The organism is Amycolatopsis speibonae (assembly GCF_042647925.1).
Classification (GTDB): Bacteria; Actinomycetota; Actinomycetes; order Mycobacteriales; family Pseudonocardiaceae; genus Amycolatopsis; species Amycolatopsis speibonae.
On the sequence record NZ_JBHRWK010000047.1, the window covers coordinates 115344 to 160111 of the forward strand.

A 44768-nucleotide genomic window follows, 5' to 3' on the forward strand; every position below is an offset into this window, starting at 1 on the left:
CGGACGACAGGCTGCTCGTGATCGCCGGGCCCTGTTCCATCCACGATCCCGCCGCGGCCCTCGAATACGCCGACCGCCTCGCCTCACTCGCCGGCCGGTTCGTCAACGACCTCCTGATCGTCATGCGGGTGTACTTCGAAAAGCCCCGCACCGTCGGCGGCTGGAAAGGGCTCATCAACGACCCGCACCTCGACGGCACCGGCGACGTCAACCGCGGCCTGCGCATCGCCCGCGACCTTCTTCTCGAACTCGCCGAAGGCGGCCTGCCCGCCGCGTGCGAATGGCTGGACACCACCATCCCGGCGTACCTCGCCGACACCGTTTCCTGGGGCGCGATCGGCGCCCGCACCGTGGAAAGCCAGAACCACCGCATGCTGGCCAGCGGCCTGTCCATGCCCGTCGGCTTCAAGAACCGCCGCGACGGTGACGTCACCGTCGCGGTCGACGCGATCCGCGCCGCCGAGGCCCGGCACGTCGTCCCCGGCGTCGACCCCAGCGGCCTGCCCGCGATCCTGCACACCGTCGGCAATCCCGACTGCCACCTCGTCCTGCGCGGCGGCAACTCCGCGCCGAACCACGACCCCGCGTCCGTCCGCGCGGCGCTCACCACCCTGCAGAACGCCGGCCTGCCCCGCCGGGTCGTGATCGACGCGAGTCACGACAACAGCCGCAAGGACCATCTCCGGCAGGCCGTCGTCGCCGACCAGATCGCCGGGCAGATCAAGAACGGCCAGCGCGGCATCGTCGGCGTGATGCTCGAATCCAATCTCCACGCGGGCCGCCAGGACCTCCACCCGGACAGGCCGCTCACCTACGGTCAGTCCATCACGGACGCCTGCATCGACATCGCCGCCACCAACGAAGTCCTCCAAGCGCTCGCCACGGCGACCGCCGCCCGCCGAGCCGGCGGCAAATGACTAGCCGATCGCGTCGGCGCAGCCCATCGCCGGATTCGGCGCGGCCTCGCCGAGGGTGCGCCGAAGATGCTCCTCACCCCAGACCCGGACTCCTTCGACCACCGGCAGAACCGTGGTCCCGTAAGGGGTGAGCCGGTAGATGACGCGCGCCGGGACCGGCCCGGTCACCACGCGTTCGACGAGTCCGTCGGCCTCGAGTTCGCGCAGCTGCTCGGCCAGCACCTTGGGGGTGATCGGCGCGCCCCGGCGGCGAAGGCCGGCGAAATGGGACTCGCCGTGGGCCAGCCAGTACAGCAGGGTCAGTTTCCATTTCCCGCCGATCGCGGCGAACGCCGCGGCCATCGGGCAGCCGGGCAGCGGGTTGGGGCGCGAAAGGTTACCCACAGGTGCCTTCTTGTCCATGGCCGTTCTCCGCTCCGATAGTCGGACCATGACCGTGCCATACAGACGAATCCTGACCATGGGCCTCGCGGCCCTCATGCTGATCGTGACGGCGGCGTCGGGCGACGCCTCGCCCGCGCCCGCGGACACCGACGGCGCGCGAGCCTTCGAGTGGGAGATCGGCACGTGGCGCTCCACGGTGCGGGTCCTCGCCGAGCCGCTCTCGGAGTCCGCGGACCAGTGGCTCCAGTTCGCGGGCACCAGCACCGTGCGCCCGCTCATGGACCGGCGGGCGAACGCCCTCGAGTTCGAGGTCTCGGGGCCGAGCGGGCGGATCGAAGCGCTCAACCTGCGGCTGTACGAGCCGCAGGCGGGGCGGTGGAGCCTGACCTTCGTCAACATCCGCGACGGCCTGCTCACCCCGGCGGTGTACGGCGGGTTCCGCGACGGCGTCGGCGAGTTCCGGGGCGACGACAGGCTCGGCGACCGGCCGATCAAGGTGCGGTTCCTGATCTTCCGGCCCGGTCCGGACGAAGCGAGGTTCGAGCAGGCGTTCTCGGCCGACGGCGGGACGACCTGGGAGACGAACTGGATCGCCGTGGACCGCCGGATCCGCCGGTGACCTGATCAGTGGCCGAACGGGTCCGGGACCTCGCCGGGCAGCCAGGTGTGTCCCGGCCCGGTCCAGCCGTTCCGTCTGAGCATCCGCTTGGCGCCGCGCGCGTGCCTGCCGACCAGGCGGTCGAGGTAGAGCTTCCCGGCCAGGTGATCGGTTTCGTGCTGGAGACAGCGCGCGAAGTACCCGGTTCCCTCGACCGTGCTCGGTTCGCCGTGTTCGTCGACGCCGTCGACGGCGGCCCAGCGCGCGCGGCCGGTCGGGAAGAGCTCGCCGGGCACGGAAAGGCACCCTTCGAGGTCGTCGTCCGGATGCGGCATGGTCTCGGGGATCTCGGAGGTCCGCAAGACCGGATTGACGATGTGTCCCCGGTGCCGGGTCCCGGTGTCGTCCGGGCAGTCGTAGATGAAGACGCTCCGGGGATCCCCGATCTGGTTCGCCGCCAGGCCCGCCCCGTTGGCCGCGGTGTTGGTCTCGTACAGATCCTCGATCAGCCGGGCGAGGTCGTCGTCGAACTCGGTCACGGGGACCGCCGCCGTGGCCAGCGCGGGCTCCCCGCGGATGAGGATGGGTCGGATGGTCATGCGAAGAAGAGTACTCAAAAGCGAGTACTCGTGTTGTACTGGTGAGGTGAACCCGACCCGACTGTTCATCCTCGGCGCGCTCGCCAAACGCGGCCCCATGCACGGCCATCAGCTCCGTCGCGAGGCGCGGATGGACCGCACCGATCTGTGGTCGCAGGTCAAACCGGGTTCGCTCTACGGGGCGCTGCACCGGCTCGAAGGCGAGAAGCTGATCGAGCCGGTGCGGACCGAGCAGCTCGGCGCGCTCCCGGCGCGAACCGTCTACTCGATCACGGCCGAGGGGCACCGCGAACTTCGCGCTCTGCGGGACGAAGCCTTCGCCGAAGTGGTCCTCAAACCCGATCCGGTCGACCTCGCGCTGGTCGTCAGCGGGGATCTCGATCGCGAGATGCTGCGGGGCTATCTCGAAGACCGGCTCGCCGCGTTGACCGCCCAGGCGACCCAGTTCGGTCACCTGGGCGAACGGCGGTGGCCCGACCAGTCCGTCGCCGACGATCTCGTGGTGGAGCACGCGCGGCTGCGGATCGAAGCGGAGCTGAAATGGCACGAGCTGGTGCTCGCGCGGTTGGACAAGCTGTCCGAAGTGGACGGGGGCTGAAAGCCCGCTATCCGCGCGCGACGGTGTCGAGCAGGGCCAGCTCGTCTTCGCTCAGCCGGAGACCGCCCGCCGCGACGTTCTCCTCCAGGTGCGCGGGGCTGCCGGTCCCGGGGATGGCGAGGACGTGCTCGCCACGGTGCAGCGTCCAGGCGAGCCGGATCTGGGCAGGGGTCGCGGCGTGCGCCGCGGCGACCTTCGCGACCTCGGCCAGGCCCGGAACGGCGCCGTCGTCCGGCTGGAGGCCGGGGACCGAGGTCGTGACCGCGAAGAAGGGCACGAACGCGATGCCGTACTCGGCGCACAGGTCGACCAGGGCGTCGTCCTGCCGGTCGGTCAGGCCGTAGCGGTTCTGCACGCAGACCACCGGCGCGATCGCCCTCGCTTCGAGCAGCTGGTCCGCCGCGATGTTGGAGATGCCGAGATGGCGGATCAGGCCCGCCTCGCGCAGGTCCGCGAGCGCGCCGAAATGCTCGGCCACCGAGCCGGGTTCCTTGCCCATCCCGGCGCCCCAGCGCAGGTTGACCACGTCGAGGTGGTCGAGGCCCAGCTGCCGGATGTTCTCCTCGACCTGGCCGCGGAGCTGGTCGGGGCGCGCGAAGGAGAACTCGCCGTCGCGGGACCGGCCCGCGCCGACCTTCGTGGTGAGCACGAGGTCTTCGGGGTAGGGCTGGAGCGCGGTGCTGATCAACTCGTTCGCCGAGCGCCAGGGGGTGAAGTAGAACGAAGCGGTGTCGATGTGGTTGACGCCGAGTTCGATCGCGCGGCGCAGGACGGTGATCGCGTCCTCGCGGCTCCGGGGTTTCTCGTCCCACGGCATCCCGGTCAGCCGCATCGCGCCGAGGCCGACGCGGTTGACGGTGCGGTCGCCGAGCCGCCAGGCGCCCGCGGTGGGGGCGTGGTCGTGAAGGTTCGTCATGGCCACCAGCGTCGTGACGGGCCTGCCCGAAGTCAGGAAATGGCAACAACCTGCCACGTGGTCGCGGGCGGTGACGTTCAGGCAGTATCGAGGTCATGCGGACGAGTGACGGCCTCACCAGGGCGGGCGATTCGGTCACCGTCGTGCACGGCGAAGAGGAGCTGTACCAGCGGGTCGGGCACCTGTTCTCGACCGTGACCGACCTGGCGTGCGCCGCCAACGACCTCGCGACCTGGGTGGCCGACCGCCGGTCGGACGAACTCGACGCGGCCGCCGCGCGCCGCTCGGGCGAGGTCCGGATCCGCAAGATCTACCGGGCCGGTCTGCTGCTCGACCCGGGGTCCGCGCGGGAACTGGCGAGGATCGGCGAGCGGTTCGGCGCCCGGATCCGCATCTGCGCGGAGGACGTCAACGAAACGATCATCATGGACGGCAGGCTCGTGATCCTGGCCGGCGACCTCACCGCGGGACAACGCGGCTACAGCGTCATCACCCAGCCCGAAACCGTGCAGGGCGTGCTGTCGCTGTTCGAGACGGCCTGGCGGGCGGCGACCGACCTCGCCGTCTACGACGCGCAGGTCGCCGAGATCCGCCGCCTCGCGCCCGCGGTGCTGGACCTGCTCGGCAGCGGGGTCAAGGACGAAGCCGCCGCCCGGACCCTCGGCCTCGGCGTGCGGACCTACCGGCGCCGGGTCGCCGAGCTGATGTCCGCGCTCGGCGCCGAGTCCCGTTTCCAGGCGGGCGTCCGGGCGCGCGAGCTCGGCTTGGTCTAGGCAGTATTCGCGCCGAAGACCATGCCGCGAAGGGCGTAGAACCGCGCGAAGTCCTCGTCGTCCACCTGGGCGCCTTCCTGGCTGTACGAGCTCAGGCCCGACGGGTTGTTGATGACCAGCCCCGTTTCGGTCACCGCGGTGACCAGGACCAGATGTCCGCCTTGACCGGGCGAAACGCTCTTCGGCTCCCTGATCGCCTGATGCACCGACGCGACCACCGGGTGCCCCTGCGCGACGAGGTCCCGCAGCTCGGGCACGCCGAGATCGACCCGCACGTCGCCGTCGAGCCCGAACCGGTCCGCGACCCAGCTCAGGAAAGGCGCGTAGATCAGGCCGCGCACGCCGTGCTCATGCCGCACGTAACCGCCGAACCGCTCGCATTCCTTGGCCAGCTCGACACTCGGCGGAACCTCTTGCCCGCGTTGAGCCAGCAGCATGCGCAGGCACGCCATCCCGCAGACCCGCCACGACCAGAACTCGTACTCCCGCGCGGAATCGGCGCCGGATTCCGCCCAGCGCGGATCGTCGGCCGCGGACATCGCGCCGGTGACGATCGCCGTGACGAGTTCGGGGGATTCCCATTGCGAGAAATACGGAACGGGCGGGGAAGACATGGGCGCGAGTCTTCCACACGCGCGGCGCCGGTTACCGAAAGTAGCCGGTGTCGAAGAGGTAAGATCTTCCGGCCGATGTCGGGGAACCGACACGCGGCCGGGCGCGTCGATGTACACGAACGGCGTCATCGCGTTTCGGGAAACGGCGCGCACGGGTGGGCGTGAGCTCATAAGGTGCGCGGGTACGGCAATGCGGGGCGGACGACCACAGGCGCGGGCGCCGGGACTGGAGGGATCATCCATGACTCGCCGATTCGATCCAGAGCAGATCGCGGCGTTGGCCAAAAAGGTCGGCGGGCTCAAGGAAGGTTTCGCCACGACGGGCAAGGACCTGGGTGACGGCGACCCCGGCGGCGCGTTCGGCGACCTGAGCAACGCGGCCAGCACGGGCAAGACGATGAAGGGGTTCCACCAAGGTGTGAACGCCCATCTGACGGCCGCCACGAAGCTCGTCGACGCCGCGTCCCACGCGCTGGCCAACGCCGCCGAGCGAATGCGGAACGACGAAGCCGCGGGTGTGCACACCCTCCGCGGCGACCGCGAGCGGGATTGACCGGACTGAAGACGGGACTCAGGGGGATTTACCGATGACCACCGCGGAGCGGAATCCGAGCACGCTCGACGACCCGCTGCACGACCGTCCGAAGTCGCTGGACGCCATCGACAAACACGCCCAGCAGGCGCAGAAGCTCAACTCGAGCGCGGTCAACGACCAGGCCGCGAAGGTCGGCGGAGCCGCCACCAAGGCCAACGATCTCGGGGACGATCTCAAACTCTTCCGCGACGACGTGCTGCGCGAATGGGAAGGCAAGGACGCCGACGCCGTCGCCGACCATCTCGAAAAGCTCGGCAAGGCCAGCTACAAGGTCAGCGACAAGGCCGAGGCCGCCAAGAACATCCTTCAGCGGGTGTCCGAGATCCTGGACGACGTCAAGAAGAAGGTCGCGCAACTCGCCCAGGAAGCCAACGACAAGGACGCGGACAACCGCGCTTTGATCGACTCGGCCCGGCGACGCAAGAACACTTCCGAAGACGAGAACGAGATCGCGACCGCCGCGTCGGACATCGAGCGGCTCCGCAAGCTCAACGAGAAGGATTCGAACGGCAAGAAGGACGAGATCGAGAAGGCGCTCGACGACGCCGAGAAGCAGATCGACGATCTCCTCAAACCGCTCGGCCTGGAAATCGAGGGCGGTTTCCTGGAGCTCGTGCCCGCCGACGACGGCCAGACCACCGCGTCGAGCGTCCACGCCACCCCGGTCAACCACGTGCCCAGCCACGGCGGCGGCGGTGGTGGCGGTGGAGGCGGCGACGGAGGCGGTGGTGGCGGCGGTGTCGCCGGGGTCCAGGGCGACGGACGGCCCGCCAAGCCCATCGACGCCCAGGGCGACAACCCGGCCAAGATCGCCGAACAGTTCCTCGGCCGCAACGCCGGCGACCTCAAGCGCAGCGGTGAACTCCCCGCCATGCAGTCGTGGGTGCCCAACAACGTCAACTGCGCGAACTTCGTCTCCGGCTGCCTGGAGGCGTCCGGCCTGATCGACAAGGGCCAGGCCAGTGCCTCTGTCGCGGGCCTGACAGCCAACCTCGAAGCGGACGGCTGGCGGTCGGTGCCGCTCTCCGAGGCGAAACCCGGCGACGTGGTGATCTCGAACAACGGCGGGCACGTCGTGCTCTACGCGGGCGACGGTCAGTTCATCGGCTCGAACAACGTCAACCCGGACGGTTCGCAGAAGATCAGCATGGGCGGCGGTGGCGGCCTCGTGAAGATCCTCACCCCGCCGACCTGATCCGACAGACCGCCGTAGCATCACCGGGCAAGCTGACGCGGCCGTGTCGCTGTCCCGCCAGTGGGAGGTAGCTTGATGTACACCCGATCGTTCCCGGTGTCGCTGAACCCGGGCGACCCGGTCCGGGAAGCGGTGCTCCAGGCCGCCACCGCCCGGCTCGACGAGGAGTTCGGCGATCAGGTCCAGGTGGCCGTGGAACAGCTCGACCGGATCGGCCCCTGGGTGTTCCTGCAGGGGACGATGCGTGCCACCCAAGCCGGTCGCCCGTACTACGCCGGCACCATCTACGAGAACAAGCGAGCCGACGGCGTCATGTCCGACGTCTACGTCGCCCTGCTCAAGAAGACCAGCGAAACGAGCGTCGACGACGACCCGCGGTCCTGGCGCCTGGCGCGCTACGCCATCGGCCCGACCGATGTCGCGTGGCTGACCTGGCCGGACGAGCACGAGGTGCCACAGTCGCTGTTCGGGTTCTGAGCGGTCGTTTTTCGGGTTGAGCGGCGCCTTCGGGCGCCGCTCTTTTCGTTTCCGGGGCTTTGGTGAGCTGTCCGGTCGCGGTGGTTGGTCGCGCCCCGCTGCTTGGGGTCCTTCATGTACTTGGGGAGGGTGTGAAGGTCGAGTTTCCTCGGCTGAGCCGCGGGAAGGGGGCCTTCACGCGCAGCCTTCGTGACTGCTGGTGCGCCTGGGACGAACGTGGCGATCACGAGTCCGTGAAGGCCTCCTTCCCTACTCTCAAGGTAGGCAAGGGGCCCTTCACGGACTCGGCGACCAAATGAACACGTCGCGAAAGTGGCTTTCGCGACACCCCCAACCCATTCGGCCGTAGCGAAAGTCGATTCCGCAACATCAGTGACAAACTTTGAACCATCTCGAAGAATCGACACATTCCGGTCGAGGATAAATCGTGGTGTCACAGTCCATCTTGGACAAAAGATCACCACGTCTCGCGTTCCCCATGGCGAAATCGCACCGCGATACCCGGTCACGAAGTTGGACAAGAACACGCCCGTTACGCGGTTTCTGTCGACAAAAGTCCCGTAGGCCGTAAGGCGTAACGAACGTCGTCCTGTCGCCGACAGTTGCGTGTGTCCGACAAGGACACTTCACACTTACATCGATCGCGCGGGGTGCTTTCGTGTTCATCATCCACCGCGTCCGGACGAGGGCGCACGGGCAAAGCGTTTCCCGTTCGGCGCGGGTACTCGCGCTGTGGGCGATATTCGCGGCCTTCGTCGCGGGCACTCCCGCCGAGGCGCGACTCCCGGCGGCGACGGGCCGGTTCCAGCAGGAACCGCCGCAGGTCCAGCCCGCGCAGCTGGTGATTCTCGTCGACGAATCGGGCAGTATCAGTCCCGGCGATCTGGAGCGTGAACGAGAAGCCGCCGCGACGATCGCGCTCGGCGAATTCGCCCCCGGTTCCTCTGTCGCTGTCGTCGGCTTCGCCAGCGACAACGGCAGTCAGTCCCCAGTGGATGTCGTCTGCCCGCCGGTCACCGTGAAGACCGCGCAGGACCAGCAAAGTCTCGCCGACTGTCTCACCAAGCTCCGCAAACGGGGCAAGGCCGAGGGCGACGGCACCGATCATTACGCGGCCATGCAACAGGCCATGGACTACCTCGACGACGGCCCGCCCGGTTCGGCGACGAAACCGAAGATGATCTTCCTGCTGACGGACGGCAAACTCGATGTTTCCGACAGTCCGCGCTACGGCCCCGACAACGCGGGGGACCAGCGGAATCAAGCGGCGTCGCGGGGGCTCGACGACACGTTGCGCACCGCGGTCAAGGCGGGCGTCCAGGTCTGGCCGCTGGGTTTCGGCAAGGTCGACCGCGCCCAGCTCGACCGTTTCGCCGCCGGGGGCTTCCAGGGCACCTGCGGTCCGGCGGTCCCGCGCCCGGCCGCGTCGGTCGCCGCCGACGCCGCCGCCGTGTCGGGGTTCCTCCTCAAGGCTTTCGGCACCGCTCGCTGCGCCGGCAGCGGAGACATCCAGCGTCGCAAGCTCGGGGCCGGCGAAGCGGAGTCGGTCACCGTGACCGTGCCCGAGATCGCCACGGACGGCTCGATCGTCGTGGTCAAGCAGGACGCCCGGGTCTCGGTGAGTTTTCTCGACCCGCACGGCCGCGAAGTCCCGAAATCGGGACAGCTGGGGGCCTCATCTTTCCAGGACAGCGGCGCGAACGGGCCGGTCGAGTCGCTCCGCATCACCGATCCGGAGCCCGGGAACTGGACCGTCAAGCTGACGTCGCTGCCCGGGCTCCCCGACATCGAAGTGAGCGCGGTCGTGCTTTGGCAGGGCGCCGTCCGGGCGTCCCTCACGGTCGACCCGCCTGCTCCGCAACGAGGTCAGCGCGCCAAGGTCCTGCTGACCCTGCAGACCCGGAACAGGCCGATCCGTGATCCCGCGCAGCTGACGGGCCTGACCTTCAGCGTGAGCATGACGAACGGGGTGGCCACGTCGCAGGTGCCGATGTCCGACAGCGGTCAGAACGGCGACGACCGCGCCGGTGACGGCGTCTACACGGGCTCCGTCGTCGTCCCGGACACCACGGACAAGACGGCCAAGTTCGTCGGCAGCGTGCAGGGTATCGGCGTCAGCGGCGACACGAGGACCGTGATCACGACGCTGTCCGACGGCCGTCCCGGTCTGGCGGCCCAGATCACCTTCGGCCAGGCGACCAGGGTGGAGCCCGGCCGGTCCGTGTCCGGCACGGTCACCGTCGACAGCCTGCTGGGGGTCCGCGCCAAGGTCCGGCTGCAGATCACCGATCCGGCGCCGGGCACCAAAGCCAGCATCCCGGGCGACCGGACGGTGTTCGAGGTGCCCGCCACCGGCCGGGCGGACTTCCCGTTCGACGTCGTGTTCGCGGCGGACAGCGCGAACGGGACCAACGGCCTCACCGTCACCCTGGTCGACGACGCGAACCCGGCGAAGACGCTGGCGAACTATCCCCTGTCGATCCAGGTCGGCTATCCGCCGCCGCCGACGCCGTGGTGGCTGTATCTCGGGCTGCCCGGCGCTCTGCTCGTGTTCGTCGCCTTCGCGGCGTGGGCGCGTGCCCGGCACCGGCGGCGCCGGGTCAGCGGCCTCGCGGTGTTCCTGTTCCAGCGCGGCCGCCAGATCAGCGACATCGCGGCACCGGCGGGCGGGGAGACGCGGTTCCCGTTCGTGCTGCGCTCCGCGAACGGCGCCGCACCCCAGCTCACGCCGCCCGCCCCGGACGACGAGGAGGTGTACCGGCTCGTCCGCGACGGCCGCCGGTTCACCCTGCTGACCCCGTTCGGCGAGCGGTATCTCCTGCACGACGGCGAGCGCTGCGAAGCGGGCGACGGGCTCGAACTCGAGGTCCGTGACGAAGGCGCGACGGTGCTCGCCACCGAGCGCGAAGGCGGGCAGGGCGAGTCCGAGTTCGGCGCCGCGCCCCGCTACCCGGACCTGCTCTGAGAACGCCGAGAAAGGACCACTCTGATGCAGATCTACCAGCCGATGATGTTCGTCGGCCTCGGCGGGACCGGGTGCCGGGTCGGCGCGGAACTGGAGCGGCGGCTGCGCGAGGAACTGTGCGGCCCCGACGGTGCCGCGCTGCAGGAAGTCATGCAGGGCAAGAACTTCCTGCCGTATCAGCTGCCGTCCTGTCTGCAGTTCGTCTACGCGGACCTGAGCGAGGACGAGTTCGGTGGCCTGGAACGGCGTGTGGTGCCGGATCCCGAGCACCTGTCCGCCGCCGAACGCACCATGCACCTGGTCCGTGACCTGATCCCGGAGCACGACACCTATCCCGAGGTCGCGCGGAGCCTGCGCCTGTCCGCCGACAGCTATGTCTCGAAGTGGCTGCCCCAGCCCGCCGGGGAACCGCGGATCGGGCCGCTTTCGCGCGGCGCGGGGCAGCTTCCGACGATCGGGCGAGCGGCGCTGTTCGAGACCTTCCGGGCGGGCATGGCCCCGGCGCAGGCCCCGCTGAACCGGGCGATCGGCAACATCAACAACTCCCTCGGCGAGTTGTCCGTCCTCGGCGGCGGGCATCGCGGGATGTCCTGCGACGTGTTCGTGGCGTTCTCGGTCGCGGGCGGCACCGGCAGCGGCCTGTTCTACGACTACCTGCATCTGATCGGCGACGCGTTCAGCCGCAACGACTACCGGGCGCGGATCTATCCGCTGGTGCTCATGCCGTCGGCGTTCGAAGAAGGGCTCGGCGGCGGCCGCGCCGCCCGGCTCAACGCGGGACGCGCGCTGCTCGACCTGTTCCGCTTGGTCGACGACCAGAACGCCCAGCAGGCCGGCACCGAACTGGACCACGCCGGGGTGAGCGGGACACTCTCCGTCCGCTACCCGGGGCAGTCGGAGATCCGGCTGCGCGCGGCCACCGTGCAGACCGCGTTCCTGTTCAGCATGGGCGCCGGCGTGCGGCGGGACGACCTGCACCGCTCGATCGTCTCCCTGGTGCTTTCCCTGGTGGGTACCGACATCGGCGGCGACACCGACCCGCTGCGCTACGGCGACAGGCGCGACTACATGTCGTTCGCGGACAGCTTCATCAACAGCGCGGTCGAACGGGAGACCCCCGCGTCCACGGGCATCGGGAACCGCGGTGTGTCGACGAGTTCGGTCGCGTCGATGACGATCCCCGCCGACGACATCGCCGACATCGTCGCCTCGCGGCTCGTCGCCGCCGCGGTCAGCGAGCTCGCCGTCGCGCCACCCGGGCAGGCGGAGAGCAACGGGAGCCTGGTCGAGCGGTTCTTCACGGAGGCCAATTTGGACGCTCTCCGATTGCGGGCGCCGTTGCCCATCAAGGAACCTTCGGCGGCCAGCGGTACGGAGAACATCCAGAACGCGCTCGCGACCCGGGCCAGGACGATGGAGTCCGCGCTGCGCACCCTGGAGCAGCAGCTGACCAGTCAGGTGCCCGAACTGGTGCAGAACTTCGACCCGCACCGGGCGGTCCGCGCGCTGCTGGAAGAGGCCGACGTGTTCCGGCTGAGCCGGATCGTGTTCGGCGACGGGCACGGTGAAGGCCTCGGCGCGGTCGGGTTCAGCAAGCTGGTGGGCCTGCGCCGGGCCGAGCCGCCCGCCCCGGCGGGCATCACGCTGAACCCGCCGGCCCCGGTGGGGATCACGAAGAAGTTGTTGCGCCAGCTCAAATGGGCCGATCCCGCGGTCCGCGCCTCGATCGTCCGCCAGGACGAGTGGTACGCGTGGCGGGCCAAACGCGCGTGGAACGCGGCGTGGAACGACCAGTCGAGCCGGTGGGACGGCAAGGTGCAGAGTCTCGTCCGGGACGTCACCTCCCTGGTCTCGGCGTTCCGCGGGCACGCCGACGCCGACTCCCGGCGTTTCCACGTGCGGGCGAAGGAGCTTTACCAGCAGCGCGTCGGCGTCACCTACCTGCTTCCCCGGCACGGCGAGCTGGATTCCTTCTACCAAGCCGTTCTCCGCCGGTTCGTCGAGTACCACACGGCGCACGGCCGCCTGCGTCCCACGGCGACCCCTGGTGATCTGCTGAACGAGATCCTCGGCGAGCAGGGCTGGCGCCAGGCCTGGGAGATCATGGTGGCGAACCGGGATCCCGCGGCCGCCGTCGCCTTCGTCCGCGATCGCGCGAAGCAGGCCGTCAAACGGCTCTTCGACCATCGGGACGGCCAATACCGCCCGCTCCTGCCCGCCCTGCAGGACCTCCTCGCGGCGGCGGCGGGCCGGACCGGGGTGTCGGTCGCCGAGGACGATCTCCTGCAGTTCCGGGAGAAGCTCGCCGGTCTCGTGCCCGGCGGGTTCGCCCCGGGCGGCACCGGCCGCCTGCGCATCCTGTTCTCCTACCCCGCGGCGACCAAGGACGCCGAGCTGGAGAAGTACCTGCGGCAGGAGGTGGCGCTGCCCCGGGCGGCCGACACGGTCGTGGAGTTCCGGCCGATCGCGGCCGAGACGATCGCCGTGGTGCTGTTCCGGACCTCGATGGGGCTCACCGAGGTGCCGGAAGTCCGCGAGGTGCTCAAGCACTGGTCGGACGCGCTGCGCAACGAGCAGCGCCAGGACTTCCTGAAGTGGCGGCAGCGCCTCGGATACGACTTCGGCCACCTCGCGACCACCCCGGAGCACCGCGAGCGGATCCTCCACCACCTGTTGTGCGCGATCTGGAACGACCAGGTCCGCATCGGCCCGGACGAGGACGAGGAGTCGCCGCGGCTGATCACCGTCGGCGTCGGCTCCGCCGAGGTGAGCATGCGGCTGGAACTGCGGCCCTACGGCCGGTTGTCCAGCTGGGCCAGCGTGCTGACCTCCTACGAGGAATGGGTGCTCGCCGACGACGAGCAGATCCGCCGCGATCTGTGCGACCAGCTGACGTCCTGCGTGCCGACAGGCGTCGACCGCACCCCGCGGCTGCCTTCGGCCCTGTTCGAGAGGCTGATGAAGCTGCCCGCCGCGCAGATCGCCGAGATCGACGCCACGCTCGCCGACCGGGCGGGCGCCAGTGGCCGCACCCGGCTGACCGCGTTGCGGGAGTTCTGGACCGGCACCTTCCCGAAGGCGCTCGCGCTGGCGTTCCGCGGTGTCAACAACCCGATCCAGGACAACCTCGCGGATCTTCACCGGTGGGTCCACGACGAACTGCACGGAGGCTACGGCCGATGACCCGTGACCCGGTACTCGTGCTCGACGTGCGCGAGCCAGGCCATGACCGAACCCAGCTCGACGCCGCCGACGAAGACGTCGCCGAGCTGTATCCCGGGTACGTGGTCGTGGTCGCGTCCGTCCAGGACCTGCCCGCCCACGACGCCGCGTTCCGGAAGCTCGCGGGCCTGTCCCAGCTCGAAGGAGTCGTACTCGTCGCGACCGGTCCGCTGAACGCCGAGGGCGGCGGCTCGATGCTGCGCACCCCGGCCGCCCTGCGCAGCATCGGGGTCACGCTGTGGGTCGGCGACGAATCCGGCGTGCTGTGGAACGGCGCCTCGCACCGGGGTATCGAGCGGGCGGAGGAGGTCACGCTCGCCGATCTCGTCACCGTCCTGCGCCAGCCGCTGATCTTCGCCCGCGTGCACAAGGCCGTCAGCCAGATCCCGCACCAGGCGGTGAGCCCGGGGCTCGACATCGAGTACGCGACCGTGCCGGACTCCACCCTGCGGTTGCTGCGCATCCGCGCCCTGCGGCATCTCGCCACGGCGGAAGGGGACTCCGGCGCTGCCCCCGCGGGCTCGATCGAGTCGGCCGTCGACAGATTCCTCGAAGGGCACCAGGGCGACCCCGCCGCGCTGATCCGGCCGGGGTCGGCGCTCGACCGTGCCCGCGGGGCGTCCGGCTCCGCGCTGGCGGCCGCGCGCGCCGTCGTCGACCTGCTGTCCCGCCCGCTGACCCTGATGCGACGGCGGCCGGATCCGGCGGCGGTGTTCCGCGAGGCGGGGGACGCGCTCGCGGCCTACCTGCGGCTCGCGGGGGAGATCGCGAGCGCGATCACCGGTATGGCGGCGGGCGGGCCGCCCCAGACCGCGAAGCTCGTGGACGCCGGGCTCCCCGCCCCGGTCGCGCCGCGGAGCCGGGATCTCGCCGCCGTGCTGGAGGAGACGGTGGAAGCCGGTCTCGTCGGCGGGCGGCCGCTGCCCGGCCTCGCCGGCGAGGCGAAGCAGAAGGGCAACGCGCTCATCCGCCCGGACGATCCGGCCCTGCGCGGAGGCTTCGAGTCGGCGGCCCGGGCCGCCGACCGCGTCCGGCGGGTGCCGCGGTTCACGGTCTGGCCCCATCCCATGGTCGCGGTGCTCGCCGCCGTCCTGCTGACGTGTACCGCCGGGGCCGCGCTGGGGCCGTCCGGCGTCGTCGTCGGACCGGCGCTGGTGGTGCTCTGGATCGGGCTGCTGCACCGGATGCTCTACGGCGGTCCCGAACGGGCGGCCGACGCCACCCGGCTGTTGCTGTCCGCGGTCGCCGTGGCCGCGGTCGGCACGGCGGCCGGGCACAAGATGCGGGGCCTGCTCCCGCGCGAGGTCACCGTGTTCCCGGTGGCCCTCGTGCTCGGTCTCCTCTTGGCCGCGGTGGCCTCGGCCGTCGCGATGCTGGCCTGGCGGGACGCGGTGTCCCGGTGGACGGCGCGCCTGCCGCTGGGTGCCGCGATCGCGGCACACCGGGACCTGGCGGGGACGATGGACCGCCTGGTCACCGAGCGCTGGCTGCCGATCGCCGGCCTGACCAGGCTGGCGGACTCCCTGTTCACCGTGGCCGCCGCGCTCGACGGCGTGGCGAAGGCGTTCGCGGAGACCGCCGACCAGCTCGGCCCCGGGACCGGATCGGTCCCGGACAGCTCCGGCAGCCTCACGCTCGTGCTCCGGCGGGATCTCGCGCGGATCGCCACCGACGTGCTGCGGCCCGTGTTCGGGGAAGTCGCCGTCGACGCGCCGCTGACCGGCGACGATCAGCGATGCCGTGCCGAGGCCAGGGACCATCTCGCGCGCTACAACCACCACGTCGACCACCACGGGATCACCGTGGCGCCTTCGGGCCGCACCGACGACGAGCACCGCCAGGCCCTGGCCGGTCAGCTCTGGCACGAATCGGCGAAGAGCAGGCGCATCCTGCTCGCCGGGCCACGCAGCCCCCTCCCGCAGCTGTGCCGGTCCCGCGACCTCCGGCTCCTGTCGTTCGACAACGTGACGATGGTGCACTTCGCCCCGCCCGACCTGCCCGATCCGGAGCTCAACCCGGACTACGAACTGCTCCGCCCCGGCGGCAACGCGGTCGGCGTGCTCCGGCTGGTCCCGCTTTTCACCAAGTACGTCCGCCAGGCGGAAGACATCCAGCCGGAGGAGACATGAACATGGACGACGACGAGTACGGGGAACTGACCGGGATGACCCCGCTGGGCGATCCGGGCAGCTGGCGCGTGCGGCCGGTGGCGGACGTGGCCAACACGACCTCCCTGCTCCGGATCGACGTGGTCGAGACGACCGGCGAGGATCGCCTGCTGCGCAAGCGTCTGCCCGCCGAAATGCGGGGCGCGGAAGACCTCGTGATCGCCGAACGCCAGCTGGACAACGAGATCCGGGCGCTCGTGCGGCTGTGGGCCCGGTACGCGCACGACTATCCCGCGGAACTGCCGCATCTGGTCGGCTACAACTTCGACGCCGTCGAGCCCTTCGTGCTGATGGCGAGCATCCAGGCCGCGGAGACCGACGGCGGCGAGCAGCGCCGCATCCTGATGGTCAGCGAACGGCGGAAGTTCCGGGAGGGGCTGTTCCGCGCGCTGGCCGCGGTGCACGCGGTGGACCTGGTCCACGGCGCGGTGCGGCTCGGCACGCTCTGCTGGCGTGCCGACAGCTTCCAGCTGCTGGGTTTCGAGCACTCCGCCGGACGGCGTGAGCAGCCACGGTCCCGTCCGATCACGCTGGCGAACCGGGCGCTGCCCGCCGGTCCCGCCGATCCCGCCGACGACATCCGGGCCGCCGGGGTCGCCTACTTCGAACGGCTCGAAGGCCGCCCGCCCACGGAAGCGGAACTGGCCGCCCCCACCGAACTGGAGAAGCGGCTGGACACCGAACTGCGGGGCACCTTCGCGATCGAGGCCGCGGGCCGCCCGTCCGCCGAACAGGTCGTCCGCGCCATGCGGGCCCACGCCGAACTGCCGGATCCCATCGACGTCGACCACGCGCTGCGCCGGGGCTGGCACGCCTTCGACACGCGATACCCCGTCGCGACCGACGAATTCCCCGTGATCACCGCGCCGCCGGTCCCGCCCGAGCCGCCACCGGACCCGCCCGAGCGGAGGATCCCCGCTTTCGTCGCGGTCGCGGTCGGCGCGGCGATGCTCATCGGGCTCGCGATCTGGCTGGTGATGAGCGCATGACCGAACCGGATCTCCCCGAACCCCAACCCCCTGTCCCGCACCTCCGCCTTCCGGAACTTCCCGCCCCGAAACCCTCCGCCCCGAAACCCCCCGAACCGAGGCCCGTTGCCCGGCGGATCGTGCTGTGCCCGATCTGCGTCGACCGGATTCCCTGGCCGGAACAGCTCTTCCGGCCGACGGTCCGGGAGCAGCAGCTCGTCTGGGAAGCCCTCGACCTGTCCCGGCAGACCAATCCGGACAAGTACCAGTACGCGAGGACACGCGCCTACGTCCGCTGCCCGAATCCGTCTCAGGACGGCACTCCGACGCACTACCTGCCCGCCGTGCACGACGACTACGGCGCGCCGATCGTCATCGGGGTCGTCGGCCGGAGCACGTCGGGCAAGACCCATCTGCTCATCACGATGCTGTCGGAAATGCTCCGGGGCGGCCTCCACGAGCACGACCTGACCTTCGAGGTCGCCGACAAGATCCAGCACGAGAAGTCGGCGCAGGAGATGGAAAGGCTCCGCCGGGGCGACGTGCTGGGCGCGACCGACGCCGACCACTGGTCGTTCACCAGCTATCTGCTGGTCCGCCGTCCGGGCAAACCCACCCGGCCGCTGATCTTCTTCGACGTCCAGGGCGAGGATTTCGTCGAACGGGGGATGACCAGCGAGCGGCGGGCGCAGTTCGTGCTGGGGGCGGACGCGCTGCTGTTCGTCGACGACCCGGCGCGGGGATTGCCGCTGTGGCGGCCGAACGCGAAGAGCACGCGTGACCTCAAGGCCTCCCAACAGGACAACCGCGCGTTCGCCGGCGCGATCGCCCGCCTGCACGGGAAAGCGGACGGCAGCCGGGTGCCGGCGGCGATCGCGCTGACCAAGGCCGACGAACTGCGGTACGACTATCCGGTCGACCACTGGTTACGGCGTGAGGACGTGTCGGGCGAGCTCCGGGCCGGGGAATTCCGGGCGGAGAGCCGGGACGTCTACGCCGTGCTGGAGCGCTATCAGGCGAAACCCATGCTCGAAGTGGCCGAACGGTTCTCGCGGTGCACCCTGCATTTCGTCTCCGCGACCGGAGGTTCGGCGACGACGGAAGAGGACAGCGGCCGGGAGCTGTACCCCCGCGGCGTCCGGCCGATGCGCGTGCTGCAGCCCATCCTGGCCTTGCTGGCGATGACCGACGTGCTCGACGGGGCCGAAGCCGAGCGGGTCGGCCGATGACCGGCGAAATCGTGGCGGGCCAGGTCGTCCACCACGTGCTGGTGCGCGAGGACCGCGCCGTCGGCATGAGCATCGTCAACAGCTCGATGGACGCCAGCTCCAACGCCGGACCGCTCAAGGCGTGGTGGGGTGACCAGCTCGCGCCGCACTACCGGCTGAAGGACGGTACGGGAACCCCGCCGGAAGAAGCCTTCACCTACACCCATCTCGAGGACGGGCAGGCGGCGGTGCTCCGCCGCCTCGCCGGTGGGTCGGGGATCGGCCGGAACTTCTGCCACGCGGTCGTCGGCCCGGTCTCCGCGCTGGACGAGATCGCGCTCCCCGCCACCTGCTGGCGCGGCTGGCTGCAGCCCGAGGACTCCAACGACGTCCTGCGGCCGAGTGATCCCGCGTCCTTCACCGAATGGGCGACGCGCAACCGGATAAAGCTGCTCCGCCGCTCCGCGGACATCCCACGGGAGCAGCTGATCGGGCTGCTGGCGCTGGTCTGCCGGTACCCGCGCCAAGCACTCGACGTCGCGGGGATCGACACCGAACTGGTGCCCGCCGCGCTGCAGGCGGTCAAGGAACTCGCCACGGCGGTGGGACGACGGCCCCGGCCGTGGACCTTTTCCAGTTTCGAGGACGGTTTCGTCCCCCATCGGTCGCTCCAGTTCGTCTTCCTGCGGCGGCTGCCGGACAAGATGGCGAGCGGATCCGGCGACCGCGTCGTCGCCGACCTCGGCGAAGCGCTGCCGACGGGCGCGGTGCACCAGCAGGTCGCTGCCTGGCTGTACGGCAGCCTGCGTGAGATCTGGCATTCCGGGAACGCCGATCAGCATCGGAGAGTGCGCGACTGGGTCGAGTTGTGCGACGAGATCGGCAAGCACACCGGGCGCGCCGAGGATTTCTCCGACCGGTTCGCCCAGTTCGCCTCGCGCAGGCTGAATCTGGCCCTGGAAGCACCGGCGGCCACCGTGGCGCCCACCGAGCCGCCCACGGAAGACGACGAGGCCCGGGGCGGTGTCCACGGCACGCTGCCCGACCCGGCCGAGCAACCCGTCCCGGAAATCGACGAACCGGAGTCCGTCACCGTGGAACACGACACTGTGGAATACGACACCGTGGAATACGGCCGGCGGCCCACCGTAGCCATCACCACGGTGCTGCACGAGCCTCTCAGCCGGCCTCGGCAGGGGCTGCCCGGTTCGTCTTCGACCTACGAGGCCGCCTCCGAATCGGCGCCACCGCCCGTCGTCGCGCCACCGCCCGATCCGACGTGGCATCGGATCATGAACGCACGGAACGCGAAGGAGCTCGCCGCGGCGATCCCGGGCAACGGCCGGGTTTCGCTGTCGGTCGACGAGCGATGGCGGATCTGGCACAAATGGCAGGGTCCCCGTCTCGACGAGATCCTCCGTGACCTGCCCCAGCCCGAAAAGGACCTCTGCTTCCAGGCCATTTTGGACCTGCTCGTCGGGACCGCCGACGACAAGGCGATCCAGGACGAGATCGCGCGCGGTCTGACGGAGTGGCTCGACAAGGGCAACCAGGCCATCTACGTCGACAAGGCCGTGAGCAAGCGCCGCACCGCGCGACAGCTTTCACCGACGACGCGAATCGGGCGGCTTCACGCCGTCCTGAGCGGGATCGGCCCCATCCTCAAGATCACGTGGTCGGTGCTCGTACTGGCGATCGTCCTCGTCACGCTGGGCCTGCTCATCGGATTGGGCACGATCGTGGTGGTCCTGTGGACGTGAACGCACCGCTCGATCCCGTGGGGATCGTCTGGAAAAAGCAGAAACTCTGGTCCCTGACCGCCGACAAGGGGAAGGCCCAGGTCGAACGCAGCCGGCGGGCCGTCCTCGTCGCGCTGCTGGTCGGGGCGGTGGCGGGCACCGCGGCGGCGCAGCTCTCGGCGGTCTCGCGGCCGGCCGCCACCACGCTGGCGGTGCTCGCCGCGCTGGCCGTCGGGGCGGGCTCCTTCGCCCGCGGCCGGATGGTCACCACCTCGCCGAGTGACTGGGCCACCGCCCGGTCGGTCTCGGAAGGCCTCAAAGCCCAGGTCTTCCTGTACCTCGCCGGTGTCGCGCCCTACCACGGGACCGCCGGCCGTCGGCTGCTCGACGACGCGAACGCCTTGTGCGACAAGGCGGGCAACCACTTGACGAACGGGACCGTCGTCAAGGCCCTGGAGCCCTTGCCCAAGGTCGGCAGTGTCGATTCGTATGTCCTTTCGCGACTCGCCGGTGGCAAGGGACAGATCTCGTACTTCCGCGGCAAAGCCGACCAGTACGTGAAGACGCTGGGCGGCTATCGCGCCCTTGAGATAACCCTCGGCGCCGTGGCGACGGCCTTGCTCGCCTTCGCGAGTGTGGTCCACGTCGACTCGCTGACCGCCTGGATCGGCGTGGTCACCACCGTGGCCGCCGCCCTCGCCGCCCATTCCGCCCAGGCCGAATACGAGTTCCTGGTGGCGGAATACCGCGCCACGGCCGACCTGCTCGAAGAACTGGTGGCCGACCGGAAGTCGTTGACCGACCAAGAATTCGTCGTCGCGTGCGAGCGAGTGCTCTCCCGGCAGAACGAGAGCTGGTTGCGCAGGCTCGGGTCGGAAACCCCGGAGAAAGACCAGTGAACCATGAACCACGAATCACTCTGGCGGATCTTCGTCAGTCACAGCGCGGGCAAGACCAAGGGCGTGGCCGCACGCCTTCTCCGCGATCTCGAAGGAGCGTTCGGCCCGAACTACACCGTCTGGACCGACAAGTCGATCGGTGCCGGCACCGAATGGCGGCCCGAGATCGAATACTGGCTGAGGGCGGCCGACTTCGGGGTACTGCTCCTCGACGCGAAGGCCGTCGTCAAGGAATGGCCCGCTCGTGAATACAACTGGCTCAGGGCCTCCGCGCAGCACAAGGAGATCTTCGCCGTGTTGATCGGGATCACCAAGCGAGAGCTGGACGAAAATCCCGACTACCGCCATTTCAGCGACCTCCTGGACTTCCAGGTCCTGGAAGTCCAGGAAAGCGAAGAAGACGGGAAAATCAGCGAGAGCGTCAGCGCCGCCCTGACGTGGATCGCGGGTCAGCTGCCCTCGCTCGACACCGGGAGCCGGGAGGAATACCGGACCATCAAAGAACTCGCCGGCTTGTTCACCATGAACGACCGCGAAGCCGACGAGCTGATCGGGCTCCATTTCCCGGAACTCGCCGAGGTGCACACCACCGGCGCAGTCCGGTTACAGACCCGGGAACGGCTGGCGGAACTCCTGATCCGCGCGCAGCTCAGCAAGCAGGTGGCGGCCGCGGTCTCCAAGCTGAGCCTGGCCGAAGTGCCGGACCGCAGGCTCGTCGCGATCATCGCGCCGACCTGGCTCACCTTCGACGAGGCCGTCGAACTCCGGGTGACGGGGGATTCGCCGCGGATCCCGGCGATCACGAGCCACAAGAACTCCACGCGCAAACAGCTGGCCAAGGACTACCTCGCCCGCGCGTTCCACTGCCGCAGCGGGTACCACTTCGTCGAGTTCGACCCGATCGCCAACGGCGGGCGGAACGCGATCGCGGCCCAGGTCGCCCGGCTGTTCCTGGATTTCGACGACGAAGAAGGGGACAGCCCGGCGATGAAACTGGCCTGTGTGCACGGGGCCGGGACCGAATGCGAGCAGGACGAGCCCCAGTACGTCCTGACGGTGGCGGATTCCCTGCACCCCACCATCGACGCCGTCCGGGAGATCCACAACCGGTGCCGGAAGGTCATCGTCGTCCTGGCGTTGAGCACGAAGTTGCCGCTCGACGCCGGTCTTTCGGCCCGGCTGGGCGCCCGGTACCTCCCGATCCCGCTGGTTCCGGTGCAGCGGCAGAAGGAAGCCGAGTCCACGATGATCCGTATCGAGAGCGACCTGAAGAAGCGGGGAGTCCGATGACCGGCCACCTGACCGAAAACTCCCTGAGCGAGGCGGGCCTGCGTTATCTGCCGTCGCCCCGGCTGCGGCTCGCCGTCAGGGTCGCTCAAGCCACCGAACGGCCATTGCTGCTGTACGGCGATCCCGGTTCCGGGAAGTCGAGCCTGGCCCGGTACATCGCCGCGACGGAGGGGTACCGCTACTACGAACACGTGACGACCGCCCGCACCCAGGCGCGGGATCTCCTGTGGTCGTTCGACAGCGTCCGCAGACTGGGCGACGCCCAGGCCCGTGGCGGCCAGGCCGCTCTCCCGCCCGACAGCGACTACGTCGTGCCGGGCGTGTTCTGGTGGGCGTTCGACCGGAAGTCCGCGCTGGGGATCAAACGCGCCGAGGAACCGGTGCGGGACTGGAACGAGACCCACCGGGACCGGCCCGCCGTGCTGCTGATCGACGAGATCGACAAGGCCGATCCCGACCTGCCCAACGGTCTGCTGTCGCCACTCGCCGACCGCAGGTTCACGGTGTCCGACGTGACGGGCGGCCTCGAAGTGACCGAACGCGGCGAGGCCCGGAGCATCATCGTCGTCACGTCGAACCGGGAACGCGATCTGCCGCCGGCCTTCGAACGCCGTTGTGTGGTGCATCGCCTGCCAGGACACGACGAGGCCGACCTCCGCCGGATCGTCGAGCGGCACCTCGTGCGTGACGGTCTGGTGCGGGCGCCGGAGGAGCTGATCGGCCTGCTGCTCGACCGGCTGGCCGCGGCGAAGGCCGCGGCCAAGGTCAAGCACCGGCGGGCCCCGAGCACGGCCGAATTCCTCGACGCCGTCCGCGCCTGCGTCCGGCTGCCGGACGATGTCCGCGACGATTTCACCGGACTGATCGGCATGATCTTCGACAAGGATCCGGACAAGCCCGCCGGCGAACCCCGATGAGCGAGGTCTGGTGGGGCGACTTCGTCCGCGCGGTGCGTCTTCTCGCCCCGGAAGCCGCCGACGTGGCCGGGATCAAGGAACTCCTGGGCCTGCCCACCTCCGGCCCCGCGTCCGATCCGTCGCGGGGAGACCGGGAGGACGCCGCCGCGGACGCGGCGACCTGTCCGGTCCCCGGCGGTTCCCCCTCCGGTGCCCGGTCCGAAGGCTCCGAACCCACGCAGGTTCCCGCGCGGGACGCGAACCACACCGTCGCCGCACCGGAAGCCACCGGCTCGCAGGGATATATGGCCAGGCTGCGCACGACCTACCGGGATCTCGGCGATCAGCCGCCGCCCTGGCACGACGCGATCTGGCTCCAGCAGCCCGGATACGAGCCGCCTCCCACCTCACTGCCGCACGAACCCCTGCTCGCCCAGCGCACCGCGCGCGACATCCTCCAGGCCGCGCTGAGCAGGCCCGAACGCTGCGGGGACATCGATCTCCCCGCGCTGATCGACCGGATCTGCGCCAACCGGCCGGTCGGCGCGCTCCCGCGCCGTCCCGTGCCCACCACGCGATTCGGTGTCCGGCTGCTGCTCGACAGGGGAGAAGCGATGGCACCGTTCCAGCGGGATCAGACCGAGCTGATCGCCGCCGTCCGGGCGCTCACCGGCCGGACCACGGCGGTGACGTGGTTCTTCGCCAGCCTCCCCGATCCGGCCCTCGAACTCCGCTGCCCGCCGGGAACGCGGGTCTTGGTCGTCTCGGGGTTCGACACCCTCTCGCATGCCTTCTGCGATCGCCGGGCCTGGCGCCGGCTCGTCGACCGGTGGCGCGAGCGGGACGTTTCCCCCGTGGCACTGCTGCCTTTCCCGGAGAACCGGATCCCGGGCTGGCTGACCCGGCTCATGCCCACCCTGTCCTGGGACCGCACGACGACCGCGGCCGCCGTGCGCGGTGTCGTCGGCGCGGGCACGCGATGACCGAGCTCACGGAGCTTCTCGACGAGGCGCTCGAGGAAGAACCTTGGCCCGGCGACGTGGAACTCGCGGTCGCCCTGAGCATCGCGGCCACGATCGAACCGGAACTCGTCCGCGCCGTCCGGCTGGGCGTGCTGACGTCGCTCGACGTGGGGGCGGAGGCCGACTTCTGGTTCAGCGCCTGGATCGGCAGGCGGCAGCCGGACACGGTGCTGCTGGCCGAGGAACTGTTGCCCGGCCTGCGCGAGGCGCTGGCGGGCCGCCTGAGCCGGGCGGCCGCGGGTGACCCGATCCGCCGTCTCCGCGGGGTCGTCGCGGCGGTGCACCGCTCGCTGCCCTCCGCGCTGCGGCTGGAGGAAAGCGTCACCTGGCTGGCTTTCTCGGACTCGGCCACCGGGCTGAACCGGGCGGCGAAGATGCTCTACCGGCCCCTGCGGTCCCTGGCGGACGGGGAGAACGACCCGCTCGCGGACTGGGTGATCGAAGCCCGCCGCAGGCTGCCCGCGCCGCTCCTCGAACGCGAAGAGGCGTGGCATCTCACGCTGATGGCGAAAGCCAAACGCCCGTACGACGTGATTCCCGCACCCTGTGTCGAAGACCTGCTGTCGGCCGACCTGCTTGCGGACGACAGCGGCGCGGAACTGGCGGGCCGCCGGGTGCGGACCCTGCTCGGACCGGTGGCCCGCGAGTTCCCGGACCGGCGGATCGCCCTGCGCTGGGACGGTGACGACCTGCTGGTCGGGGGGACCGTGGAGGGCGCCACCCTCTGCATCGAAGCGCACGACGTCACCCCCTTGATGCTGAAGATCAGTTCGCCGGGCCTTCCCGGCCGGTGGTACGACGTGAGCGGCGGTCCGCCCCGGCGGCATCGGTCGGCGGGCCGCGAGGTCGTCGTCCACACCGTCGACGGCGACTGCTTCGAGGTCCCCCGGCCGGTCGGCACGACCGTGCAGGCCTCCCCGGTGCTGGTGACCATCGCGGTGGCCGAAGGGCGTGGCGGCTCTTACTGGCTCCAGCCCGTCAGCTACCGCGACAGCCCCGCCCCGCGCCGCGGGCAGCCCTCGGTCCTGCTGAACCGGGCGCTGCGGGCGGCGACGTCCCGGCCGTACGTCCACCAGGAACTGCGGACGTGGCAGCAGGGGACCATGGCCGCCGCGGTCATGTTGCTGAGCGGGGGAGACCACGCGACCCGCATCCAGCTCGCCGACCGGTTCGCCGCCGAATGCGAAGCCGCGGACTGGACGGTCTTCCGCGCGCGGCAGGACCCCGAAACCGCGCCGTCGCTGATCGAACAGCTGCCCGGCGGCCCGCACGGCATCCTCGTCGTGGTGGACCGCGCCGACACGTGGCATCCGCAGCACCTGGTCGGCCTGGTCGACGTGCTCCAGCGGGCCGCCTCGGGACCGCTCCGCGTGCTCACCATGGCCCCCACCGCGGGCGCGTGGTGGCAGGAATGCCACACCCGGTGGGCCCAGCGGCGGGTCTACGCGACGCGCAAGGTCATCGCCACGAGGGACGTCCTCGACCCGACCCCGGAGATGGTGTTCGCGCGCTGTCTCGACGTCATGCGGGAGGAGCTTCCCGACGCGCCTCGGCCTGCTCCGGCGAGACCGGCCGTCAGCAAGCTCTCCGTCGCGGAAGTCCCGTTGATCGCGGTCGCCGCCGTGCTCGCCCCGTCGGCCGGGACACTGCCCGACGCCCGGCGGGCGGTCGTCGCGGTACTCGACCACGAGGCGCGGTACCGGCGGGGGGAGACCCCGGGCGAGACCGATGCCGTCCTCTCCCGGCTGTGCTTCGTCACGGCACTGGTCGGACCCTGCACGCACCAGGTGGCGCAGAAGCTCGCGCTCGACCACGGACTCATCCGGGAACCGGCCGAGTGGACCGCGCTCTCCGACCGGTATCGCTCGTTCTATCCCGGTGAGAACGGGTTCCTTCCCCGCCCCGGCCCGCCGCAGCTGGCCGACGCGCTCGTCCAGCACTCGCTGAGCGGGAGCCACGCGGAGCTCGGCGAGCCGGACGCGGCCTGGGCGGCGGGCCTGCTGAGCAGGCTGCCCGCCACGGGCGAGCGGAACGACGGCATGAGCACCGCGATGGCCAACGCCCTGGTGATGCTCGCCCGGCTCTCGACGGACTCGTACCCGTTCTATCTCGGCTGGGTGAAACCGTTGCTGCAGGAAGACCCGGGCTTCGCCTGCCGTCACGGCGGGGAGGGCCTGGGCGCGGTCGTCGGGCTCGCCGAGGACGAAGTCATGGATCTCGCCCTGCTCGACCGGATCCGCTCGGCGCTGCCCGCGCCCTCGGCCTGCGACGTCAGCCTCGATCAGGCCATCCTCCGGCTCGAAACCCTCCTGGTGAACAACGCGCTCCGGCGGACGGCGCGCACCGACCCGGCGCTCCAGCTGCGGCTCGGCGTCGCCCAGCATCGCGCCGGGTACCTGCGGGCCGCGCAAGCCGCCGTGACGCAAGCCGTGGAGGGCTACCGATGGCAGTACGCCGCCAAGGCGGTGAAACACGCCGACGCCCTGTGCGAAGCGCTCATCACCTGCAGCCGGATCCACGGAGAACTCGGCGAAACCCGGAAAGCCTACGAACTCGCCGCGGAGGCCGAGCGGCGCGTGCGGGAGCTCAAGGAGTCGACGGTCGGGGTCAATTCGGGGACCGCACTCGCCAACCTGGCCGCCCGGAAGATCGAGATCCGCGGCGACCACGGCGCACCGGCGCTCGCCGACGCGCGCAGAGCCGTCGACATCCTGACCCGCCTGGTGGACAACGACCTGAACTACCGGCCCGATCTCGCCGCGGCGCTGCCGGTGCTCAGTGACGCCCTGGCCGCCTCCGGCGCCCACACCGAGGCACTGGCCCAGGCCGAGAAGGCGGTGAAGCACTGCCGTCAGCTGACGGAGGTGAACCCGTGGGCGCATCAGCACCTGCTGGCGAGTGCCCACGAGTGTCACTCCGCGAGGCTGGCCGAGACGGACCGCGTCCGGGAAGCCCTCGACGAATCGCATCGGGCGGTGGAACTCTTCGACCGGGTGGCCAGGGCGTCACCGGGCCGGTTCCGGCCCGCGGTGGCCGAGGCGCGGCTGCGGCACGCCGAACTCCTGTTCCGGTCCGACAGCGACGAAACGGATCGCCGCGCCGCGGCCGAAGCGGCGGTGTCGGTGCTGCGGACTCTCTCGGAGGGCACCTCCATCGCGACCGATCTCCAGCGGCGGCGGGTGGCCGCGCTCGGCATCGAATGGTGACCGGGCCGGTAGGATGCGAGAGCGTGGACCACGTTTCCGTGGACAGCCTCGCCGGCTTGCCCGAAGTGCTGGGGCAAGCCGGTTTCCCCGGTGGCGCCGGGGTCTTGGTGGTCGTGGGCGGCGCCTCCGGGATGTCCGAGGCGCACCGCGAAACGAGTGACGCGGTGCTTCGGGAAGTCGTGATCCCGTTCGTGGCCGCGGCGGGGATCGCGGTCGTCGACGGCGGTACCGATGCCGGGGTGATGCGCGCGCTGGGCCTGGCCCGAGCCGCCCTGCGCGCGGAATTCCCGCTTGTCGGAGTGGCCGCCCAAGGGACTTTGGGCTCGGCGGTCCTGGAACCGCATCACACGCATCTGGTGTCGGTGCCGGGCGAGAAATGGGGCGACGAATCGCCTTGGCTGTTCGACGTGGCCGGCGTGATCGCGAACGAAGCGCCCGTGGCCACGCTCGTCGTCAACGGGGGAGAGGTGACGCTCGGCGACGTCGCGCACAGCCTTCTCCGCGGCATCCCGATCGTCGTCCTGGGCGGGACGGGCCGCGCCGCCGACAGGATCACCGACGCGCGGACCGGCCCGGGAGACCCGTGGGTCACCTTCGTCGCACGTTCCCCGTTGACACATCTCGTGAACGTCGGGCACCGGGACGAACTCCGCCGGGTTCTGCGGGGCGTACTCGGGCTCGGCTGACGACGTGGCGGTCGGTCAGCCCAGCCCTTCGGGGGTGACCAAGCAGAACGGATGCCCGACCGGATCGGCGTACACGCGGTAGCCGATGGGCTTGTCGGAACCGTCGAGGAGGAGTCCTCCGAGGGCGAGTACTTCCCGCTCCGCTTCGTCCAAGTCGGCCACGAGCAGATCCAGGTGTACCTGTTGTGCGGGCTCGCCGGACTTCCAGTCCGGACGGACGTGGCGATCGGTGCGATGGAGGGCGAGTTCCGGCTGGTCGCCGCCCAGCGCGAGGCGCACGTGGTCCGCGCCGTCCCTGGTCCGGCTCACGCCCAGGAGCGCCTCGTAGAAGGGGGCGAGGGCCCGCGGGTCCGGGCAGTCCACCACCACGACGGCGATTTTCGGGCGTGGCCGGAACAAACGGTCCAGGTGATAGTCGAGGGCGGCCGACGCCTGTGGAGAACCGGTCATGCTCCACAGCAGATGCGCCTCGTGGACCGGATCGCGGTCGGCGGCCACGTCCCCGTTCTCCTGTGCTGTCCGCAAAAGCCCGGTGAAGAACTCGATCGACGTCGAGGTGTCCTCGGTGATCGTGCGGCGTGTCGCGGACTCGATCAGGCAGGCGCGCACGATGTCCCGGGGAGACGGATTTCCCTGGTCTGTCCCTTGCGGCAAGTCGGCCCCCTCGCTGTCCATGGTGCACCTTCTCTTGGGAGATAGAGCAAACGTGTCGGGTGCGCGACATCAGCGTGGCAGCGAGGCGTCGGTCCGGATGGTCGTGAATGGCGTTTCGGGCTCTAACGGACCTTCCTTTAGCTACCCACTGGTGTGGCAGGCGGTCGAGTGTGGAGGATTCGGGACGTTGGATGTCCTGAATCCTCCACACTTGGTCTTGTTGTTGAAGGACGTTCCTGACCTTTCGTCGGCAGCACCCTGCTTTGTCTCGGTGTGAGGTGGAGCTTGTGCCGGGCACCCGATCGCCACCTTCGTGCAGGTCAGCAGTAGGTAGACAAATACCGGTCCGTTCTAACCCGAAACGCCACTCACGGCCAACCCGACCCGCCCGCGAACGACAAGTCCGCCCGCCTCCCTGCGCAAGAATATGACACAGATCACATCCCTTTTGTCCGATTACCGAGGTCTGCGGCACCGGCATGCTGCGCACGAGACAGGAACGGCCGAGACGAGGAGATTCGATGACCGACGACAAAACGGCGACGCTGTCGTTTCCGATGGCCCGCGCGGCGGATCGCCCGCTCGATCCGGCGCCGGAACTGACCCGGCTGGCCGAAGGCGATCCGGTGTCGCGCGTGCGGCTGTGGGACGGCAGTACGCCGTGGCTGATCACGCGTCACGAGGACGTGCGCGCGGTGCTGGCCGACCCGCGCGTCAGCGTCGATGCCACCCAGCCCGGGTTCCCGCACACCAACGCGGTGAGCAAGACCCGCGATACGCGGATGAAAACGCTGATGCAGATGGACGCGCCGGATCACACCGTCCAGCGACGGTTGCTGACGCCGGAATTCACCGTCAAGAAGATGGCGGCTCTGCGGCCCCGGATCCAGCTGATCGTCGACGACCTCCTCGGCGAACTGCTCGCCGGCCCCCGGCCCGTGGATCTGATCGAGGCCTTCGCGCTGCCGGTCCCCTCGCGGGTGATCTGCGAACTGCTCGGCGTGCCTTACGCCGACCGCGCCTTCTTCCAGGAAGTCGCGCGCACGCTCGTCATGGACGAAAGCGACCCCGGACAGGCCCTCGCGGCGGGCGAGCAGCTGAACGCCTATCTGGAAGACCTGGTGGCACGGAAGGACGCCCGGCCCGGTGACGACCTGTTCAGCATGCTGGCCGTCGAGCGGTTCCGGACCGGCGCGATGACCTCCCGCGAGATCGCCACGCTCGGGCAGCTTCTCCTGGTGGCCGGGCACGACACCATCGCGGGCATGATCACGCTGGGCACGATCGCGCTCCTGACCCACCCCGATCAGCTCCGCGTGCTCCGGGACGGCGACGATCCGGCGGTGGTGGCCGGTGCGGTGGAAGAACTCCTGCGCTACTTGTCCATCACCCACACCGAAGCCCGCCGTGTCGCGCGGGAAGACCTGGAGATCGGCGGAAGGCGCATCCGGGCAGGCGACGGCATCATCGCGGTGAAGAGCACCGCCAACCGGGACCACTCCGCCTTTCCGGAGCCCGACGCGCTCGACGTCCGACGCGACGCCCGCCACCATCTCGCTTTCGGCTACGGCAGGCACCTGTGCTTGGGTGCCCCGCTTGCCAGAGTGGAGCTCCAGGTCGTCTTCAGCACGCTTTTCCGGCGCGTACCGACCCTGAAACCGGCGACCCCGCCGAATGAGCTCGTGTACGACGAGAACGCGATTTTCTATACGGCGCGGGAATTTCCCGTCACCTGGTGACGGCGACAGCGCGGGCGGCGGGCGGCTGGCGGCTGATGGCGGTTTCCGGAGCGGAACGCGACGATTCCGGCGGCCAGTGATCCGGATCCCGCGAGGCGGGGGGTCACTCGCGCGGGCAACGCGCCGTCGCGGTCGAGCGCGGTGTCCCCGGCGACGAGGTCGCGGCCGATCAGCAGCAGCACGACCCGCTGGGTGACGGCGAGTTGTTGCCACCGTTGAGGAAGGTCGACGCCGGTGTGACTGGTTTCAGGGTAGGCCTGGGCTGTCGTCGTTCGGGAGCTCCGGGGAAAGGATCACCTCAAGTGACCAAGTGAGCGAACCGAGAGTGAGCAGGCAGTCGGGAGGAATTCCGGCTGCCTGCTCGTGGTTTCCCCGGCTCAGGGGTGGTAGATCTCCTTGACCGTGGCGATCCGGTCGTCGCCGTTCACGCTGATCTGCGCGAGCACGGGGTTGCCGTCCTTCAGCTGCTGGATCAGCTGTTCCTGGCCGCACGGCCGGTTTCCGTAGCCCTGGTCGTCGATGGTGACCGATTCGGCGGGGCACAGGGTGGCCGCGCTGAACACCTTGCCGCCCTTCTGCAGCGGGAGCCGGTAGGTCCTGCCGTCGACCGGCGCGGTCTCGGTGCCCTGGCGGGTGATCAGCTGGAAGCGGACCATCCGCACCCCGGCGTCGTAGCCGGTGAACTGCACCGACTGGGTGCTGTTCGGGAACTTGCGGACCTGCTGGTCGGGTGCCTTCCCGGTGCCGCCCGCGGGCCGGGTCTCCAGCTGCAGGGAGTCGTTGGGCACGCCGCAGACCACGGCGCCCTGGCTGCCCGCGGCATCCGCCTGGCGGGCGCAGGTCCAGCGGCCCTGGACGTCGAGCACCCGCTCGCCGGGGCCTTCGGCCTGCGGCAGCTTCTGGAAGTACTCGGTGATCACGTTGTACGCCTCGGTGCAGCCCGGCGTGGTGCCGTCGGTGGCGGCCACCGCGATCAGGTCCATCCGCTGCCGTCCCGGCGCGCCGACCTGGCCGCCGTGCAGACTGCAGTTGACGTCGCCGTTCGACGCGGCACCGGCCCCGGAACCGCCGGTGGCCGCCCCCTGGCCACCGCCTTCCGGCACCTGCTCGGCGAACGCCGTCTCCGCCGCGTTCTTCACGGGAGAACCGATTCCCGCCACATTGTTTCCGCTGCACGCGGAAAGGAGTGCGGTGGCGGCGACAGCCCCGCCCACGATGGCCATTTTGATTGTCTTCTTCGCGGTGAATTTCATTTCGGCGCCCCTCTCGCGACCTTTGTCGAAGCTGTGTCCGGAAGACGCCGGGACCGGAATCGGGTTGCTTCGAGAGGGCTGTGCGGCGAAGAGTTGCCCGAAGGTCCGGACCGTCCTGTCCCCACGGGCAGGACCTCGGAGGGCCACGCAACCTCGCTGATTGAGCAGCTGGCTGAGTGCGCCGGCAGAGCGTGCCCTGCCGGCGCACCGGCGCCGGGTTACGGGATGACGCGGTTGCGCAGGTTGTTCGGGTACGGGCCTTCGCCGTGGATGTTCAGCTCGTTGCCCACTTCGAAGCTGTAGAAGGGGTGCGAGCTGAAGTAGCTGTCCAGATTGGTGCCGCCGAAGCAGATCAAGTCCGCGCCACCGCCCGAATTGGGGCCGTTGCACAGGCTCAGCGTCGGGTAGCGGAACGAGTCCAGCGGCCGGAAACCGACGCCGCCGGGCCCGGGGACGGGCAGGTGCCCGATCAGTCCGCCGGGGTCACCCGGCCAGTTCGACTCGCCGGGCTGCCGCCTGCCGTCGGCGAACAGCACCCCCTGGACGTTCCGTCCGGGCGGCTCGGTCTCCAGCACGGTGCCCGCGACGAGGGCGCCGAGGCTGAACCCGACGATGTACACCTTGGTGTCGAGATCGCAGCCGTAGGTGACATAGAGGTTGTAGAGCGCGGTTCTGAGGTTGGCGACGCCGGCGTCGACGTCGGTGTAGAGGTTGATGTCCGCTTCGCTGTTCGGATACGGGATGCGCACCGGGTCGGCGCCACCCGGCGCGAGCGCCGGGTCCAGGAGTTTCTGGGCCCCGCCGTCCCGGTATCCCGGCACGACGAACATGACCGGCCCGCACGCGCCATCCGCCCGGGCGGGTGCCGCCTGCGCGGCCCCCGCGCCGGCGATCGCGCTGGTCAGGGTGACGATGGACAGGACGGCGGTCGCGAGTAAACGTGCTCCGGCTTTTCTCATCGGTTTCTCCCCACTGTCGTATTCCCCGCCGAACGCTAATGAGCGCCGATGAAATACCGATGAAACGCCAGGGTCGGAACCGTCTTCTCTCGCATTTCGTCCGCTGAATGCGTTACTTCCGGCGGCCGGCGGCCAGGATGACGAGGAACTGGCCGCCGCCGGGTTCGACGGCTGCGGTCACCGGCAGGCCAGGTACCAGCCGGGAGAACCGGTCCACCAGCCAGTCCGCCGCCTCCTGGGCGTCCGGCCTGGTCGGGCAGCGGGCCACCATTTCGCGGCCGCCCTTGCGTTCCAGCCGTCCGGCGACGGTGATCAGCGGCGCGGGTTCGACCACGTGCAAGCGGTCCGGCCAGGCGATGACGACCTTGACCGCGCCCTTGCGGGTGTTGCACCCGCGGTGCGCGAGCCGCTCGGCGATCTTGGCCTTCCGGTCGGCTGTCCGGCTGTCGACGCTGGGCCCGCGCGGGTCGTTCACCGACATGTCGGGGTCGACAGGTTCGTCGCACACCCAGCATCGCCATCCGTCACGTTCGGCCACGTCATCGAGGAGACTCACACGGGCAAACTAGCCTGCCGCCCGCCGCGCCGTGCGGCACACCCCGCACGTCCGCGCCCCGGGCTGTGTCTCCAGATTCGTCCTTGCTAATTCTGCTATGTGGAAGCTAGCCTCCGCAGACTGAAATTGCCCGGCATCGCTCGCTTCTACCGGGAGGCGGATCCATGGTGAAGAGGACGCAGGACGCAGCGGCCGCGAGGGGCGGGCCCGAGGACGAACGGCTCGGGGTCGGCAAGAGTTTCACCTACGGCATCCAGCACGTCCTGACGATGTACGGCGGGATCATCGCGCCGCCGTTGATCATCGGCGGCGCCGCGGGCGTCTCACCCGCCGAGATCGGGGTGCTGGTCGCGTCGTGCCTGTTCATCGGCGGGCTCGCGACGATCCTGCAGTCGTACGGCGTGCCCTTCTTCGGCTCCCGGCTGCCGCTGGTCCAGGGCACTTCCTTCGCCGGGGTGGCGACGATGACCGCGATCGTGGCCGACGGCGGGCTGCCCGCGGTGTTCGGCGCGGTGATCGCCTCCTCGCTGCTGGGCCTGCTCGTCACGCCGGTGTTCTCCCGGCTGGTGAAGTACTTCCCGCCGGTCGTCACCGGGACGGTGATCACGGTGATCGGGCTCAGCCTGATGCCGGTCGCGGCCAAATGGGCGATGGGCAACAACGACAAGTCGCCGGACTTCGGCTCGGTCTCCACCATCGGGCTGGCCGCGATGACCCTGATGATCGTGCTGGTGCTCAGCAAGGTCGCCGTCCCGGCGATCTCCCGGCTCTCGATCCTCCTGTCGATCGTGGTGGGCACCGGACTGGCGGCCGTGCTCGGCAAGGCCGACTTCTCCAAGGTCTGGGACGGCCCGATCTTCGCGCTGCCGACTCCGTTCAGCTTCGGTGCGCCGACCTTCGACATCGCCGCGATCGTGTCGATGTCCATCGTCGTGCTGGTGACCCTCACCGAGACCACGGCCGACCTCCTCGCGGTGGGGGAGATCGTCGGCACGCGGGTCGGCAGGCGCCGGATCGGCGACGGCCTGCGCGCCGACATGGCGTCCTCGGCGATCGCGCCGGTCTTCAACGGGTTCACCCAGAGCGCGTTCGCCCAGAACGTCGGCCTGGTCGCGATCACCGGGGTCAGGAGCAGGTTCGTGGTGACCGCCGGTGGTGTGGTCCTGCTCGTCCTCGGCATGCTCCCGGTCCTCGGCCGGGTGGTCGCCGCGATCCCGTACCCGGTCCTGGGCGGCGCCGGTCTCGTGCTGTTCGGCACGGTCGCGGCGTCCGGCGTCAAGACACTGTCCAAAGTGGACTACGACGGGAACCTGAACCTGGTCATCGTCGCGACTTCGGTCGGGCTGGGCATGGTCCCGATCGCGGTGCCGGACTTCTACCACCATTTCCCCTCGTGGGTCGGCACGATCTTCCATTCGGGGATCAGCGCCGCCGCGCTCACGGCCGTCGTGCTGAACCTGGTGTTCAACCATCTGAAGCCGGGCAAGGCGGGCAGTGATCCGTCGGTGTTCGCGACGGCGAGCCGGGTGATCGACTACTCCGACCTCAAGGCCTTCTCCCAGCTGGAGAACGGCGACAAGATCGTCGATGGCAAGATCGTGGACGCCGAAGGCAAACAGGTCCCGGTGCGGGACGCGGACGGCCGCTCCGTGCAGTACCGCATCGGCTCCGAGCCGGAAGGGCACTGACGGCCGGGGCCCGGAGACCGATCTATCAGGGGAGCGGATGAGCGAGACGCTGGACGACACCGTCGCGGGCATCATGGCGGGAGTGAGCACGAGGATCGCCGACGGCGACAGCATGTTCGCCGGCAACAACCTCGGGCACTACATGAGTGTGTCCAGGGACGCGTTGCGTGCGGTGCTCGCCGCGCTGCAGGTCACCGGACGGCCGGAGCCCAAGCGGCTTCTGGATTTCGGGTGTGGTTACGGCCGGGTGATGCGCTCGCTGCGGGCCGCCTTCCCGTCGGCCGAGTTGATCGCGTGCGACATGGACCCGGCGGCGCTGGCCAGTTGTGCCGAGGCGTTCGGGGCGCGGGCGGTGGCCGGTGCGGCGGACGTCGATCGCATCGAGCAGGTCACCGGGGTGGATCTGCTGTGGTGTGGTTCGGTGCTGACGCATCTCGATGCCCCGAATTGGGGTCCCCTGCTGCGGTACTTCTCGCGTGCGCTGGCTCCCGGTGGTGTCGCGGTGGTCACCACGCACGGCCGCCGGATGGCGATGCGGGCCGAGGCGGGCAAGGACTACGGGCTGGACGCGCGTGCCACCGATCGCGTGCTGGCCGCGTACAAGGCCTGCGGTTTCGGCTACAACGACTACGCGGGCAATGACGGGTACGGCATTTCGCTCAGCTCGCCCGGGTGGGCGGTGCAACGCGCGCTGGAGGCGCCCGACCTGCGCCTCGCCGGGTACGACGAGGCCGCGTGGGATCTCCATCAGGACGTGATGGTGCTGGTCAAGGACGCCAACGCGACGCTGAAAGCGGACCTTTAGCCTTACCTGGTCGGGTGCCCGGCACGTCGACCGAGTCCATCGGCATCGTGACCCGGATGTGGCAGCTGGCCAAGTTGTTCGGTGAGGATCGCCGTCGCGTCCTCCACGACTCCGACGTCGATTCGGCCACCCTGGACCTGCTCAGCATGCTCCGGCGCAGCTCGCCGCCGTACTCGCTGACGACCAGGGAGCCGGCGAGGCTGACCTCGGCCGGGCACGCCTTGGTGGAGCAGACCGTCGATCGGGTGCTCGAACGGGAACTCGAACTGGTTTCCGGGCTGAGCGAAGAGCAACGGGCCCAGCTCGCCTCACTGCTGAAGGTGCTCCTCGGCGAGGTCCAGAACCGATGCGGCGATCACGGCGTCTCGCATGTCGGTGACGTCGGTACGGCGCTCTGAACCGCGGGCCGAGGTTGAGTCCACCCTGGTAGCGTCACGCGGCGTTACGCGGCCACGGGGGAGAAACAGCATGACCACACCATCCGCGCCCGACAGCGAACTGGCGTTCGCGCGTGCCCGGCGCAAGTACCTGATCGCGATGTCGCTGGGCCCGATCATGTTGGTGGCGCTGTGTGCCGTTTCGTTCGTGGGGCCACGCAGCAGGGGCTCGATCCTGCCGGTGCTGGGGTTGCTCGCGTTCGCGCTGATCCTGCTCCTGTTCGGGTACGTCCGGCGGAACTCGCCCGTGCGCTGGAACCGGGTCGCGGCGATCAGCGGGGTCGTGGCCGGGGTCTATGGCGCGGTCGCGGTGCTGACCTGGCGTGACGCGGAGAACCGGCTGCTCATCGCCATCGCGGTGGTGGTCGTGCTCTCGCTCGTGCCCTGGCTCGCCGTGCGGAGCGCGTCGGCCTCGGTGCTGGCCGCGCCCAAGGATGCCCTCGTCGGAGCGACGGCCGAGCTGTCCTTCGCGCTCCGGGACGAGGCCGACGGCTGGTTCCTGATCCGCCAGGACGAGGTCGCCGTGCGGATCCGGCGCGAGGTCCGCCGCGCTCTCGACGACGACCACGACGCCTCGGTCCCGTTCCCGGGCATCGCCGAGATCGAGGTCATCGACCTGCCCGGCGGCGAGGAGGTCGAAATCGGCCTGGCGTACACCGTCACGCCCGGCGCCGGGCCCGCCCTGCGCATCCGGGTGGACGACCGGGAGATCGATCTCCAGGAGGAGTGGATCGTGCCGATCGACGAGGCGTGGCAAGCCGCCGAGGCCTTGCGGGCCCGGATGGCCCGGTCGCCCTCGAAGTAGCGGGGGGCTGCCTGGTCTCAGTCGATGAGGACGTTCTTGTAGAACAGGTTCGCGTAGCGGTTGACATCGCCCATGCTGCTGCGCGATCCGAAACCCATGTACAGCCGGGTCTCCCCGGCCAGGCTCCGGTAGATCCCGAGGCCCTCCGGCTCGCGGTACACGAGCGACTTCCCCGCCTTGGTCAGCGCGCGGCTCTTCACCTTGCCGGTGTTCATGTCGATGCAGGTGACGTAGGAGTTGATGTCGGCGGGGTTCTCGTGGCCCGTACCGTCCAATGTGTACAGATACTGGCCGTAGATGGTGTACCCCTGGAAGGTCACCGTGTTCTCGGCCAGCGCGGGCTGCGGGAAGTGCGCCAGCGGCGCGCTGAAGTTCCCGGCGGCGGCGGAAGCGAGCGGGTAGACGCTGATGAACATCTTGCCGCCTTCCTTGCGGCGAACCGCCATCCGTTTGTTGACCGGATCGGTGGCACAGGTGATCGTGTCGCTGCCGGTGAGGAACTTCTTCACCGATGGCGTGCCACCGTTGACGAACTTGAACCTGGCCAGCGCCGTCCCGCGACCGTCACCGGTGGGCCCGTTCGAGTCGCATTCCATCCAGATGTAGGAGTCGGTGCCCACCGGTTCGACACCGATCGACACACCGTGCCCGGCGTTGTTGAGATGCATCGAGCCCTGGATCTCACCGGAGAAGTTGACCTGGGTGATGCACAGATCGTCCCCGGTCCCGCCGTTGCGGGCGTTCACGATGAAGATGCGCACGTTCTGGTTGTCGAAGGCGAAACCCTGCATCACGTGGTGCGACTCGTGCAGGATCTTGCTGCGGAACTCGTCGTAGGACGGCTCGGTGAGGTTGAACCGCTGGGACGACGGCACCGCGGTGAGTACGGCCGAAGCCGGTCCGGCGAACATCGCGCCGGTGCCGAGCAGCGCCGTCGTCGCGGCGAGACCGCCACCGGTGCGCAGCAGTGAACGTCGGGAGAACGTGGATCGGAGGAGATCCGGGTGCACCTGCTCGGACATGAGCGCTCGCCTTCGTCGGAGTTGCGCGGTCCGATCGAAAATTCTTCAAGCGCGTACACGATTCGTACAAATCGCACCCGGCTGGCGTTCGCCAACCCTGGTTAGCCCGAGTGGAGTAGCTCCACCGATGGTCCACTCGGGAAATTCAGAGTTCTTTCAGAGATGCGAATTCGACGAGCCGTCGAAATGGTGCCCGGAAAACGGTTGACGCCGGGCGGTTCATCGAATACGCACAGTGCTCGAATCGTGGTTCACCCTGGGCGGTCGCCTCGATAGCGTGGTGAATCCCAGCCACGAGTGCGGTTCTGCCCCTCGCCGCTGTGTTGTCAATCCACAAGGGATCGGAGATCTCCGTGCTCTTCAGAAAGCTCGCTACGGCGGCCTTAGGCACCGCCATGGTCGTCATGCCTTTGACCGCCACGTCCGCGGTCGCTGTCGCCGCGCCCGCGGTGCCGGTCGCGGATTCCCCGGCCGCGGCGGTGCGGACAGTCACCGTCAGCGGCGGGGCGGAATACGCCTCCTACGTCCCTCAAGCCACCGAGATCTGGAACTCCCCTGTGCCCAACATCCGGATGGTGCAGGTGAGCGGACGCGGGAACGTCACGATCACGGTCGGCACCGGAGGTGGCTCGCGCGCCACCATCGGCCACGAGCTGTCGCAACGTGAATCCGAGCGCCGCCGAGGCGGACACCGGCAACCGCAGCTTCGCCAACGGCGAGGCGGTGTTCCCGCCCGCGCGGGAAGTCGCGACCGAATGGTCGTCCGGACACTGACGGACTGAGGTCGAAGTCCGCCGAACACCCCTGAGTCGCCCCTGTTCCTCCGTTCTGGTGGGCCAATGTGGCGTTGGGGACATTCCGGGGGCGGGGAGGGCTCGATGTCAGGTCGTGAAGGCCTCTTGAAGACGTTCACCCGCTGAGATCTCCCGGCCGCGCCGAAACAGCTTGCCGCCACCACCACGAAACCAGGAGCCCCGATGAGCATCGAAAACGACGACCGAGCAGACGCCGGCGCGACGGACGGCGAGATCACCCGCAAGAAGATGCTGAAGATGACGGCCATGGCGGCCCCGGTCCCGCTCCTGCTGGCCGCGGGAATCGGGGTGAGCGCGGCACAAGAAGGTTCTGCCGATGACGGTCTGCTGCCTGCCACCCCGGAATGCCACGACGGCGACCAGCCGACCGTGGCACAGACGGAAGGCCCGTACTTCACTCCCGGCTCGCCCGAACGCTCGGAACTGGTGGAGCCCGGAATGGCGGGCACCCGGCTGCGGGTCATCGGCTTCGTCTACAACCGGAACTGCACTCCGGTGGCGAACGCGCTGATGGACTGGTGGCAAGCCGACAACGGCGGCAACTACGACAACCGGGGATACCGGCTGCGCGGGCACTTCTACACGGACAACGCGGGCAAGTTCACGCTGAGCACCATCGTGCCGGGTCTCTACCCTGGCCGTACGCGGCACCTGCACGTCAAAGTGCAGGCGCCCAACCGGCCCATCCTCACCACCCAGCTCTACTTTCCCGGCGAACCGGGCAACGGCAGGGACACCATCTACGACCCCCGGCTCCTGATGCGGATGAGCAACGCCGGTGGCGGCCGGGTGGGCACCTACGACTTCGTCCTCAACTTCACCGGTGCCCCGCCGACGACCACGCCGCCCTCCGGAGGCCGGTTCGAGAACACCGGCAACGTGCCCATTCCCGACAACGGCACCGCCGTCACCAGCCCGGTCACCGTCACCGGGCAGCCGGGCAACGCGCCCGCCGCGCTGCGGGTGAACGTGGACGTCAGGCACACCTACCGCGGTGACGTCGTGCTCGACCTGGTCGCGCCCTCCGGCGTGGCTCACCGGCTGAAGAACACCGACGCGACGGATTCCGCGGCCGACGTGATCACCACCTACACGGTCAACGCTTCGGCCGAACGGGCCAACGGGATCTGGCGATTGCGGGCGAGCGACGTCTCGCGGCGCGACACGGGTCACATCGAGGCCTGGAGTCTGCAATTCTGATCGACATGAACCATCGCCGGAGTACGTGGCAGACGGGGGTGTCGAGGTGATCGGCAACTTGGTGACGATGACGCTTCCCACCCTTCCCGTGCTGGTTTACGAAGTGCTGTGGGAGCGGCTCGGCCTCGGACCCATGCCGTCCCCGCTCGTGGTGAGCCGCCATGGCCGCGACGACGAGGAGCGGCGAGAGTGCCTTGATCGCGCACACCGATGGCTGACCTCCAACAGCCTCGGAGACGCGGGCAACCTCGACGGCGATCTGGTGCAGGCCTTGCGGGCGATGGACGACCGCGACCTCGTGCTGTCGCTGCGCTACGACGACGCCTACGGACGGATGGCGATCGGCTGCTTTCCCCAGCCCTCCGGACGGGCGTTGCGCGTGATCGTGCGCAACGAGACCGTGGAACTGGGCTGGCTGAACGCGACGAGGATGGCGGAAGGCATGCTGGAGGCGCTGCCCGAGGTCCAGCCGGGCAGCGGGCGCCCGCTCCGCGTGACCGAACTCGCCCTCAACCGGTCGGGCCGGATGTGGCAGCGGTCAGGACTGCTCAGCGACGGGACGCGATCCTTGATCGGGTACGGGGTGGCCCCTGACAGCGCCGAGCGGCTCCTGCGTGTTCTGTCGCGGGCGAGGGCGACCGGCCAGGCGACCGCGGCGCGATCGGGCGTCGCCGGGAACACGCTGACCGCCATCCGGCCACTGTCCTTTGTGGATAGCGCCGATGGCCGGTACGTCGTCGTGCGGAGCTACGGATCGGTCACGCTCATGCCCGCCGACAATGCCGCGCTGGCGGCCCGGATCAGAGGGCTCGCGAACGACGACTTCATCGAGAGCCGGCCACCCCGCGACAAAGGCGTGTTCAGCCACCTGCGCTGATCCGCGCAGTACTCGATGAACCCGGCCCGGTTTCCGCGGTATCCCCGCGGGACCGGGCCGGGCTATTCCCATTCCCGGCGGATGCCCGCGACGCCACGCTTGGGGTTTTGGGTCGCTGTGAGGACGAAGCGCGCGTTCGACAGGTGGACTTCCTGCTCCGTGCGAGGCTGGCCCGCGTGGGTGGTCTGGAACTGATAGCAGCGGACGGGAAGTTCCGAAGGGGTGAACTGGACGCGCAATACATAGAGCCCGACCGACCTGCCGAAGGCGCGAAAGTATTCGTCTTCGTCGATCGGTTGGTCAATGACCGCCGTGTACTCGACCAGGAATGTCTCGCCCGTGTTGAAGACTTGGTCGAGAAGTAGTTCGGTGGCGACGAGCCAGCGGGAATAGTCCCCGCGGACCCGGCCGGGGCGGCAATTCTGAATGGCTTTCACCTGAACCGTGTCGAGGTCGTGTGCGCGGTCGGCGAGATTCACCGCGAAACACCGGTCCACGCCATCCATGCCCGCCTGTGCGAGAAACCGGGTCCGGATCTCACGCAAAACCCGTCCGGGCGCGAGGACCACCTCTTCTTCGGTATGCAGTACCTTGACGTCGTTCGGTATTTCGGGGCAGATCTCACTGATGATCTTCGCGAGTGCCGGACCGCCCGGTACGGCGTCGAACCGCAGGTGCTCCAGGCCGCCGGCGGGTAGCCTGCCGCGAGGGCGGCGTGGGCCGAGCAAGGTGGTCAGGGCGCCGGGGGCCAGCGTGAACAGCTCTTCGAGCGCGGCTACCGCCCGCAGGGACTCAGGTCGTTCCGGGCGGTTGTGGCCGGTCTGCCGGTTGCTCAAGGTGCCGATCGCGACCTGGATGCCACGGCGGGCGAGGCGGCTTTGAAGGGCGTGCAGGGTCAAACCGCTGTCGACGACCGCGGCTCGAAGCGCGGTCTCGAAGGTGATGTGTGCCCGTGATCGCATGGACGACCTCCAGTCCGTGATGGTCGCACATGTCGGGTTCGCCGGGTTCTGAAATTCCCGAGTTTTTCAACCGAAGTCCGAATGTGGCACTTTTCGGCCACCGGCTCTCTTTCGGGGTGTCGGCGGCCTGCGGGTTTCCGCTCTGGCGCAAAAGTCTCGTCGGGCGGCGGGGACGGGCGGCAGGCTGTTCCCGTGCCCGCAGAGGGCCAAGGGGAGGGGAAACGATGTTCAGGAAGGCGATGTTCGTCGGTGGCGTGATGATCTCGGTGCTGGCAATGGGGGTCTCGACCGCGGAGGCGGATACCAGTTACGTCATCTGGCAGGAACTCGACTACGCGCAGTACGACTCCAAAGACGATTTCGCCGGGGTCTGCGACGAGGAGCAGGACGGCAACGGTGTCTACGCCGAATACAAGCAGAAGGGCGGGACGAAGCTGACCATCCACGACAGCAATGGTTCGAAGGTCGGCTGCGGCAACGCCAAGATCCCGGATGTGACGTCCTTCCGGGTTTGTGAGGACGACGCGGGAGACGACAGCTGCACGTTGTGGCGGATCGTGCGCTGAAGGCTCAGCCCAGCAGCGCTGCGCCCACCGGCGTGAGGTTGTGCAGCACGACGGCTCCGTGGCGGCGGCTGGTGATGAGCCCGGCGTCGCGGAGCACCGTGGTGTGCCGCGAAACCGCGGCCGCCGAAATGCCGAGCCGGTCGGCGAGTTCGCCGCTGCCGGGACAACCCGCCACCGCGTGCAGGACGGCGGCGCGAGTCCGGCCGAGCAAGGCGGCCAGGTGCTTCGGCAGAGGCGCGGGTTCGTGCTCGTGGGACACCGGGAAGACGAGGACCGGTGGAAGGTCGTCGTCGGCGAGGGCGACCGGAGTGTCCCAGCAGAAGTAGGAAGGGACGAGCCGGAGGCCGCGACCGCGAAGGTGGAGGTCGCGATCGATGGGGTAGCGCGCGGTCAGGATCGGTGCCTCCCAGCGGAAGGCGGGCCGGAGCGAGTCGAGCAGGCCGAGGGTTCCGCTTTCGCCGGCGAGGCGTGAACGCAAGGCCCGGTCGGTGTCGACCTGGGACCGCACGTTTGTCCATTGTGGAGTGATCAGGGTGTGGTGGGCGATCTCGAGTGCCTCGGCGACCTGATCGAGCGCCGCGCCCGCCGCCAGCCCGTGGGTCCAGCTGGGCAGACGGCGGTGGTGTGCCATCAGCCCGACCTCACGCCCGAGCCGATCCGGCGATGTCCCACGGAGTGCCGCCAGCCCCGCCTTCAGGCCGTCCGCGGATTCGGCGGGGGTGAGGAAGTCCGGGAAGTACCGGGCCGGAGGTGCGATCGCCTGCAGGAAACGCACCGCGGCCCTGACGTCGGGCATCCGCAGTTCTTCTCGCACCCGGCGCCGCCAGCGGGCGAAAGCGGGAATGCCGTCGAGCGCGAGTTTCTGCATGGCCAGAACGGTTTCCCACAGCGGATCCGGTGCGGCCGCGATACAGACGCGGGCCAGATCATGGTCGGTGAAGTGAATACGAAGCATGACGTCTCCCCCCCCGGAGTCGTCCTTTGTCTATCACATCGGAGGGGAATATGAAGGGTTTTCTGAGCAGGAACGTGCGGCGAGCGGCCATGGCCACCGTGGTGGCGTCGGCGGCGACGCTGGCGTTCACGGGCACCGCCTCGGCGGCGACGGGCGCGGCCACCGGATCGGGGAGCGAGGTCTACGGATCGGCCAACTGGACCTGGACGTTCAGTGGGATGAAGAACATCAACATGGCCGTGCGGGACACGAAATGCGACGGCAACCCGGTCTACGTGTTCTTCGAGGCCGACCTGGGCATGGGGACCATCGACCCGACTCCGTACCGCTGGAACGAGAGCGGATGCGGCACCACTCACGACTGGAACAACCTGAAGTACAACTCGGGCACGAAGCTCAGCCGGGTCCGCGTCGTGGTCTGCGTGGACGACGCGGGTTGGGACACCTGCTACCGGAGCGGCTGGCAGTACAACCCCGAAGCCTAGGCGCGATCGCCGGGACGCCGATCCACAGGGATCGGTGTCCCGGCGACGGGGTGCGGACACAGTGCTGCGGTGCGTCATCAGGGCAGGCTCTCGACCTCGGGCGGGCGCGGTAGCGGTCCACTGCCGGGCCGAGCGAGTTCGTGCCGGGTGCGGGGACCCGGTTGCCGCCGCGTCGCGCGAGCCTGCGATCTCGATCCATCGTTGCCGTGACGGTTCGGTGGCCATAGCGACGCCGTCGACCTCATGCCGCCGCGACCATCGCGTCAGAGACGAGCCTGGCCGGATCTACGCCATCGCCCCAGTGTGACGGATCGCCGCTGTTCTGGGTTGGTGCCGGAAATCGGCGACGGGAGCTTTGGTCGGACACGATGTCGGTCGCGTTGGGCTTCTTTGTCGTGCAGCTGTTGCCGGAAATCGGCTACACCGCCTCGGCCTGTGCAGTCCTCCGCATGGAGGTCTCGCGTTTGGCAACGCGGCATCCGTTAGTGACCTTCTCGGCGGATCGCCGCTGTTCTGGGTTGTTGCCGGAAATCGGCGACGGGAGCGTTGGTCGGACACGATCTCGGTCGCGTTGGGCTTCTTTGTCGTGCAGCTGTTGCCGGAAATCGGCTACACCGTCTCGGCCCTGCGTAGTCCTCCGCAAGGAGATCTCGCGCCCAGCAGCGCAGCGTCCGTTAGTGACCTTGTCGACGAACTACCGCCGTTCTGAGCCGTTGCCGGAAATCGGCCACGGGAGCGTCGGCCAGACACGATCTCGGTAGCCGTGTCCGTGGTGCTGCGCCTCGTCGTCGCGCAGCTGTTGCCGACAACCGACCACACCGTCTCGGCCCGCCCCCAAGGAGATCTCGCCCCTGGCAACACCGCGTCCGCCAGCGACCTCGCCACGAACCGCCACCGTTCTGAGCCATCGCCGAAAAACGGCCACAGATCTCCCCACCGCGTCCGAAAACGCCTAGTACGGCAGCAGCAGTGTGTGATGTGGCGGCGTGTCGTGGGTATGAGGACGGCCACCGCGTGATCGACTTCAAGGTGTGTTGGATCTCGAAGAGGACGCG

General features: G+C 69.4%; 41 protein-coding genes (1 of these 41 only partly in view). 29 read left to right on the forward strand and 12 right to left on the reverse strand.

What is annotated here, in order from left to right:
* Positions 1-917: the 3' portion of a 3-deoxy-7-phosphoheptulonate synthase gene (locus ACFOSH_RS28095; RefSeq protein ID WP_378242070.1), read on the forward strand. 160 nt of this gene lie to the left of the window's left edge; only the last 917 of its 1077 coding nucleotides appear in the window; its start codon lies beyond the left edge, outside the window; it ends in the stop codon at positions 915-917.
* Here ACFOSH_RS28095 and ACFOSH_RS28100 read toward each other — a convergent pair whose 3' ends face one another.
* Entirely contained in the window at positions 918-1301 is a 384-nt protein-coding gene (locus ACFOSH_RS28100; RefSeq protein ID WP_378242071.1) for a winged helix-turn-helix transcriptional regulator, read from the reverse strand.
* Positions 1302-1347: 46 nt separating this feature from the next.
* On the opposite strand from ACFOSH_RS28100, the gene ACFOSH_RS28105 reads away from it, so the two are divergent.
* The gene (locus ACFOSH_RS28105) at positions 1348-1920 is read left to right on the forward strand and encodes a hypothetical protein (RefSeq protein ID WP_378242072.1); all 573 of its coding nucleotides are present in this window, start codon (positions 1348-1350) and stop codon (positions 1918-1920) included.
* 5 nt (positions 1921-1925) lie between these two features.
* Here the strand turns inward: ACFOSH_RS28105 and ACFOSH_RS28110 are convergent, their stop codons facing one another.
* Complete coding sequence (locus ACFOSH_RS28110; protein WP_378242073.1) at positions 1926-2498, reverse strand: peptide deformylase; 573 nt, start codon at positions 2496-2498, stop codon at positions 1926-1928.
* A 46-nt stretch (positions 2499-2544) separates the two neighbouring features.
* On the opposite strand from ACFOSH_RS28110, the gene ACFOSH_RS28115 reads away from it, so the two are divergent.
* On the forward strand, positions 2545-3096 hold the full coding sequence (locus ACFOSH_RS28115; protein ID WP_378242074.1) for a PadR family transcriptional regulator: 552 nt from the start codon (positions 2545-2547) through the stop codon (positions 3094-3096).
* 7 nt (positions 3097-3103) lie between these two features.
* On the opposite strand, the gene ACFOSH_RS28120 is transcribed toward ACFOSH_RS28115, so the two are convergent.
* Positions 3104-4012, reverse strand: a complete 909-nt coding sequence (locus ACFOSH_RS28120) for an oxidoreductase (protein WP_378242075.1) — start codon at positions 4010-4012, stop codon at positions 3104-3106.
* A 95-nt stretch (positions 4013-4107) separates the two neighbouring features.
* On the opposite strand from ACFOSH_RS28120, the gene ACFOSH_RS28125 reads away from it, so the two are divergent.
* Positions 4108-4785 (forward strand): DNA-binding response regulator, encoded by a 678-nt coding sequence (locus ACFOSH_RS28125; RefSeq protein ID WP_378242076.1) that lies wholly within the window; start codon positions 4108-4110, stop codon positions 4783-4785.
* Here ACFOSH_RS28125 and ACFOSH_RS28130 read toward each other — a convergent pair.
* A complete protein-coding gene (locus ACFOSH_RS28130) occupies positions 4782-5399 on the reverse strand; it encodes a C39 family peptidase (protein ID WP_378242077.1) in 618 nt (205 codons plus the stop codon). The genes ACFOSH_RS28125 and ACFOSH_RS28130 overlap by 4 nt on opposite strands.
* A 241-nt stretch (positions 5400-5640) precedes the next feature.
* On the opposite strand from ACFOSH_RS28130, the gene ACFOSH_RS28135 reads away from it, so the two are divergent.
* From ACFOSH_RS28135 to ACFOSH_RS28205, 15 genes are all read left to right on the forward strand, one after another.
* The gene (locus ACFOSH_RS28135; protein WP_378242078.1) at positions 5641-5952 is read left to right on the forward strand and encodes a hypothetical protein; all 312 of its coding nucleotides are present in this window, start codon (positions 5641-5643) and stop codon (positions 5950-5952) included.
* Between the two features lie 34 nt (positions 5953-5986).
* Complete coding sequence (locus tag ACFOSH_RS28140; RefSeq protein ID WP_378242079.1) at positions 5987-7189, forward strand: peptidoglycan-binding protein; 1203 nt, start codon at positions 5987-5989, stop codon at positions 7187-7189.
* 75 nt (positions 7190-7264) lie between these two features.
* Positions 7265-7666: a hypothetical protein gene (locus tag ACFOSH_RS28145; protein WP_378242080.1), complete on the forward strand. Its 402-nt coding sequence runs from the start codon at positions 7265-7267 to the stop codon at positions 7664-7666.
* 658 nt (positions 7667-8324) lie between these two features.
* The gene (locus tag ACFOSH_RS28150; protein ID WP_378242081.1) at positions 8325-10631 is read left to right on the forward strand and encodes a vWA domain-containing protein; all 2307 of its coding nucleotides are present in this window, start codon (positions 8325-8327) and stop codon (positions 10629-10631) included.
* Between the two features lie 24 nt (positions 10632-10655).
* Positions 10656-13814, forward strand: a complete 3159-nt coding sequence (locus ACFOSH_RS28155; RefSeq protein ID WP_378242082.1) for a tubulin-like doman-containing protein — start codon at positions 10656-10658, stop codon at positions 13812-13814.
* The gene (locus ACFOSH_RS28160) at positions 13811-15982 is read left to right on the forward strand and encodes a hypothetical protein (RefSeq protein ID WP_378242083.1); all 2172 of its coding nucleotides are present in this window, start codon (positions 13811-13813) and stop codon (positions 15980-15982) included. Before ACFOSH_RS28155 ends, ACFOSH_RS28160 begins: the two co-directional genes overlap by 4 nt.
* A 2-nt stretch (positions 15983-15984) precedes the next feature.
* Complete coding sequence (locus tag ACFOSH_RS28165) at positions 15985-17010, forward strand: hypothetical protein (RefSeq protein WP_378242084.1); 1026 nt, start codon at positions 15985-15987, stop codon at positions 17008-17010.
* Entirely contained in the window at positions 17007-18218 is a 1212-nt protein-coding gene (locus ACFOSH_RS28170; protein WP_378242085.1) for a TRAFAC clade GTPase domain-containing protein, read from the forward strand. Before ACFOSH_RS28165 ends, ACFOSH_RS28170 begins: the two co-directional genes overlap by 4 nt.
* On the forward strand, positions 18215-19957 hold the full coding sequence (locus ACFOSH_RS28175; protein WP_378242086.1) for a hypothetical protein: 1743 nt from the start codon (positions 18215-18217) through the stop codon (positions 19955-19957). Before ACFOSH_RS28170 ends, ACFOSH_RS28175 begins: the two co-directional genes overlap by 4 nt.
* The gene (locus ACFOSH_RS28180) at positions 19948-20835 is read left to right on the forward strand and encodes a DUF4231 domain-containing protein (protein WP_378242087.1); all 888 of its coding nucleotides are present in this window, start codon (positions 19948-19950) and stop codon (positions 20833-20835) included. Before ACFOSH_RS28175 ends, ACFOSH_RS28180 begins: the two co-directional genes overlap by 10 nt.
* A gap of 3 nt (positions 20836-20838) precedes the next feature.
* Positions 20839-22125 carry a toll/interleukin-1 receptor domain-containing protein gene (locus tag ACFOSH_RS28185; RefSeq protein WP_378242088.1) on the forward strand — a complete coding sequence of 429 codons (1287 nt, stop codon included), beginning with the start codon at positions 20839-20841 and terminating at the stop codon, positions 22123-22125.
* Entirely contained in the window at positions 22122-23042 is a 921-nt protein-coding gene (locus ACFOSH_RS28190) for an AAA family ATPase (RefSeq protein ID WP_378242089.1), read from the forward strand. The genes ACFOSH_RS28185 and ACFOSH_RS28190 overlap by 4 nt, the downstream gene beginning before the upstream one ends.
* Positions 23039-24004: a hypothetical protein gene (locus tag ACFOSH_RS28195; RefSeq protein ID WP_378242090.1), complete on the forward strand. Its 966-nt coding sequence runs from the start codon at positions 23039-23041 to the stop codon at positions 24002-24004. The genes ACFOSH_RS28190 and ACFOSH_RS28195 overlap by 4 nt, the downstream gene beginning before the upstream one ends.
* Entirely contained in the window at positions 24001-27249 is a 3249-nt protein-coding gene (locus tag ACFOSH_RS28200; RefSeq protein WP_378242091.1) for a hypothetical protein, read from the forward strand. Before ACFOSH_RS28195 ends, ACFOSH_RS28200 begins: the two co-directional genes overlap by 4 nt.
* 23 nt (positions 27250-27272) lie before the next feature.
* Complete coding sequence (locus ACFOSH_RS28205) at positions 27273-27935, forward strand: hypothetical protein (protein ID WP_378242092.1); 663 nt, start codon at positions 27273-27275, stop codon at positions 27933-27935.
* A 15-nt stretch (positions 27936-27950) separates the two neighbouring features.
* Here the strand turns inward: ACFOSH_RS28205 and ACFOSH_RS28210 are convergent, their stop codons facing one another.
* Positions 27951-28610 carry a VOC family protein gene (locus ACFOSH_RS28210; RefSeq protein WP_378242093.1) on the reverse strand — a complete coding sequence of 220 codons (660 nt, stop codon included), beginning with the start codon at positions 28608-28610 and terminating at the stop codon, positions 27951-27953.
* Between the two features lie 500 nt (positions 28611-29110).
* On the opposite strand from ACFOSH_RS28210, the gene ACFOSH_RS28215 reads away from it, so the two are divergent.
* The gene (locus ACFOSH_RS28215) at positions 29111-30328 is read left to right on the forward strand and encodes a cytochrome P450 (RefSeq protein ID WP_378242094.1); all 1218 of its coding nucleotides are present in this window, start codon (positions 29111-29113) and stop codon (positions 30326-30328) included.
* On the opposite strand, the gene ACFOSH_RS28220 is transcribed toward ACFOSH_RS28215, so the two are convergent.
* The 4 genes from ACFOSH_RS28220 to ACFOSH_RS28235 all read right to left on the reverse strand — a co-directional run bounded on the left by ACFOSH_RS28220 (position 30295) and on the right by ACFOSH_RS28235 (position 33096).
* Positions 30295-30510 carry a hypothetical protein gene (locus ACFOSH_RS28220; protein WP_378242095.1) on the reverse strand — a complete coding sequence of 72 codons (216 nt, stop codon included), beginning with the start codon at positions 30508-30510 and terminating at the stop codon, positions 30295-30297. The genes ACFOSH_RS28215 and ACFOSH_RS28220 overlap by 34 nt on opposite strands.
* A gap of 195 nt (positions 30511-30705) precedes the next feature.
* Positions 30706-31581, reverse strand: coding sequence for a hypothetical protein (locus ACFOSH_RS28225; protein ID WP_378242096.1), 876 nt, complete (start codon positions 31579-31581; stop codon positions 30706-30708).
* Between the two features lie 218 nt (positions 31582-31799).
* Positions 31800-32540: a hypothetical protein gene (locus ACFOSH_RS28230; RefSeq protein WP_378242097.1), complete on the reverse strand. Its 741-nt coding sequence runs from the start codon at positions 32538-32540 to the stop codon at positions 31800-31802.
* Between the two features lie 112 nt (positions 32541-32652).
* Positions 32653-33096 (reverse strand): hypothetical protein, encoded by a 444-nt coding sequence (locus ACFOSH_RS28235; protein WP_378242098.1) that lies wholly within the window; start codon positions 33094-33096, stop codon positions 32653-32655.
* 164 nt (positions 33097-33260) lie between these two features.
* Here ACFOSH_RS28235 and ACFOSH_RS28240 point away from each other — a divergent pair, with 164 nt between their 5' ends.
* From ACFOSH_RS28240 to ACFOSH_RS28255, 4 genes are all read left to right on the forward strand, one after another.
* The gene (locus tag ACFOSH_RS28240; protein ID WP_378242099.1) at positions 33261-34784 is read left to right on the forward strand and encodes a nucleobase:cation symporter-2 family protein; all 1524 of its coding nucleotides are present in this window, start codon (positions 33261-33263) and stop codon (positions 34782-34784) included.
* Between the two features lie 37 nt (positions 34785-34821).
* Positions 34822-35589 (forward strand): class I SAM-dependent methyltransferase, encoded by a 768-nt coding sequence (locus ACFOSH_RS28245; protein ID WP_378242100.1) that lies wholly within the window; start codon positions 34822-34824, stop codon positions 35587-35589.
* A gap of 14 nt (positions 35590-35603) precedes the next feature.
* Positions 35604-35987, forward strand: a complete 384-nt coding sequence (locus ACFOSH_RS28250; protein ID WP_378242101.1) for a hypothetical protein — start codon at positions 35604-35606, stop codon at positions 35985-35987.
* Positions 35988-36057: 70 nt separating this feature from the next.
* Positions 36058-36831, forward strand: coding sequence for a hypothetical protein (locus ACFOSH_RS28255; RefSeq protein ID WP_378242102.1), 774 nt, complete (start codon positions 36058-36060; stop codon positions 36829-36831).
* Positions 36832-36848: 17 nt separating this feature from the next.
* Here the strand turns inward: ACFOSH_RS28255 and ACFOSH_RS28260 are convergent, their stop codons facing one another.
* The gene (locus ACFOSH_RS28260; RefSeq protein WP_378242103.1) at positions 36849-37853 is read right to left on the reverse strand and encodes a phage baseplate protein; all 1005 of its coding nucleotides are present in this window, start codon (positions 37851-37853) and stop codon (positions 36849-36851) included.
* Positions 37854-38257: 404 nt separating this feature from the next.
* Here ACFOSH_RS28260 and ACFOSH_RS28265 point away from each other — a divergent pair, with 404 nt between their 5' ends.
* The 3 genes from ACFOSH_RS28265 (at position 38258) to ACFOSH_RS28275 (ending at position 40745) form a co-directional block, all read left to right on the forward strand.
* Positions 38258-38635, forward strand: a complete 378-nt coding sequence (locus ACFOSH_RS28265; protein WP_378242104.1) for a hypothetical protein — start codon at positions 38258-38260, stop codon at positions 38633-38635.
* Positions 38636-38830: 195 nt separating this feature from the next.
* Positions 38831-39868 (forward strand): proprotein convertase P-domain-containing protein, encoded by a 1038-nt coding sequence (locus ACFOSH_RS28270; RefSeq protein ID WP_378242105.1) that lies wholly within the window; start codon positions 38831-38833, stop codon positions 39866-39868.
* 67 nt (positions 39869-39935) lie between these two features.
* Positions 39936-40745: an ESX secretion-associated protein EspG gene (locus tag ACFOSH_RS28275; protein ID WP_378242106.1), complete on the forward strand. Its 810-nt coding sequence runs from the start codon at positions 39936-39938 to the stop codon at positions 40743-40745.
* Positions 40746-40807: 62 nt separating this feature from the next.
* On the opposite strand, the gene ACFOSH_RS28280 is transcribed toward ACFOSH_RS28275, so the two are convergent.
* Positions 40808-41644 (reverse strand): hypothetical protein, encoded by an 837-nt coding sequence (locus ACFOSH_RS28280; protein ID WP_378242107.1) that lies wholly within the window; start codon positions 41642-41644, stop codon positions 40808-40810.
* Between the two features lie 287 nt (positions 41645-41931).
* On the opposite strand from ACFOSH_RS28280, the gene ACFOSH_RS28285 reads away from it, so the two are divergent.
* A complete protein-coding gene (locus ACFOSH_RS28285) occupies positions 41932-42273 on the forward strand; it encodes a hypothetical protein (RefSeq protein WP_378242108.1) in 342 nt (113 codons plus the stop codon).
* A 4-nt stretch (positions 42274-42277) separates the two neighbouring features.
* Here ACFOSH_RS28285 and ACFOSH_RS28290 read toward each other — a convergent pair whose 3' ends face one another.
* Positions 42278-43228 (reverse strand): ArsR/SmtB family transcription factor, encoded by a 951-nt coding sequence (locus ACFOSH_RS28290; RefSeq protein WP_378242109.1) that lies wholly within the window; start codon positions 43226-43228, stop codon positions 42278-42280.
* A 50-nt stretch (positions 43229-43278) separates the two neighbouring features.
* On the opposite strand from ACFOSH_RS28290, the gene ACFOSH_RS28295 reads away from it, so the two are divergent.
* A complete protein-coding gene (locus ACFOSH_RS28295; protein WP_378242110.1) occupies positions 43279-43713 on the forward strand; it encodes a hypothetical protein in 435 nt (144 codons plus the stop codon).
* Positions 43714-44768: the final 1055 nt, after the last annotated feature.

Coding starts and splice junctions, on each gene's coding strand:
- ACFOSH_RS28285 (WP_378242108.1), top strand. CDS start 41,932: ATGTTCAGGAAGGCGATGTTCGTCGGTGGCGTGATGATCTCGGTGCTG.
- ACFOSH_RS28145 (WP_378242080.1), top strand. CDS start 7,265: ATGTACACCCGATCGTTCCCGGTGTCGCTGAACCCGGGCGACCCGGTC.
- ACFOSH_RS28295 (WP_378242110.1), top strand. CDS start 43,279: ATGAAGGGTTTTCTGAGCAGGAACGTGCGGCGAGCGGCCATGGCCACC.
- ACFOSH_RS28275 (WP_378242106.1), top strand. CDS start 39,936: ATGACGCTTCCCACCCTTCCCGTGCTGGTTTACGAAGTGCTGTGGGAG.
- ACFOSH_RS28265 (WP_378242104.1), top strand. CDS start 38,258: ATGCCTTTGACCGCCACGTCCGCGGTCGCTGTCGCCGCGCCCGCGGTG.
- ACFOSH_RS28110 (WP_378242073.1), bottom strand. CDS start 2,498: ATGACCATCCGACCCATCCTCATCCGCGGGGAGCCCGCGCTGGCCACG.
- ACFOSH_RS28185 (WP_378242088.1), top strand. CDS start 20,839: ATGAACCACGAATCACTCTGGCGGATCTTCGTCAGTCACAGCGCGGGC.
- ACFOSH_RS28160 (WP_378242083.1), top strand. CDS start 13,811: ATGACCCGTGACCCGGTACTCGTGCTCGACGTGCGCGAGCCAGGCCAT.
- ACFOSH_RS28135 (WP_378242078.1), top strand. CDS start 5,641: ATGACTCGCCGATTCGATCCAGAGCAGATCGCGGCGTTGGCCAAAAAG.
- ACFOSH_RS28200 (WP_378242091.1), top strand. CDS start 24,001: ATGACCGAGCTCACGGAGCTTCTCGACGAGGCGCTCGAGGAAGAACCT.
- ACFOSH_RS28175 (WP_378242086.1), top strand. CDS start 18,215: ATGACCGGCGAAATCGTGGCGGGCCAGGTCGTCCACCACGTGCTGGTG.
- ACFOSH_RS28190 (WP_378242089.1), top strand. CDS start 22,122: ATGACCGGCCACCTGACCGAAAACTCCCTGAGCGAGGCGGGCCTGCGT.
- ACFOSH_RS28255 (WP_378242102.1), top strand. CDS start 36,058: ATGACCACACCATCCGCGCCCGACAGCGAACTGGCGTTCGCGCGTGCC.
- ACFOSH_RS28105 (WP_378242072.1), top strand. CDS start 1,348: ATGACCGTGCCATACAGACGAATCCTGACCATGGGCCTCGCGGCCCTC.
- ACFOSH_RS28215 (WP_378242094.1), top strand. CDS start 29,111: ATGACCGACGACAAAACGGCGACGCTGTCGTTTCCGATGGCCCGCGCG.
- ACFOSH_RS28155 (WP_378242082.1), top strand. CDS start 10,656: ATGCAGATCTACCAGCCGATGATGTTCGTCGGCCTCGGCGGGACCGGG.
- ACFOSH_RS28290 (WP_378242109.1), bottom strand. CDS start 43,228: ATGCTTCGTATTCACTTCACCGACCATGATCTGGCCCGCGTCTGTATC.
- ACFOSH_RS28225 (WP_378242096.1), bottom strand. CDS start 31,581: ATGAAATTCACCGCGAAGAAGACAATCAAAATGGCCATCGTGGGCGGG.
- ACFOSH_RS28140 (WP_378242079.1), top strand. CDS start 5,987: ATGACCACCGCGGAGCGGAATCCGAGCACGCTCGACGACCCGCTGCAC.
- ACFOSH_RS28210 (WP_378242093.1), bottom strand. CDS start 28,610: ATGGACAGCGAGGGGGCCGACTTGCCGCAAGGGACAGACCAGGGAAAT.
- ACFOSH_RS28130 (WP_378242077.1), bottom strand. CDS start 5,399: ATGTCTTCCCCGCCCGTTCCGTATTTCTCGCAATGGGAATCCCCCGAA.
- ACFOSH_RS28270 (WP_378242105.1), top strand. CDS start 38,831: ATGAGCATCGAAAACGACGACCGAGCAGACGCCGGCGCGACGGACGGC.
- ACFOSH_RS28240 (WP_378242099.1), top strand. CDS start 33,261: ATGGTGAAGAGGACGCAGGACGCAGCGGCCGCGAGGGGCGGGCCCGAG.
- ACFOSH_RS28195 (WP_378242090.1), top strand. CDS start 23,039: ATGAGCGAGGTCTGGTGGGGCGACTTCGTCCGCGCGGTGCGTCTTCTC.
- ACFOSH_RS28170 (WP_378242085.1), top strand. CDS start 17,007: ATGACCGAACCGGATCTCCCCGAACCCCAACCCCCTGTCCCGCACCTC.
- ACFOSH_RS28165 (WP_378242084.1), top strand. CDS start 15,985: ATGGACGACGACGAGTACGGGGAACTGACCGGGATGACCCCGCTGGGC.
- ACFOSH_RS28120 (WP_378242075.1), bottom strand. CDS start 4,012: ATGACGAACCTTCACGACCACGCCCCCACCGCGGGCGCCTGGCGGCTC.
- ACFOSH_RS28260 (WP_378242103.1), bottom strand. CDS start 37,853: ATGTCCGAGCAGGTGCACCCGGATCTCCTCCGATCCACGTTCTCCCGA.
- ACFOSH_RS28230 (WP_378242097.1), bottom strand. CDS start 32,540: ATGAGAAAAGCCGGAGCACGTTTACTCGCGACCGCCGTCCTGTCCATC.
- ACFOSH_RS28245 (WP_378242100.1), top strand. CDS start 34,822: ATGAGCGAGACGCTGGACGACACCGTCGCGGGCATCATGGCGGGAGTG.
- ACFOSH_RS28125 (WP_378242076.1), top strand. CDS start 4,108: ATGCGGACGAGTGACGGCCTCACCAGGGCGGGCGATTCGGTCACCGTC.